The sequence below is a fragment of the Streptococcus sp. HMSC36C04 genome (assembly GCF_001839535.1).
GTDB classification, from domain to species: domain Bacteria; phylum Bacillota; class Bacilli; order Lactobacillales; family Streptococcaceae; genus Streptococcus; species Streptococcus hominis.
Genome location: NZ_KV841588.1, coordinates 1 through 57671, shown reverse-complemented (window position 1 = coordinate 57671; position 57671 = coordinate 1). Strand labels below are relative to the sequence as shown.

At 39.0% G+C, this 57671-nt stretch carries 52 protein-coding genes (1 of these 52 running past the window's edge); 5 read left to right on the top strand and 47 right to left on the bottom strand.

All coding sequences use genetic code 11. From position 1 onward, the window contains the following. Positions 1-737, top strand: partial view of an alanine dehydrogenase gene (ald, locus tag HMPREF3249_RS04380; protein WP_059220675.1) — the 3' portion only. It extends 379 nt beyond the left edge of the window; 737 of the gene's 1116 nt are visible here — the last part of the coding sequence; its start codon lies off the left edge, out of view; it ends in the stop codon at positions 735-737. Between the two features lie 698 nt (positions 738-1435). On the opposite strand, the gene HMPREF3249_RS04375 is transcribed toward ald, so the two are convergent. The 12 genes from HMPREF3249_RS04375 to HMPREF3249_RS04315 form a co-directional block, all read right to left on the bottom strand. Then, positions 1436-6757, bottom strand: a complete 5322-nt coding sequence (locus HMPREF3249_RS04375) for a Cna B-type domain-containing protein (RefSeq protein ID WP_059220674.1) — start codon at positions 6755-6757, stop codon at positions 1436-1438. Positions 6758-7277: 520 nt separating this feature from the next. Continuing rightward, complete coding sequence (locus HMPREF3249_RS04365) at positions 7278-7604, bottom strand: TfoX/Sxy family protein (protein ID WP_037607740.1); 327 nt, start codon at positions 7602-7604, stop codon at positions 7278-7280. Positions 7605-7606: 2 nt separating this feature from the next. Beyond that, entirely contained in the window at positions 7607-8107 is a 501-nt protein-coding gene (locus HMPREF3249_RS04360; RefSeq protein WP_059220672.1) for a GNAT family N-acetyltransferase, read from the bottom strand. A 127-nt stretch (positions 8108-8234) separates the two neighbouring features. Beyond that, complete coding sequence (locus HMPREF3249_RS04355) at positions 8235-9299, bottom strand: PhoH family protein (RefSeq protein ID WP_059220670.1); 1065 nt, start codon at positions 9297-9299, stop codon at positions 8235-8237. Positions 9300-9375: 76 nt separating this feature from the next. Next, a complete protein-coding gene (locus HMPREF3249_RS04350) occupies positions 9376-9591 on the bottom strand; it encodes a YozE family protein (RefSeq protein WP_059220668.1) in 216 nt (71 codons plus the stop codon). Next, positions 9588-11117: a glycosyltransferase family protein gene (locus HMPREF3249_RS04345; RefSeq protein ID WP_059220666.1), complete on the bottom strand. Its 1530-nt coding sequence runs from the start codon at positions 11115-11117 to the stop codon at positions 9588-9590. The genes HMPREF3249_RS04350 and HMPREF3249_RS04345 overlap by 4 nt, the downstream gene beginning before the upstream one ends. A 76-nt stretch (positions 11118-11193) precedes the next feature. Further along, the gene (locus tag HMPREF3249_RS04340; RefSeq protein WP_222611892.1) at positions 11194-11667 is read right to left on the bottom strand and encodes an ASCH domain-containing protein; all 474 of its coding nucleotides are present in this window, start codon (positions 11665-11667) and stop codon (positions 11194-11196) included. Continuing rightward, a complete protein-coding gene (gene pyrE / locus HMPREF3249_RS04335) occupies positions 11655-12284 on the bottom strand; it encodes an orotate phosphoribosyltransferase (protein WP_059220664.1) in 630 nt (209 codons plus the stop codon). Before pyrE ends, HMPREF3249_RS04340 begins: the two co-directional genes overlap by 13 nt. 10 nt (positions 12285-12294) lie before the next feature. Next, a complete protein-coding gene (locus HMPREF3249_RS04330) occupies positions 12295-12621 on the bottom strand; it encodes an inorganic diphosphatase (RefSeq protein ID WP_059220661.1) in 327 nt (108 codons plus the stop codon). Continuing rightward, positions 12614-13309, bottom strand: coding sequence for an orotidine-5'-phosphate decarboxylase (gene pyrF, locus HMPREF3249_RS04325; RefSeq protein WP_003035645.1), 696 nt, complete (start codon positions 13307-13309; stop codon positions 12614-12616). Before pyrF ends, HMPREF3249_RS04330 begins: the two co-directional genes overlap by 8 nt. 200 nt (positions 13310-13509) lie before the next feature. Then, positions 13510-14451 (bottom strand): dihydroorotate dehydrogenase, encoded by a 942-nt coding sequence (locus HMPREF3249_RS04320; RefSeq protein ID WP_003042536.1) that lies wholly within the window; start codon positions 14449-14451, stop codon positions 13510-13512. 9 nt (positions 14452-14460) lie between these two features. Next, entirely contained in the window at positions 14461-15267 is an 807-nt protein-coding gene (locus HMPREF3249_RS04315) for a dihydroorotate dehydrogenase electron transfer subunit (protein WP_037567328.1), read from the bottom strand. Between the two features lie 192 nt (positions 15268-15459). Here HMPREF3249_RS04315 and HMPREF3249_RS04310 point away from each other — a divergent pair, with 192 nt between their 5' ends. Further along, complete coding sequence (locus tag HMPREF3249_RS04310) at positions 15460-16368, top strand: LysR family transcriptional regulator (RefSeq protein WP_003028007.1); 909 nt, start codon at positions 15460-15462, stop codon at positions 16366-16368. A 357-nt stretch (positions 16369-16725) separates the two neighbouring features. Here the strand turns inward: HMPREF3249_RS04310 and HMPREF3249_RS04305 are convergent, their stop codons facing one another. The 25 genes from HMPREF3249_RS04305 to HMPREF3249_RS04185 form a co-directional block, all read right to left on the bottom strand. Then, the gene (locus HMPREF3249_RS04305; protein ID WP_070867495.1) at positions 16726-17166 is read right to left on the bottom strand and encodes a cupin domain-containing protein; all 441 of its coding nucleotides are present in this window, start codon (positions 17164-17166) and stop codon (positions 16726-16728) included. 24 nt (positions 17167-17190) lie between these two features. Beyond that, positions 17191-17934, bottom strand: a complete 744-nt coding sequence (locus HMPREF3249_RS04300) for a carboxymuconolactone decarboxylase family protein (protein WP_003042374.1) — start codon at positions 17932-17934, stop codon at positions 17191-17193. A gap of 94 nt (positions 17935-18028) precedes the next feature. After that, positions 18029-18709, bottom strand: a complete 681-nt coding sequence (locus tag HMPREF3249_RS04295; protein WP_257369180.1) for a LysR substrate-binding domain-containing protein — start codon at positions 18707-18709, stop codon at positions 18029-18031. Beyond that, entirely contained in the window at positions 18703-18825 is a 123-nt protein-coding gene (locus HMPREF3249_RS04290; protein WP_003042193.1) for a helix-turn-helix domain-containing protein, read from the bottom strand. Before HMPREF3249_RS04290 ends, HMPREF3249_RS04295 begins: the two co-directional genes overlap by 7 nt. A gap of 186 nt (positions 18826-19011) precedes the next feature. Next, a complete protein-coding gene (locus HMPREF3249_RS04285) occupies positions 19012-20250 on the bottom strand; it encodes an MFS transporter (RefSeq protein ID WP_070867494.1) in 1239 nt (412 codons plus the stop codon). Between the two features lie 261 nt (positions 20251-20511). Further along, complete coding sequence (gene carB / locus HMPREF3249_RS04280; protein ID WP_059220657.1) at positions 20512-23691, bottom strand: carbamoyl-phosphate synthase large subunit; 3180 nt, start codon at positions 23689-23691, stop codon at positions 20512-20514. 27 nt (positions 23692-23718) lie between these two features. Then, positions 23719-24807, bottom strand: coding sequence for a carbamoyl phosphate synthase small subunit (locus tag HMPREF3249_RS04275; protein WP_003042289.1), 1089 nt, complete (start codon positions 24805-24807; stop codon positions 23719-23721). A gap of 38 nt (positions 24808-24845) precedes the next feature. Then, positions 24846-25769 carry an aspartate carbamoyltransferase catalytic subunit gene (locus HMPREF3249_RS04270; protein WP_059220655.1) on the bottom strand — a complete coding sequence of 308 codons (924 nt, stop codon included), beginning with the start codon at positions 25767-25769 and terminating at the stop codon, positions 24846-24848. Between the two features lie 58 nt (positions 25770-25827). Further along, positions 25828-27096, bottom strand: coding sequence for a uracil-xanthine permease family protein (locus tag HMPREF3249_RS04265; RefSeq protein ID WP_049533894.1), 1269 nt, complete (start codon positions 27094-27096; stop codon positions 25828-25830). A 4-nt stretch (positions 27097-27100) separates the two neighbouring features. Beyond that, positions 27101-27622 carry a bifunctional pyr operon transcriptional regulator/uracil phosphoribosyltransferase PyrR gene (gene pyrR / locus HMPREF3249_RS04260; RefSeq protein ID WP_003027998.1) on the bottom strand — a complete coding sequence of 174 codons (522 nt, stop codon included), beginning with the start codon at positions 27620-27622 and terminating at the stop codon, positions 27101-27103. Between the two features lie 280 nt (positions 27623-27902). Further along, complete coding sequence (whiA, locus tag HMPREF3249_RS04255) at positions 27903-28814, bottom strand: DNA-binding protein WhiA (RefSeq protein WP_049533888.1); 912 nt, start codon at positions 28812-28814, stop codon at positions 27903-27905. Continuing rightward, positions 28811-29788 (bottom strand): YvcK family protein, encoded by a 978-nt coding sequence (locus HMPREF3249_RS04250; RefSeq protein ID WP_049533887.1) that lies wholly within the window; start codon positions 29786-29788, stop codon positions 28811-28813. Before HMPREF3249_RS04250 ends, whiA begins: the two co-directional genes overlap by 4 nt. Beyond that, positions 29785-30675, bottom strand: coding sequence for an RNase adapter RapZ (rapZ, locus tag HMPREF3249_RS04245; protein WP_003024854.1), 891 nt, complete (start codon positions 30673-30675; stop codon positions 29785-29787). The genes HMPREF3249_RS04250 and rapZ overlap by 4 nt, the downstream gene beginning before the upstream one ends. 151 nt (positions 30676-30826) lie before the next feature. Beyond that, on the bottom strand, positions 30827-31249 hold the full coding sequence (gene ndk / locus HMPREF3249_RS04240; protein WP_003024857.1) for a nucleoside-diphosphate kinase: 423 nt from the start codon (positions 31247-31249) through the stop codon (positions 30827-30829). Positions 31250-31327: 78 nt separating this feature from the next. After that, on the bottom strand, positions 31328-32278 hold the full coding sequence (locus HMPREF3249_RS04235) for a CPBP family intramembrane glutamic endopeptidase (RefSeq protein WP_049533886.1): 951 nt from the start codon (positions 32276-32278) through the stop codon (positions 31328-31330). Continuing rightward, positions 32278-32916: a TIGR01906 family membrane protein gene (locus HMPREF3249_RS04230; protein ID WP_049533885.1), complete on the bottom strand. Its 639-nt coding sequence runs from the start codon at positions 32914-32916 to the stop codon at positions 32278-32280. The genes HMPREF3249_RS04235 and HMPREF3249_RS04230 overlap by 1 nt, the downstream gene beginning before the upstream one ends. Beyond that, complete coding sequence (locus HMPREF3249_RS04225; RefSeq protein WP_003042013.1) at positions 32906-33679, bottom strand: TIGR01457 family HAD-type hydrolase; 774 nt, start codon at positions 33677-33679, stop codon at positions 32906-32908. The genes HMPREF3249_RS04230 and HMPREF3249_RS04225 overlap by 11 nt, the downstream gene beginning before the upstream one ends. 22 nt (positions 33680-33701) lie before the next feature. After that, on the bottom strand, positions 33702-34433 hold the full coding sequence (locus HMPREF3249_RS04220; protein WP_049533884.1) for an acyl-[acyl-carrier-protein] thioesterase: 732 nt from the start codon (positions 34431-34433) through the stop codon (positions 33702-33704). A 3-nt stretch (positions 34434-34436) separates the two neighbouring features. Then, positions 34437-35567: a radical SAM family heme chaperone HemW gene (gene hemW / locus HMPREF3249_RS04215; protein ID WP_049533881.1), complete on the bottom strand. Its 1131-nt coding sequence runs from the start codon at positions 35565-35567 to the stop codon at positions 34437-34439. A 125-nt stretch (positions 35568-35692) separates the two neighbouring features. Beyond that, on the bottom strand, positions 35693-37333 hold the full coding sequence (locus HMPREF3249_RS04210) for a hypothetical protein (RefSeq protein WP_059220652.1): 1641 nt from the start codon (positions 37331-37333) through the stop codon (positions 35693-35695). Next, positions 37323-38066, bottom strand: coding sequence for an ABC transporter ATP-binding protein (locus HMPREF3249_RS04205; RefSeq protein ID WP_049533877.1), 744 nt, complete (start codon positions 38064-38066; stop codon positions 37323-37325). Before HMPREF3249_RS04205 ends, HMPREF3249_RS04210 begins: the two co-directional genes overlap by 11 nt. Positions 38067-38195: 129 nt before the next feature. Continuing rightward, entirely contained in the window at positions 38196-38741 is a 546-nt protein-coding gene (locus HMPREF3249_RS04200) for a DUF1697 domain-containing protein (RefSeq protein WP_003027988.1), read from the bottom strand. A 25-nt stretch (positions 38742-38766) separates the two neighbouring features. Next, on the bottom strand, positions 38767-39330 hold the full coding sequence (locus HMPREF3249_RS04195) for a hypothetical protein (RefSeq protein WP_003027987.1): 564 nt from the start codon (positions 39328-39330) through the stop codon (positions 38767-38769). Between the two features lie 16 nt (positions 39331-39346). After that, on the bottom strand, positions 39347-41335 hold the full coding sequence (gene uvrB / locus HMPREF3249_RS04190; RefSeq protein ID WP_003027986.1) for an excinuclease ABC subunit UvrB: 1989 nt from the start codon (positions 41333-41335) through the stop codon (positions 39347-39349). A gap of 90 nt (positions 41336-41425) precedes the next feature. Then, positions 41426-42385: a CPBP family intramembrane glutamic endopeptidase gene (locus HMPREF3249_RS04185; protein WP_003027985.1), complete on the bottom strand. Its 960-nt coding sequence runs from the start codon at positions 42383-42385 to the stop codon at positions 41426-41428. Between the two features lie 163 nt (positions 42386-42548). Here HMPREF3249_RS04185 and HMPREF3249_RS04180 point away from each other — a divergent pair, with 163 nt between their 5' ends. The 3 genes from HMPREF3249_RS04180 to HMPREF3249_RS04170 all read left to right on the top strand — a co-directional run bounded on the left by HMPREF3249_RS04180 (position 42549) and on the right by HMPREF3249_RS04170 (position 47531). Then, complete coding sequence (locus HMPREF3249_RS04180; protein WP_059220650.1) at positions 42549-44732, top strand: ABC transporter substrate-binding protein/permease; 2184 nt, start codon at positions 42549-42551, stop codon at positions 44730-44732. Continuing rightward, complete coding sequence (locus tag HMPREF3249_RS04175; protein WP_022525918.1) at positions 44732-45472, top strand: amino acid ABC transporter ATP-binding protein; 741 nt, start codon at positions 44732-44734, stop codon at positions 45470-45472. The genes HMPREF3249_RS04180 and HMPREF3249_RS04175 overlap by 1 nt, the downstream gene beginning before the upstream one ends. 523 nt (positions 45473-45995) lie before the next feature. Continuing rightward, positions 45996-47531 carry an ATP-binding cassette domain-containing protein gene (locus HMPREF3249_RS04170; RefSeq protein WP_049533335.1) on the top strand — a complete coding sequence of 512 codons (1536 nt, stop codon included), beginning with the start codon at positions 45996-45998 and terminating at the stop codon, positions 47529-47531. Between the two features lie 20 nt (positions 47532-47551). On the opposite strand, the gene HMPREF3249_RS04165 is transcribed toward HMPREF3249_RS04170, so the two are convergent. From HMPREF3249_RS04165 to HMPREF3249_RS04125, 10 genes are all read right to left on the bottom strand, one after another. Further along, positions 47552-49300 carry an ABC transporter ATP-binding protein gene (locus HMPREF3249_RS04165; RefSeq protein WP_070867493.1) on the bottom strand — a complete coding sequence of 583 codons (1749 nt, stop codon included), beginning with the start codon at positions 49298-49300 and terminating at the stop codon, positions 47552-47554. Next, the gene (locus tag HMPREF3249_RS04160; RefSeq protein WP_049533337.1) at positions 49281-51026 is read right to left on the bottom strand and encodes an ABC transporter ATP-binding protein; all 1746 of its coding nucleotides are present in this window, start codon (positions 51024-51026) and stop codon (positions 49281-49283) included. Before HMPREF3249_RS04160 ends, HMPREF3249_RS04165 begins: the two co-directional genes overlap by 20 nt. A 172-nt stretch (positions 51027-51198) precedes the next feature. Then, positions 51199-51906: a glucosaminidase domain-containing protein gene (locus HMPREF3249_RS04155; RefSeq protein WP_003027979.1), complete on the bottom strand. Its 708-nt coding sequence runs from the start codon at positions 51904-51906 to the stop codon at positions 51199-51201. Positions 51907-52028: 122 nt separating this feature from the next. Then, positions 52029-52616, bottom strand: a complete 588-nt coding sequence (yihA, locus tag HMPREF3249_RS04150) for a ribosome biogenesis GTP-binding protein YihA/YsxC (RefSeq protein WP_003027978.1) — start codon at positions 52614-52616, stop codon at positions 52029-52031. Between the two features lie 11 nt (positions 52617-52627). After that, a complete protein-coding gene (gene clpX, locus HMPREF3249_RS04145; RefSeq protein ID WP_003042329.1) occupies positions 52628-53860 on the bottom strand; it encodes an ATP-dependent Clp protease ATP-binding subunit ClpX in 1233 nt (410 codons plus the stop codon). A 37-nt stretch (positions 53861-53897) separates the two neighbouring features. Further along, a complete protein-coding gene (locus HMPREF3249_RS09420) occupies positions 53898-54071 on the bottom strand; it encodes a hypothetical protein (protein WP_003024903.1) in 174 nt (57 codons plus the stop codon). Continuing rightward, positions 54071-54583 carry a dihydrofolate reductase gene (locus tag HMPREF3249_RS04140; RefSeq protein ID WP_003042235.1) on the bottom strand — a complete coding sequence of 171 codons (513 nt, stop codon included), beginning with the start codon at positions 54581-54583 and terminating at the stop codon, positions 54071-54073. Before HMPREF3249_RS04140 ends, HMPREF3249_RS09420 begins: the two co-directional genes overlap by 1 nt. Positions 54584-54767: 184 nt before the next feature. Beyond that, positions 54768-55607: a thymidylate synthase gene (locus HMPREF3249_RS04135; RefSeq protein WP_049533338.1), complete on the bottom strand. Its 840-nt coding sequence runs from the start codon at positions 55605-55607 to the stop codon at positions 54768-54770. 85 nt (positions 55608-55692) lie between these two features. Continuing rightward, on the bottom strand, positions 55693-56910 hold the full coding sequence (locus HMPREF3249_RS04130) for a chloride channel protein (RefSeq protein ID WP_059220647.1): 1218 nt from the start codon (positions 56908-56910) through the stop codon (positions 55693-55695). A gap of 16 nt (positions 56911-56926) precedes the next feature. Then, on the bottom strand, positions 56927-57190 hold the full coding sequence (locus HMPREF3249_RS04125; RefSeq protein WP_049533340.1) for a chorismate mutase: 264 nt from the start codon (positions 57188-57190) through the stop codon (positions 56927-56929). Between the last annotated feature and the right edge of the window lie 481 nt (positions 57191-57671).

Sequence of the window (57671 nt, the reverse complement as noted above, 5' to 3'; positions counted from 1 at the left end):
CCTTGCTTGTGCCCATGAGTGAAGTGGCAGGACGTATGGCTGTACAGATTGGAGCTCACTTTCTAACCAAACAAGAAGGTGGTTCTGGTGTACTACTGGGCGGTGTGCCAGGTGTTCCTAAAGGAAAAGTCACTATCATTGGAGGGGGCGTTGTTGGAACACACGCAGCTCGCATCGCTTTAGGACTGGGAGCGCAGGTCACTATTCTTGATATCAGCGCTAAACGCCTGTCCGAACTCGAAGACCTTTTTGGCCACCAAATCCAGACCCTTATGTCTAATTCTTTCAATATTGCTGAAAGTGTCAAAGAGGCCGATGTAGTGATTGGAGCAGTATTAATCCCTGGTGCCAAAGCTCCCAAGCTCGTTACTGATGAAATGGTCAGTAAAATGCGACCTGGATCTGTTATTGTGGATGTAGCCGTTGACCAAGGTGGAGTTGTTGCAACTGCTGATCGTGTAACCACTCACGATGAACCTGTCTATGAAAAACATGGCGTGCTTCATTATGCAGTTGCCAACATACCTGGTGCTGTTGCTCGCACATCAACTCTTGCTTTAACAAATGTAACACTTCCTTACATTGAAGCTTTGGCGGACAAAGGGTTTGAACAAGCTATTGCAGATGATTTGGGTCTACAACAAGGAGTTACTACTTATAAAGGATATATTACTAACCGACCTGTCGCAGAAGGGCTTAAGCGTGACTACACCGATATCAATGATTTATTAGTATAAATTTCGAAAAGGATGGCTTCGCCAAGTCCTACCCACCACCTCAAAGTAATGCTTTGTATAATCACCTACCATTGCTTTTATTATAAGAACAATTTGAGTCTGAGAAAAATAGTGTCTTAGACTCTTTTTATATAAAAATTGAGTCTGTATAATAAAAAACTCTTGGTGTCAATCCCCATCTAAAATGGACAGATAAAAAAGTAACTGTTAAAAGGTATGACTCCTGATATTCCCTAGGAGTCATACCTTTTAATCTTTCTTATGGTCTATCATTATTATACCAGTCTAACTTTTGATTTGGTTGAGCAGTTCCTCTCTGTCTAACGGTGGATGTAACCATAAGGACTTACTTTTGAAGTGTGAGAGGAAATTTTCACACAAAGCATTATTATAACAATCCCCCTTACCTTCCTATACAACTCCTTGAACTCCATTTCCTTCTCCTTCCTTGTTCTTACCTCTTTAGAGTATCATGAACGAAGAAGCTTTGGACTGCTAATCTCTATTCTTTCCTCTATTGGCTCCCTTCTGACCCTCTTGGTAGCCTCCCTGTCGCTTCAGAGTGAAAACAAGCAAAAAGAGAGAACTTCGTCCCTCTCTCGATCTTAGATCTAGTCACCCACTACAGTTGACAATGAGCCTGAAAAAGCCCACTAGATTTCTCTAATGGACTTTCATTGTTCTATCTGATGATAGAATTACACCTTCTTCTTTAACAAGTAAGCAGCTCCACTTAAGGTGAACAGACCTGCAAGTAATGCAAAGAATGAATTTTGACTACCTGTTGAAGGGAGAATTTTCTTCTTCGATTTCTCTGGTGTACTTGGTGGGGTTTGTGGAATTTGTGGCTTCTCTGGTGTATGACGATTCGTGATATTCATACCATCTACCTTCGGTGTGTAACCTTTCGGTACCGCAACTTCTTCCACCGTATAAGTGATTTCCTTACCTGCTTCATATTTGGCAAGTTGTTCAAAACTATATTTCCATCCAGTTGCTTCGCTTGCTGTCGCTACTTTGCCCGTATCTTTACCATTTGCAAGCAATCTTACTTGAATCTCTTTTGGACGAAGACCGTCTTTGTCATTGTCATCTTCCCAAGTCTTTTGACCGCTGACTGAAGTAGTAGCTGGAGTGTAGTTGTTGACAAGATTCATGCCATTTGCTTTAGAGGTATAGCCTTTTGCTACATCTACTTCCTCAACAGAATAAACAATTTCTTTTCCAGTTTTGTAACGATCCAAATCCTTAAAGCTGTATTTCCAATCAGTTGCTTCGCTCGCTGTCGCTACTTTACCTGTGTCTTTGCCATCTGCCAATAAGCGAACTTTGATTTCAGTAGGACGTTTTCTGTCTTGGTTATTACTGTCATTCCAAGTCTTTTGACCGCTAACTGAAGTAGTAGCTGGAATGTAGCTGTTGACAAGATTCATGCCATTTGCTTTAGAGGTATAGCCTTTTGGTACATTTACTTCCTTAACAGAGTAAACAATTTCTTTGCCATCCTTGTAACGATCCAAACCTTCAAAGCTGTATTTCCAATCAGTTGCTTCGCTCGCTGTCGCTACTTTACCTGTGTCTTTGCCATCTGCCAATAAGCGAACTTTGATTTCAGTAGGACGTTTTCTGTCTTGGTTATTACTGTCATTCCAAGTCTTTTGACCTGTCAAGTTTACCTTTTCTGGGGTACGCTTGTTGGTAATTGTGTATTTGCCGTCTTGAGATTTTTCAACTATTGGCTTTTCGTAAGATTCTACGGCAACTTCTTTGACATCATATTCGATTTCTTTACCATTTTCATACTTCGGTAATGGTTTGGATTCAAAAGCCCAACCTTTTTCTTCTGAAGTTTCAACTTCATCAACGATTGTGCCGCCTTTCAGAATTTGAACCTTGACTGTTTTGGTTCGCTTGCCGTCTTGGTTGTTAGCATCTTCCCAGACTTTCTTACCAGAAATGACGATTGTTTCTGGTTCATGGGTGTTTGTGATTTCTTGACCCTTGATAGATGTTTCATATCCTGCTACAGCATCTTCCTTGACAGAATAGACAATTTCTTGACCTGCTTCGTATTTTGGAAGATTAGTAAAGGTATGTTTCCAAACATTGCCATTCGCTGGGTCTGCTTCAGCGACTTTGATATCATATTTCTCAACTTCGGTAGTCACACCACCAACTGTCTTCATCAAGTGAACCGTGATATGGTCTGGACGTTTGCCATCTTGGTTATTATTGTCATTCCAAGTTTTCGTCACTTGATAATCAATCATTTTTGGTGTGTATTTGTTGGTAATATTGAAATCATTGATTTCGCTAGTATATTCAGAAACGACTTCTTCGGTCAGGCTATATTTAATCACCTTGCCTGCTTTGAATTTAGGAAGTTTTGTAAAGACTGTAGACCAAGCGCCGTCAGCTGCCGCTTTCACTTCTTTGGAAGCTACTTTTTCACCGTCAGCCAAGAGGTTGACCGTAATCGATTTCGGACGTTTGCCATCTTGGTTATTGGCATCATCCCAGTTCTTTGTGGCTTTAATGTCAATCGTTTCTGGAGTATATTTGTTCGTGATTGTAAAGCCAGTTGCTGCATCTCCGCTGATTTCACTTGTATAACCAGCTACTGAGCTAACTTCAACTACTTTATAATCAATCGAAGTTCCGCCTTTATCTGCATCTAAATCTGTGAAGCTACCTGCCCAGCCATTAGCTTCTGACAATTCAAGTGTTTTTCCAGTATCCGTGCCATCTGCGAGGAGTTTTACTGTGATAGAAGCTGGGCGTTTGCCATCTTGGTTGTCGGCATCATTCCATACTTTTTTCACTGGAATTTGTGTTTTAGCTGGAGTGTATTTGTTCGTGAATACAAGGTCACTGGCTTGTTTAGAAACGGTTGCTTTTAATTCAGTAGCACTGACTTTTTCAACCCTGACTTCTACTTCGTAAACCGTTGAATCATAAGTTACTCCCGCTTCATTTCCAGAAACTTCTGAAACGGTGTACTTATGTGTACCAACTTGATTTTCGTCGTAAGTCAATGGGGCAAATGAGATATTGCCATTTGCTTCATTAGTGACTGTTTGAAGGACTTTGTCACCTTCTTTTAGAACAAAACTATACTTACCTGCTTCTAGCGCTTTATCTTTTAGAACTTTCTTCGCTCCAAGAGTAACTGATGTAGTACCTGCTGGAGTGTAGGTATTCTCGAATGCTTTTTCATCGTCGTAAGCAACAGTTGCTTTAAGGACACCTTTACCATTGTCCACTACAGTCACTGTGGCTGTGATGGTTTTAGTATCGTACTTGATACCTGTAGCATTACCCGCTTTCTCAGCAATCTTATAAGTATAAGTGCCTGATTCATTGAAGGTCAACTCTTTAAACTTAACTTTTCCGTCCTTGTCATTCTTCTTAGTATCTTGAACCACACCGTTTGAGTCAGTCAAAGTGAATTCAAACTCGTCACCTTGAAGCTGAATCGGTTCATTTGTGTTCTTATTGATCAACGTTTTCGTTGCAGCAACAGGAACTTTCACTTTAGTTGCTTTATAAGTATTTACGAATTTCTGAATTCCACCATTATCAATGACAGAAATGGCTCCAGGAGGAAGCAATGAGTCAGAACTTGCGAAATTCGCAAAAGGAGCTATTAAAGCAGAAATCTGGTTATAAAGAGGGGTTGCAACAAGTTTACCTTGTCCAGGATCATACACAGAAACGGTGACGTGAACACTTCTTGAATCGTGAGTCACACCGTTAATCGTTTGACCAGCATGAGCTTCAACAATAGTGAATTTGTACTGTCCTTCCTTGTCGAAAGGAATATCCTTGAAGACAACATGACCATTGGCATCATTTTTAGCGCGTTGAACTTCGGTTCCTTTCTCATCTTTCAAGATGAATTCAAATTCATCTGCTTGAAGAGGAGTCGGACGATTACCAGTCAATTCTTTATCAACGAAGATATCAGTTTTAGTTGGTAATAATTTATATGTATTTGTGACAGTCGTAGCATCTGTTTGATTGGCTGTGTAGCCGCCTACGGTAGTGACTGGTTTTTCCTGAGCATCTACTTCTTTAACACTATAAGTGTACTTCGTAGCATTTGCATCTGTCGCAGGAAGATTGGTCCATTCAACAGTTCCATCTGTCTTTGGAACTTCTTTCTTCTCAGCATCAGCTACAGCTTCCTCAGTTCCACCTTCTAATGTACGATACAGTTTGAAATAGAATTTTGGACGGGCATCAGCCTTACCACCAGTCCAGACTTTCTTAGCAGTCACATTTGTCTGTGGAGGAAGATAAGTATTGGTGATTTTGGTCATCTCGTCATTGTAAGAGACAACGTAGTTGTGGCTACCTATTTCGACTTTTTCATTTCCTTCCAAAGGCAAAGCTGTCTCATCTTGAAGTTCGCGAACAGAGTAGACTAACTCTGTGGTTCCATCTACATCATACTTAGGTAGTTGATTTTTCCACTCGTAAGTATAAACACCATTGGACTCAGTTACCTCAGGAGTATAGTTCCCTGAGACAGGTTTTGAATCTGCAACAGTTTGTCCTTTCTTGTGGACATACAAGCCAAGTTTGACTTCTTTGTAGTCAGTTTTCTTTCCGCCTACCCAAGTCTTGGTTGCTTTAAAATCAACTGTCACACGTTTATTAGAGATGTTGAGCGGAACACCTTTTCCTTCTTTCAATTCTACTTCAAACTCTTGACTATTAACAATGTAACCCGACTTCGTTTTCTTTTCTTTGACAATGTACTTCCCATCATTGAGAGCCTTTGAAAGAGCAATACCGTTTTCATCCGTTACCACTGTATCAACTACTTTATTAGTCGCTTTATCAATAATGTCAAATTTAACATCTTTCAACTTAACATCTGCATCAGCTTCATCGAATTTAGTAATTTTGATCTTTCCAGCAATATCAGCAGTAACAGTTGCACCTACAGATTTAACCGTCTTTACATTAAACGTTGCTTCTGTTTTGGTTCCAGTACTACCTCCGTATTTTTCCCAAATAAGTTGTGGTTGGTTATCAATCAAGTACTGCGCTGAGTTACTTATCGTTGAAGTATCTGCTGGTGAGGACGTATCATACGTTAAGAAAAAGCTCTTTGTTCCCATATTGGTCGGCATGAGCAACTCAAATCCTCGTTTCCCATTGACAAAGGTCAACAAAGCCTTTTTATCTGAGTCAGCCTTGTATGCCTCCGGATCGGTTGTGATTTCGTATTTATCACCTATATGTTTAAGAGCAGATGAATTCGTATTCGTCGTCTCAAATTCTGCTTCATACATATAGAAAGTATCTTCCACATAGTTAGCGAAGGCTCCCTTTGAAACATCATCCGTAATTTTTACCACATGTCCAGTCATATCTTTCTTAGCGCGATTAATTTTCATTTGAAAATGTGCCCTCGCCTTATTGTTATCGTTATAACCGTACTTTGTAATAGTTTCTCCAATCACTTCAGTCTGTTGATATTTATTCACTTTATACGTGATGGTCTGTTTTTTACCATCTGGTAAAACATAGGTAACCGTTTTCCCCTCTTTTTTGAGCGTTTCAGTTGCTTCTGCAACAAAGTCCCCACGGATATTTTGCTTGTCCTTCACCTTGTCATTGAAGGTAAATACTAGCCGATGGTTGGCACTTTCTACCTTCACAGTTCCCATCTTTGTATTTGAATTTTTATCGATGAGATCCAGACTACTATCTGTCAAACTCAAGTTATCTGGAGCCTTTACGATAAAGTAATCACCATTCTTGATTTCATTAGCTGCCACATTGGGAAATGAGAATTTACCTGAATATTTCAATTTCATCAAAGTATCGTTTGAACCATGAATTCCTTCAGTCTCACTTCCTGTAGATGCGATAGTAATCTTCAAGTCCTCGAAATGGGCTTTATTGGTAACGTCAGCAGCAGAAACCCGCTGGACGTTCCAGAAACCTATAACAGTAAAGACCGTGAATAAAGATAAAAAGAAAATTATCCACTTCTTTGTCTTCATAATAAATTTCTCCTTTTTCTAATTTTTTATAAGCTAATAGTATAAATTTCAATACTATACTACAATTACTATTATACTTCAAATCAGTTAAAAAAAACATATCTTTTAAGGAAGTTTTCTTGACAGATTGTCACCCTTTGATTTATTTTTATTATGATAAGAATAAAGTAATTAAGACTATTTCACGAAACAAAACAATAAAAGTGCTATAAAATTCATACAACGAGTAAGTCCACTGGAGATTATGAACTTTCTGAAAGGCCAAAACAATACTAACATCGTTCTTGAACTCCCATACCCCAACGCTAAGATAGAGACTAGCAACAACCTCTTCAAAGTCATCAAGCGAAATGTTTTTAGCTTTTGAAACTTTGATAAGATAAAAAATGCATTTCCACGTTTTATCCACTGGGGTAATCTTCCACCACCTATCATTTAAATTCGGAGCTATATCTGGTAAATTGGTTTCCTTTTTTAGCCATAACAAAAAAGCCCTTAGCAGGCTTCTTTGTTGCTTTGTTCACATTTGCTTTTTCTTTTTAGGTTTAGGTAGCGGCAGTTGATCATACATAGCTAAAATCAGATCTTCTAGAAACACCTTATTATCAAGGTCTTCCACTAAAATCATTTCTTTGGCACCTTCGTATGGAAACTCAAACGAAGGTTGGTCAATCTTATCTAAGACTGCTTGCACAGGTTTAACTAAAAAGCGATTATCATAAATACCACCAATAATCTTGTCACGGAAGTAAAGAATATACTCCCCCATCATGGAACGATAAGCCACATCATCTAATCCCGATAATTGCTCCAAAACAAATTCCAAATAGTTTTTACTTGATGCCATTTCTAACCTCTTAAGCTCTGTTCAACGATAACACCCGTATAGAGTTCTTGCTTGACCTCACTTCCAATTGGTTTGAAGCCCTGCTTTTTCCAAAAATGCTGAGATTGTGGATTCCCCTTGATATAAGCCAAACGTGCTTTTCGAAAGTTTTTAGCAAAATAGGTTAGCGCTTCTGTCACAATCTGGCTGCCAATACCTTTCCCTTGATAGGTCTGATTAACCATAAATAGACCAATAAAAACTGTCTCCTCATCAGGATAGGCATAGACAAAATCCATAACAGCTACAAGGTTAGAGCGATCCCAAAAGCCAACATAAAACTTATCAGCCTTAGCTTTACCTTCAGGTAGACGAAGCATGTCCTCTTTTATACTTGCCAAATTTGGCTTTGGTGGACAATACTGAAAATATAGAGGATTGCTTTCATATAAAGATAAAATACTTGGAATATCCTTTTCAGTTAGTATTCTACACCTGTAATACTTAGATAGTTGGTCAATCATTTTTTAATTCTTACTTTCTGTGTCCTGTGATTATGACATAGGAAGATGCATTGATAGCCATCAGTCACGTAGCAGATTCTTTTGCAAGCGTACTTCCCCAAAATTAGTCGTGTGCAACTTGTTCAGATTAGTCAAGAGATAGCCCTTCATCATCTTCCGACTCCTTGGCTGGCTCGCCGACGATTTTGGAATTGGTCAAACTTGATTTTTCTTCTTTAGAAAAATGATGATGCGCCATTTCAGTAGAATGTTCATAAGCCTTGATAATTTCAGCTACTACAGGATGGCGGACAACATCTTTTGCAGATAAATAAACAAAATCAATCTGCTTGATTTGTTTCAATTTCTCTGTCGCATCAATGAGACCTGATTTACTGTTCTTCGGCAAGTCAATCTGACTAATATCTCCATTGACAATCATCTTGGAATTAAAACCAAGTCGGGTCAAAAACATCTTCATCTGCATAATGGTCGTATTTTGCGCTTCATCTAAGATGACAAAGGCATCATCCAATGTTCGTCCACGCATATAAGCTAAAGGGGCTATCTCAATGATTTCTCGCTCCATAAGGCGCGTAGTCTGTTCTTTCCCAAGAATTTGGAAGAGTGCATCGTAAACGGGTCTCAGATAAGGATCTACTTTTTCTTTTAGATCTCCTGGCAAGAAACCAAGACTTTCCCCTGCTTCAACCGCCGGACGAGTCAAAATAATCCGCTTGACCTGACCGCGTTTGAGTGCTGTCACTGCCAAGGTCACCGCTAAGAAGGTTTTTCCTGTTCCTGCCGGTCCAATCCCAAAGACAACATCATGATTCTTAATGCTATCAACATAGATTTTTTGCCCTAAGGTCTTGACACGAATGGGCTTGCCATAAGAATCTTTGATAATTTCTTCCTCATACAGAGCCACAAACTTATCAATTTCACCATTTTTAACCATGGTAATAGCCGTCACTACATCTGGCGTCCCAATCGTCATCCCGCGATTCACCAAAACTAGCAGAGCTTGAAGCACCTGGCGAGTCTCCTCACAAGCTGCTTCGCTACCGATAATCTGGACAACCTCCGTCCTTGCATGAATGGTTACCTGTAACTCCTGTTCCATTAAACGCAAGTGACGTTCATTGGAACCAAAAAGATGAAAAGCATCATCCGGATGCTGTAAGGTAATTTCTACTGAATGTTCTTGCAAATAAAGAACCTCTTTCTTCATATTATTTACTATTATTATAGCAAAGTAACTCGGAAAATTCTATCACTTCTCTGAACTAATGATCCTGATAGTCTTCCCAAATCGCATCAAAATCGCTAAGATTAAAGGAAAAGTCAGCATGCTCTTCTAAATAGCGACTGACTTCATCAAAATCATCCGTATGCTTAGGAAAAGTCGGTTCATGAAAAACTAAATCGGCGAGTATTGCCTTGGGCGCTTTGCTTTTGGGATTACGCTCCGTCATCAACCAAGTGTAAAACGATTTTCTCATTTTATCTTTTCTCCTTTCTTACTTTTTAACCAATCCGGTAAATATTTAGTCAATCCTAATGCAGACAATATGATGATTTGCGGTAAAAATTGTATTAAATACCGCGTCTTTCCACCTTCAAAAATGAGCAAAAACAACAAACCTCCAAAAACTGCAAGACTGATACAATTCAATTTATCATTTGCACGATATTTCCACAAGGCAAAAACAAGTCCCAGACTCATCACAATCCAAATAACCTGCTTCACAATCTCATAATACCGATACTCATTCTTATCGACACTCAGAAAATAAGTTCTGATAAACTGCGCCACAGGATTCTTTTTTGTATAAGGATAAAGAGGAGAAATATAGGGCGTTTTTTCATATTCCACATCTCGATACAACCAGCCTAGAGTTCCTTCTGAAACAGTTAATGAATGCTTATAGTAAAGATGATTGAGAAATCCAAAAAATGAATACTCTTTTAAACGTCGTTTGATTTCTTTTTTTACATTTTCTTGCTTAAACATTCCATTATTATACTGTTCTCTCTGATCCACATCAATGTATTGAAGCAAACCCTCTTTCATGTCTTCTTGATCGTGTCCAATAAAAGTCAACCCTAAGTCAATAAAGAGCAGAGGACTTTTAGACAATCCTTTCTCTTGTATCAATGTCACTTCTGTTTGCGTCGCTTTCAGATAGTTTCCGCCGATAGAAGTTACGCCAAACGATAGGAGAAAGGTGAAAAAGATTAGGATAAATTTCTTCCATTCCTTTTTGAACAACAGCAAAATAAAACCTGCCATAATAACAATCAACACAGTTGGTCGTATCAGCACTGCAAGCCCACTTATCAAACCTAATCTGATTGTCTTTATGAAGAGTACCCTCTTATCCTGCCATCGAAGCCCAAGTAAATCAAAAAGTAAGAATATTTGTAAAGCAATGAGCGGAAGAGGCCATATATCCGTGTACATCGAATAAAAATAAGGTGAAAAGCCAACTAGCAACACATACAAACTAAATGTCACATCAGCAGCAGACTCACTCACATATTTTTTCATTCCCTTGTACAAAATGAGTGCCGTTATATCGGCATAAAATATATTTAATCCCTGCAAAATCCATAAAGCTGAGCTTCCAAAGATATTATAAAAAAAGCGCTCATACAAAAAGAGAAACAGATTATTCGGATTGCGTGTCAAATAGCTGGAAATAGAAGATTCTTTTAAGTACTTAAAAGCGCCGTTAAAAACAACTGCTGCATCTCGCCGAATCAACAATTGAGCAGACAAAAGCATTGCTAACTGAAATATAATCACCGCTATCATAATAGCAACTTTGTGCTTCATCAGGTAGTGGTAGCATTTTTTAAAATTTTCTAGATAACGATAAGCCAGAAACGCTAGTATTGTCACTCCAATCAAAGCCAGACTAGAAATTGTCCCTAGATGAATAATCGCAGTAAAAAACCAATGCAAGCACACAAGTAACATGATTTTTTGCAAGATTCCAAAGAAAAAAGAGTACATTTTTAGCATAGGCCCATTATATCAAAATCTAATTTATTCCGCTATTTTAAAAACAACAATCGTCAGATTGCTGCTTAACGTCTAATTACTTGCTACGTCCGTTTTCTTCATTGTCTAAAAGATAATCTTCTAAAACAGTAAAAATTTCTGTAACAACCAAACCAGACTCTGAAAATTCTAATCCTTCTTCTGGCAAGGTTTTACGCCAATAATCCCCAAAAATAGTCTGCCAATCTCTTAAACTACGATTGCCTTCCCCTTCTAAAAAAGCTTCTTCTGCTGTCACTTGATGAAAGGGACGGACAAGAACTTTGTTTGTCACCATAACCAAGGCTCGACTAGGATTCTCCATTCTATCTAGCATGATGGAGACTTCTCCAACTTTAGGTAACGATACCTTGTCTTTTTCATACTCTTCAAACCAAGAACTTGTCGCTTGCTTAGTTCCTCTCAATGTCAAATCATATAAGTCTGGAAATTCATCTGGATGTGCCCAAACTTCTGCCTGAGGATACTTCCTACTTAGTTCTACTAGATTTATTTTCCTTATCCCTCCCAATTTTCTTGATCATGCTTAAATTTCTCAAGTAGTGCCAATCCTTCTGCTGAAACATAGCCTTCTTGTTCCGCCAGATTAATCAATTCAGTATAGTTAGATAAGGTCACTAGTTTCACACCTGCATCCGAAAAATTCTTTTCTGCTCTAGGCAATTCATAAGTGAAAATAGCCACTACTCCAATGACATCTGCACCTTCCCGCTTCGCTGCTGCAACGGCATCCAAAACGGAACCACCAGTTGAAATTAAATCCTCAACCACGACCATTTTTTGACCTGATTTTACCCGACCTTCAATCTGATTTCCAGCACCGTGGTCTTTTGGTTTGCTACGGATATAGGCAAACGGTAAGTTCATCTTATCTGCAATAATTGCACCGTGAGGAATACCTGCTGTCGCTGTTCCAGCAATGACTTCTGCTTCTGGAAATTCAGTCTTGATTTTCTCTACAAAACCATTTTCAATCAAGGTCCGCGTTTCTGGATAGGCTAAGGTCACACGATTGTCTGTATAAATTGGAGACTTGATACCGCTTGCCCAAGTGAAAGGTTCTTCCGGTTTCAAGTAAACAGCCTCAATTTTCAGTAAGTCACGGGCAATATCTTTTGCTAAAGTCATGATTTCTCCTTTACAATAATTCAATAGTGGAAACAAAATATTGTTCCAAAAAATATGTCTTTTCTTTAATATCTTCTATGGTAATATTCTCATTTGTAGAGGTCAGTACCCACTTATCCTCCACATCATCTTGTCGGTGAATAACAGCAATCAATTCTCCTTCAAAAGATTCCAAAGGTTCTCGTATTTTTTCCGAAATGATATAAACATCTTGTTCTTCGCCGTCTCCAGCAAATAAATCCGGAATATAACCATAGTTGATAGGATAACGATTTCCAAAACTATCTTGATAACCTATCGGTCTGTCAATGATTGCTCGATAAATTTTTCTAGCCATTCACCCATTCCGCCTTTATAGCTCGGTAAGCAGCTACTGGATCAGTTGCTCGTGTGATGGGACGTCCAACCACAATGTAATCACTACCAATTTGATGTGCTTCTTGCGGCGTCATAACCCGTTTTTGATCCCCGATTTCAGAACCAGCTGGTCGAATACCTGGAGTGACGCACAGAAAATCTTCTGATGTTGCGGCTTTAATCAGCTTAACCTCCTGAGCCGAACAAACAACTCCGTCCAGTCCAGCTTCCTTAGCTTTGCAGGCATAGTTGACAACAGATTCTGAAACAGTTGTTTGGATATTTTGGCAATCTCTCATATCTTCCTCACTGGTAGAAGTCAACTGGGTCACTGCTACGAGCTTTGCCTGATCGCCTAAAACCTTCTTGGCTTCTCGCATCATTTCCACGCCACCTGCCGCATGAACCGTCACCATATCAATCCCAAAGGTTCTCAAAACTGACATGGCAGAGCGCACTGTATTTGGAATGTCGTGCAATTTCAAATCTAGGAAAATGCTGTGTCCCAAACCTTTCAGATAATGCACAATTTCCGGACCAATGGCATAGAAAAATTCCATACCGATTTTGACATAGAGCTTTTCGTCTTCTGGAAAATGCTCCAAAAACTCCTTGACATCATCAAATGACGGAAAATCAAGGGCAATAATAGGACGTTCTTCACGCATGGGGGATAATCTCCTTATTTTTACTGGTAATCTGGTAATAATCATAAAGAAAAACCTTGCCTGAGAGCAAGGTTACACGAAAATCAGCATTTTATTGCCATTTTAAACCGTATGTACCTTGGAGCCTCTCTGGACTTCTTTAAAGGTTTTATTTCAATTATTTTATAATTTACTTTATCTCTTGTCAAGTAAAATATCAATTAAGCAAGCAAATTTTCCTTGACTTCTGCTCGCAGACTTTCCAAACTTTCAATGCCATACTTATCCATAACTTTAGGTAGGTTCTCAATGATATTAGGACAAGCATGAGGGTCTGTGAAATTTGCCGTACCAACACCAATAGCTGATGCTCCCGCAATAAACATTTCAATGGCTGCTTCTGCTGAATCTACTCCACCCATACCAATGATTGGCAAACTGCTGGATTGGGCTACCTGACGAATTAACTTCAAGGCAACGGGAAAAACAGCAGGACCTGACATACCGCCCGTTCCATTTGCGAGAATCGATTTTCTACTTTTCAAATCAAATCGCATACCAACTAAGGTGTTAATCATGGTAAAGCCTGTTGCTCCTGCAGCTTCTACAGCTTTAGAAATTTCGGTAATGTCTGCTACACTTGGCGTTAATTTGACATATACCGGCACACTAGAAGCTTCAACTGCTGCTTTCGTAGCATTGTAAGCCAAATCTGGCACCTGCCCAATCAATAATCCTCCATTGCCATAATCCACATTAGGACAGGAAATATTGAGTTCAATTGCTTTAACGTTTGGTGCTTGAGAAATTTTTCCTGCGACAAAAGCATATTCTTCATTAGAAAATCCAGCAACATTAGCAATAATCGGCAGATTAGGATAATGTTGAGCCAGCCAAGGAAGCTTTTCTGCTAACACCACATCTACACCAGGATTTTGCAAACCAATAGCATTGAGCATACCAGCTGGTGTTTCCGCCACGCGCGGTGTCGGATTGCCAAAACGAGGATTCTGCGTGCTTGCTTTAATCATGATCGAGCCAAGCACATCTAGGTCATAATATTTGGCATATTCCTGACCAAAACCAAAACAGCCCGAAGCTGGAATAATTGGATTTTTCAGTTCCAATCCCGGAAGAGAAACTGCTAAACGATTTTTCGACATGTTCACCTCCTACACCAAGACTGTGCCAGTCTCAAAAACTGGACCGTCTTCACAGACACGCTTATTGACTGATTGATCCTCACCAGCCACATGAAGTACGCAAGCATAGCAAGCCCCCATTCCACAAGCCATTCGTGACTCCATAGAAATGTAAGCTCGTGGATGACTACGAAATGTTTCATCAACATATTTGAGCATACCAGGGGCACCGCAAGCATAAACCGCAGTAAAACTTTCTGGCAACTCATTCACAACAGAGGAAACATAGCCTTTGCGACCATAAGAGCCGTCATCTGTTGTTACGATGACACGACCGTATTTTTTCATCTCTTCTTCCAAAATAACGGCGGCTTTTGTTGCAAATCCAAGAACTGAAGTGACCTTGACCCCTTTGCTATGTAATTCTTTTGCTACCTGCAGCAAGGGCGGAACACCAATACCGCCTCCTATGATTAAGGCTGTATCTTCAATGTCCAAACCAGATAAATCAAACCCATTTCCTTGAGGACCCATGACATCCAACTGAAAACCCTTCTGCAATTTAGAAAAAATTTCTGTGCCTGCCCCTTCTATCCTGTAAATAATCCGACAAATTTTTCTCTCTTTATCAATCTCTGAAATTGAAATAGGTCGCCGTAGAAGCTTTGTATCATCTGGGACTCGAATATGTAGAAACTGACCAGCCTTCATCTGGCTAACCATTTGCCCTTGTAAATCCATAGAAAAAATTCGCGGAGCAATTTCCTCTTGATGCACAATGCTCATCTTCTCCAACATGATTTTTCCAAATCTTGCCTTACACGAGCTATTTACCATTTCTACCTCATTTCTTTATTAAAAAAGACCCTGCATATACACGCAAGGCTTCACGAAAATGGAGAGCAGATTTTCTCACTCTTCTTTCACCTGAAACCTTGGAAGCCTCGCTGGACTTTCTTAAAGGTTAAATTTAATATATTTTACAACTTAACAAGTGTTTTGTCAATGCTAATGTGATAAAATAGATTCATGAGAATTCAGCAATTACATTATATTATTAAAATCGTCGAAACTGGCAGCATGAACGAGGCTGCCAAGCAACTCTTTATTACCCAACCTAGTCTGTCCAATGCAGTGCGCGATTTGGAAAATGAAATGGGCATTGAGATTTTCATCCGCAACCCCAAGGGCATTACCCTGACCAAGGACGGGATGGAATTCCTCTCCTATGCTCGTCAGGTGGTGGAGCAAACCCAGCTGCTGGAAGAACGTTATAAAAATCCCGTTGCTAACCGAGAACTTTTCAGCGTTTCCTCCCAACACTACGCCTTTGTAGTCAATGCTTTCGTATCTCTGCTCAAAAAGAGTGACATGGAAAAGTACGAGCTCTTCCTGCGGGAAACCCGAACTTGGGAAATCATTGATGACGTCAAAAATTTCCGTAGTGAAATTGGTGTTCTGTTTCTCAACAGCTATAACCGCGATGTCCTCTCCAAAATGCTAGATGACAATCACTTGCTTGCCACTCATCTCTTTACCGCACAGCCCCATATCTTTGTCAGCAAGAGCAATCCTCTAGCAAAGAAAAAACTGGTTCAACTAGCTGATCTAGAAGATTTTCCTTATCTGAGCTATGACCAAGGAACTCACAACTCTTTCTACTTTTCAGAAGAAATCCTATCCCAAGAACACCATAAAAAATCCATCGTTGTCAGTGACCGAGCAACCCTTTTCAATCTTTTGATTGGTCTTGACGGTTACACTATCGCAACTGGTATTCTCAACAGCAACCTCAACGGTGACAATATTGTTTCCATTCCGCTAGATATTGATGACCCTATTGAGCTGGTTTATATTAAACATGAAAAAGCTAGCTTGTCTAAAATGGGTGATAAATTCATTGAATACTTGTTAGAAGAAGTTCAATTTGATAAGTAAACCATAATCATCTTATGTGTGATAAACAACGAAATTTTTATGCTATATTTTCTCCCATCGCTTTACAATAGGCTTGAACACCTTTATTGTATCGCGTTGGGAGTTTTTTCTAGCATTTTCATTTTTATGTGTAGCGAGAAACTGTTATCCTATCATTTAAAATAGAATAAAATTACGCAATTAAAAACAGCATAAACTTTCTTACGATAGGTTTGTGCTGTTTTCTTTAATACATAGGTCTGTCGCCGTCTGTTCCTGACTTTGAAATACCTAGACTAGCATAGTTGTATAAAGACGGTTCTTTTATGATACAAACAATCAAATCCGCAATACTTGCTCTTGAGATGATTGTTTCTTCTAATCTTTTAATTGATTATATTCCTCGTCTGAAACAGCTTCACACCATTCGTTTGACAAATCTTCCCCAGGAACACCAAACGCTATATGGCTGAACCAAGAATCTTTTTTCGCACCGTGCCAGTGCTTTACATTCGCAGGGATAATCACTACAGAACCTTCAGATAAGCTGACTGCTTCTTTACCTTCTTCTTGATACCAACCTTCACCAGCCGTACAAATCAGAATTCGTCCACCGCCCTTGCTAGCGTGGTGAATATGCCAATTATTTCGACAGCCAGGCTCAAAAGTGACATTATGAAGGGCGATTACACCATCTTTTGTTGCACCGAGGGAATTTAAATACGATTGACCGATAAAGTATTGAGCATAAGCATCATTTGATGCACCAAGTCCGAAATGATTTGCCTTATCAAAGGCTTCTTTTGTTTGATATTTCATTTTTCTACTTCCTTTGTGATAAATTTACTGTTGTGCATTTACAACTTCGTTGATACAACTAAGTGCATTTAGAGTACGCGGATAACCGATATAAGGGATACAAGCAGAGATGACTGCAATTAACAACGTTTTATCATTTCCTAAGCGAAGATTGGCTGCAATGTGCCCTTTTAGCTGCGGTTCACAGCCTCCTTGAGAATAAAGATAGCAAAATGTCAGCAATTCACGCTCAGCATAATCAAGGCTAGAGCGAGTATAATAATCACCAAAACAATTATCTACCAACCATTTGTTAATATGGCGTACATCCGGCTCTCCCTTTGTCGCAAAACCTTTCATCTGCTCGCCAAAAATTGCAATCTGAGCTTCTTCTCCAGCTTCTAAGCGAGTTTGATTTTTCGTATTTTTTTGACTAGCCAAAGGAAGAGAAATTCCTTGATTGGTAAAAATCGTATTCGTCGGTGCGAAAAAGGCATAAACACGACTAAGACCTAGATAAGCAATCGCTTGATATAACAATTCTTTGACTTCCACGGCTTTCACCCCATTATCCAAAGCAACGGGAAGAATCTCTTTATAAGCTTCAAGCCCTTGACTGCCAACTAAAACAGCTAAAGTGGCTAGGTAATATCTTCTTTCATCTAATGAGAAGGGGAGGTCTTTCGGCACTTCCTGAAAAGCGAATTGTTTAAAGAGTGCAACAAATTCTGGATCCGTTTCAGATAAGCCTAGCAAATCCGGAAAAGAGACTTTATTATCAATATCCATGACATTTCCTCGCTTTCTTCTTTACATTTCTTATTGTACCGCTTTGCTTTTGACAAATCAATTTGAATTGCAAGAAAAATCAGATAAGAAAAACTTATCTGAAATAACGTTTAGCAATTTCTAAAAAATCTTCTGTGTAAGGATGAGCATGCTCCAAATGATAAAAAAGAAAATAGTCTCGCTCTATCGGTTGCTGATTCTGCAAAAGAGGAAATTCGCAATATTCGCAATAAAGGTTTGAAGTTGCCTTAGTAGTCATTTTTTCAAAAGGAAAATAAGCAGTAGAAACCATGAGTTGCAATGCTGCTTCTTCTGGAGAATAAGCAAAATTAAATTCCGACTGAAAACCAAGATTGTCTCGATAATAATCAGATTCTATCTTTTCCTGTCCTTTCACAGCTAATAACAAAGCTGGATAGACCTGCAAGTCTTTCATCTGAACAGATTTTAATTGGGATAAGGGATGAGCATGTCCAACTCTGATATAAAGAGGGAAAGAAGTTAAGCAAATATTCGCATAATTGCCAGAAAATGATTTTCGCTGGTCGCTAATGGTCATATCCAACTTTTGCTGGCGCAGTGCCGTGCCAATCTCTTCATGACTTCCTACCATGATTTCCAACTGAACACTTGGAAAACGCTCTTTGAATTCAGCTAAAATCTGGGGCAGTACGCTTTCTTTCATTCTCCACAATAGACCTATCCGCATGGAAACTGGCTGTGTTCCTATCAAAACTTGTGTATCAGCTACCAAGCCATTATAATCTTCTAGCAACCGTTGACTTTTTTGATAAAAAATTTCTCAGCTCTCGTTAAATGAAATCCGCGATTTTTGCGTTCAAAAAGGATCACACCAAGCTCCTCTTCCAGCGACTTCATCTGTTGGGACATGACCGATTGCGAAATAAAATTTTCTTCTGCTGCTTCTGTAAAACTCCTGTACGAACAATATCCTGAAAATACGACAGCTGTTTAAAATTCATCCCATTTCCTCCTATACTTGCCTGATTTCATTATATCATGAAATGTAAAAAGCCTGTCATTCAAATGAACAGACTTTCATTAAAACTTAATACACTACGCTTCTTTTGCGACTAATTCTTCTCCTAACAGTGAGTAACGTTCTGCTTTTAAATTCTTAATCGTCCACAAAGCAGAAAAGCTAATCAAATAAAGAGAAGCTAGGAAAATCATGACCATTGAAACGCTCGAGATATCTAAAATTTTACCAATAATCACAGATGAAAATCCTCCAATTGCTCGGCCAACGTTTAAGATGACATTATTAGCTGTGGAGCGAATATGAGCTGGATACAATCTCGTAATCATCGCGCCATAACCCGCAAACATACCGTTTACAAAAAAGCCGACAATCGCACCACCGACAATCATGGCTGGCATTGAATTGGCGAATTGGAAGAGGTAAACACACATGGAAGAAGATAGAAGAAAGATTGAATAAACAAATCTTGGTCCCCATTTATCAAGGATTTGACCGAAAGTGAGCATTCCCAGACACATTCCCAAAATCGTTGAGACCATCCAAAGTGAGGAATCTTTTACAGAAATATGCAGGCTTGTTTGGATAATGGTTGGAAGCCAGTTCATCATACCAAAGTAACCCGCAATTTGCACCGTTGTCATGACCATAAGCGCTACTGTCTGAGCTGTTAGAGCTGGTGTTTTAAACAATTCACTCATTTTAACAGACTGGCATCCTTCTGCTTTTAATTTCACATTGCCATTATCTCGGATATGATCATCGTCAATCGCTAATATCATCCACAAAACCAAAGCAATAGGCGCAAGTCCAAAGAGGAAAAGCCCTTTCCAGCCAAGTGCCGGCGCTAACCAACCTGCTAAAAGTGCTGAAGTAATAGAACCGATTTGCCCTGCAATTCCATTCAGAGATGAAATGCGCCCCATTTTTCCAATAGGAACAATACCTGCCATAATCGCGATGGCAACTCCATACTCTCCACCAACGCCTATCCCAGCGATAAAACGCATGAGATATAGATAATAAATATTTTGTGTAAAGTAAATCAACCCTGTTGCTAATGAAAAAATAACAATCGTCCACTTGAAAACTTTAAACTTGTGATAGCGATCTGCCAGTATACCAAAGAGAAGGCCTCCAACCAACATTCCTAGATTGGTAATTGTTGCAATCCAGCCTCCTTGCGCTCCAGTAACACCTAATTCTGAAATAATAGATGACATCGAAAAAGCTAAGAACATGACGTTTAAGTCGTCCGTTCCTGATGCAACAATCGCAGCAACCAGTGCTCGCTTATTATTTTTGTCTAAAGACATGCACATTCTCCTTAATCGTAGCTCACAGACTACATTTATTAATTGAATACAGCCTAAAAATCAAAAAGCTCAGGAAGTCCTGAGCCAAAAGTTTACAGTAAAATAGTAGATTAGCGCACTAATCCATTTTAACGATTACTTTTATGCCTCACGGGACATGATTAAAGTTGTATTTAATTGTATTAAGTATAAGATAGATAAATAGATTTGTCAAGAGATTTTAAAAAAAGAACTTAATATCATGACAAAAAGAATACTGCTCTAAATTGCTTCTGTCATAAAGCTACGACTTTCTAAGACCTTTAGTATGGCATCAGCTGTATCAAGTGCTGTAAATAGCGGAACTCCATGCTCAATGGCTGATTGACGGATAGCCTGACCGTGCTTATCAGCCGTTCGCTTCGTTCCGACTGTATTGATAATCGCCTGAACCTTGCCTTTGCGAACAAAGGCAGGAATGTCATTGTTATCGGCTGTACCAATTTTTTCAACCAATTGTGTCGAAACACCATTTTCTTTAAAGAATTTCGCTGTGCCCTGTGTTGCTAAAATACTATATCCAATCGCTGCAAAACGCTTCGCTAATGCGAGGGCTTCTTCCTTATTTTCATCCGCAATCGTAAAGACAACATTGCCAAAGTTTGGAAGATGTAGATCAGAGGCTTCAAAAGCCTTGTATAAAGCTTTTTCAAGAGTTGCATCTGTTCCCATAACCTCACCTGTCGATTTCATTTCAGGACCAAGAAGGCTATCTACCTTGGCCAACTTGGTGAAGGAAAAGACCGGTGCTTTAACATGTACATTTTGACTTTCTGGATAAAGACCATCTTCATACCCTAGCTCCGCTAAAGTTTGACCTAAAATTAGCCTAGTTGCCACCTGTGCCATAGGGATATCCGTCACTTTAGACAAGAATGGCACCGTCCGGCTAGCACGAGGATTGACCTCAATGACATAAACCTTCTCATCTTTGATGACAAACTGAATGTTCATCATACCGATACAGTGAAGTCCGATAGCCAATTTCTTAGTATAATCGGCGATAGTCCGCTGAACTTGAGCAGATAAGGTTTGCGGAGGATAAACAGCCATAGAATCACCTGAGTGAACTCCAGCCCGTTCAATATGTTCCATAATCCCTGGAATTAAGACCTGATGTCCGTCTGAAATGGCATCTACCTCACATTCCTTGCCAACAATGTAAGAGTCTACCAACACCGGATGATCGGGACTAGCCTTGACAGCAGTCCGCATATAGGAGCGAAGGTCTGCTTCGTTCTCTACAATCTCCATAGCACGACCGCCCAGAACATAAGAAGGACGCACCAAGACTGGGAAGCCAATCTTGCTGGCTGCTGCCACCGCTTCTTCTTCATTCGTCGCTGTCTGACCTGGTGGCTGCGGAATATTCAAATCCTTAAGAGCCTGTTCAAACAAATCACGGTCTTCTGCACGGTCAAGGTCAGCTACCTGAGTACCTAAAATTTTCACGCCAGCTTTTGACAATGGCTCAGCTAGATTGATAGCGGTTTGTCCACCAAATTGGACGATGACTCCCTTTGGCTGCTCCAGTTCAATGACATTCATGACATCTTCAAAAGTCAAGGGTTCAAAGTAAAGCTTGTCAGAAACCGAAAAATCTGTTGAGACCGTTTCAGGATTACTATTCATAATGATTGCTTCATAGCCAGCTGCTTGAATGGCCTTGACAGAATGCACAGTAGCATAGTCAAATTCTACTCCTTGACCAATTCGAATAGGTCCAGAGCCCAACACTAGAACAGACTCTTTTTCTGACTTGATTGATTCATTTTCAAAAGCATAAGTAGAATAAAAATATGGCGTGCTTGATTCAAACTCAGCTGCACAGGTGTCAACCATTTTATAGACTGGAAGAATCCGCTCTTCTTTACGAAATTGACGTATTTCTTCTGCTGTCATTTTCCAAAGCCGAGCTAACTTAGTATCTGCAAAGCCGTTTTGCTTAGCCTGTCTAAGCAGATTTGCATCTCCAACATGAGTCATTAACTCCTGCTCTAATTCATGAATGTGAAGCAATTTATCCAGAAAGAACAAATCAATCTTGGTTAGTTTTGCAATTTCTTCGATATCATAGCCACGGCGAATGGCTTCAGATATATAGAAAAGACGATCATCCTGAGCTTTGACGACTTTTTCTAGTAAATCATCATCTGCCACTTGATTTAGTTCTGGCATTTCATTATGATCAACACCAATTTCCAGAGAACGACAGGCTTTAAGAAGACTTTCCTCAATGTTACGCCCAATAGCCATGACCTCACCGGTAGCTTTCATCTGCGTTCCCAGATGACGTTCTCCATGTTCAAATTTATCAAAAGGAAAACGTGGAATTTTAGCTACAACATAATCCAGAGCCGGTTCAAACATGGCATAAGTTGTGCCTGTGACCGGATTAATAACTTCATCTAGTGTCAAGCCAATGGCGATTTTTGCAGCCAATTTAGCAATAGGATAACCCGTTGCTTTAGAAGCTAAGGCAGATGAACGAGACACGCGCGGATTGACTTCAATGACATAGTAATTAAAGCTATGTGGATCCAATGCCAACTGCACATTACAGCCTCCTTCGATTTTTAGAGCACGGATAATTTTCAAGCTAGCATCCCGCAACATTTGATTTTCATAATCCGAAATAGTTTGCGTTGGCGCAAAGACAATGGAATCACCTGTGTGTACACCGACTGGATCAAAGTTTTCCATATTGCAGACCACCAAAGCATTGTCAGCTGCATCGCGCATAACTTCGTACTCAATTTCTTTGAAACCAGCAATAGAGCGCTCAATCAAACACTGAGTCACCGGAGATAATTTCAGACCATTTTCAGCAATCTCTCGCAATTCTTCCTCATTGGCACACATTCCGCCGCCAGTTCCCCCTAAAGTAAAGGCTGGGCGAACAATTACTGGGTAGCCTATTTTCGCTGCAAAGTCTACCGCTTCTTCGACTGTATTTACAATTTCGGATTCTGGAATAGGCTGTTCCAACTCTTCCATGAGCTGCTTAAACAAATCACGATCCTCAGCTTGATCAATAGCCGACAGCTTAGTTCCTAAAAGTTCGACACCTAGCTCATCCAAGATACCTTTTTTGGATAATTCCATTGCCATATTGAGTCCTGTTTGCCCACCCAATGTCGGCAGAAGTGCATCTGGTCGCTCTTTCCGTAAGATTCTAGTGACAAATTCCAGCGTGATTGGTTCAATATAAACCTTGTCAGCAATTTCCTTGTCTGTCATAATCGTTGCAGGATTGGAATTAACTAAAACGACTGTGTAGCCTTCTTCTTTCAAAGACAAGCAAGCCTGCGTTCCTGCATAATCAAACTCAGCAGCCTGTCCAATGACAATGGGACCAGAGCCAATCACCATAATTTTCTGAATATCTGTACGTTTTGGCATGTTTTTCTCCTATTCCTAATCCATTGATTACAATGAACTATGCTGTTGTTTAAAAGCATCAATCATTTCCATAAACTCATCAAAGAGATAACTGGCATCATGTGGTCCTGGTGCAGCATCAGGATGAAACTGCACTGAAAAAGCAGGGAAAAACCGATGTCGCACACCCTCAATAGACTTGTCATTGATTTCCTCATGCGTAATCAGCAACTCGCTCGGAAAATTTTCCCGACTAACAGCATAACCATGATTTTGGCTGGTAAAATCAATTCGCCCTGTCGCAATCTCTCTGACAGCATGATTAAAACCACGGTGACCGAATTTCATTTTATAAGTCTGAGCTCCATTTGCCTTACTAAAAAGTTGATGTCCCATGCAGATACCAAAAAGAGGAATTTTACCTTGAATCCCTCGAATCATGTCTAGCACTTGCGGTACATCATCTGGATTACCTGGACCGTTGGATAACATGACACCGTCAGGGTGAAGGTGAAGAATATCTGCTGCACTTGTATCATAGGGAACAACTGTCACATTACAATTGCGTGCCGCTAATTCACGAAGAATCGAATGTTTCAATCCAAAATCAACTAACACAATACTAGGACCTGAACCCGGTGCTGGATACGGTGTCTTTGTTGAAACTTGTTTGATATTATCGGTCGGCAAAACGGTCGCCTTCAACTGATCTTGCAGATGCACCATTTGGTCGCCTACATTGGCTATTGTTGCTTTCATCGTTCCATGCTGTCGAATGATTTTCGTCAATGCCCGTGTATCAATACCAGCAATTCCTGGAATTTTCTTGACTTTTAAAAACTCGTCCAAAGTCATCTGATTACGCCAATTGCTCGCTCGGCGTGCCCACTCATAAACGACCACTCCTTTACAAGTAGGAGTGATCGATTCGTAGTCATCACGGTTAATTCCATAATTTCCGATTAACGGATAAGTAAAGGTTAAGATTTGTCCATTATAAGACTGATCTGTAATAGATTCTTGATAGCCGGTCATACCTGTATTAAAGACGATTTCTCCAGTCACATCCATATCAGCACCGAAGGCCTCTCCTTCAAATACTGTACCATCTTCCAGAATTAACAAGCGTTTTTCCATTTTCCCCTCCGTTTGTTCTTACAGCAATACCTTAGTGTCTATTGCTCTTTTCGTCCATTTAGGACAGACTCGATAATTGCCATCCGAACAAATACACCATTTGTCATTTGTTCTACAATACGAGATTTAGGAGCTTCCACTAAGTGGTCTGCAATTTCCACATCACGATTTACTGGAGCCGGATGCATGATGATGGCTGTATCTTTCAGCTTATCATATCGTTCCTGAGTTAAGCCATGCAATCTATGATAATTTTCTTTTGAAAAGAGTGAATCGTCATCATGACGCTCGTGCTGCACGCGCAGAAGCATTAAGACGTCCACTTGGTCAACGACTTCATCAAGTGTGACAAATTGCCCATAAACTGCAAATTCTTCACTTCTCCATACCTCTGGACCTGCAAAATAAAGTTCTGCACCCAGACGCTTCAAGATTTGCATATTTGACTTCGCCACTCGTGAATGATCTAAGTCGCCTGCAATCGCAATCTTCAAGCCATCAAAATGCCCAAACTCTTGATAAATGGTCATCAAATCTAGCAAACTTTGACTCGGATGTTGTCCAGAGCCATCACCACCATTCACAATTGAAGTTGTAATCGTTGGACTTTCGACTAATTCCTTGTAATAGTCCACTTCTGGATGACGAATGACACAGACATCCACTCCGAGTGCTGACATGGTTAAAATCGTATCATATAAGGTCTCTCCTTTGTTGATAGAGCTGGTCTTTGAATCAAAATCCAACAGGTCACAACCTAGCTTTAATTCCGCTACTTCAAAGGCTTTATGTGTTCGCGTAGAGGGCTCAAAGAAGAGATTAGCGATAATATGTTGTTCATCATAATGAGCTTTCGCTCCATTTTTAAATTCAATGCCACGTTTGATTAAACTTAAGACTTCCTCATTGGTAAGAGTTTCCATAGAGACAACATTTTTAAGAGCGATTTGATTAGATGACATGGTGTATTTCTCCTTTTATTAGATACGGCGTTTCTTTCAATAAAGTTAAGAATTCAAACTAATTTTTAGGTTCTGGCAAGATAAGATAGAGCACAATTCCAAGAACCGTTGACAAGGCAACCCCTGAAATTTGCAGACCTGAAAGTTGCAAGGTTAAGCCGCCAATCCCAGCGACTAAGATCACACTAGCAATCAACAGATTTTTCTTATTGTCAAAGTCCGTTTGCTTTTCAATTAAAATTTTCAAACCACTAGAAGCGATGACTCCAAAGAGCGCAATAGAAATACCGCCTAGAACTGGAGTTGGAATGGATTGCAAGAGGGCAGAAACTTTCCCAACAAAACTCATCACAATCGCAAGTACTGCTGCACCTGCAATAACATAAACGCTATAGATTTTATTGAGAGCCATCACACCGATATTTTCACCGTAACTCGTTACTGGTGGCGCACCGAAAATCCCAGCGATAACTTGTGCAAGACCATCTCCGGCAAGAGTTTTATCCAATCCTGGGTCTTTAAAGAAATCTTTTCCGGTCAAGCTATTCAATACCATAACATGACCAAAGTGCTCTGTCATAGTTACAAATGCAATTGGAGCCATTGTTAAAATCGCACTTGGATAAAATTTTACATTATAGTCTAAGAAAGGAAGGTGCATAGGTGGGACATGGAACCATGAAGCTTGAGAGACTTTTGCAAAGGAAATAATTTCTTCTCCTGTTACCACTCCAAGAATGAGCGCGAAGACATATCCGACAATCAAGCCTAACAGCACTGGAATAATTCCAACAATCTTTTTACCATAGATATTAAAGAGGATGACTGCAAAGAGAGTAACAATCCCAATAATGAAATAAGTTAAATTGTATTTACCATCTTTTAACATGACATCATTTACAGCTGTGCTTGCTAGGCTTAGTCCGATGACCATAATGATTGGTCCTACAACAACTGGCGGCAAAATCTTATCAATCCAAGCATTCCCAGCGAACTTCACAATAAGAGCTACAATGAAGTAAACCAAACCACCTGTAATGGCACCTTGAGCGACTGCTGCGATACCGTCTGTTTTCATCAACATTTGCATAGCTGCAATATAAGCGAAACTAGACCCCATATAAGCTGGCACTTTGTACTTGGTAACTGTTAAGTGTGCCAAGGTTCCTAGACCGCTTGAAAACAAGGCAACTGCTGGGTCGATTCCAACCAGAATTGGAACAAGAACCGTTGCTCCAAACATGGCAAACAAATGCTGAAAGGACAATCCTACAAGCAAACCAGGTTTTGGCATATCGTGTACATCATATTTCACATCTTGACTCATTTTCTTATAACTCCTCCGCAATCAAGACACGGTCTTGACCATCCTGTTCTATCATTTCCACAATAATTTCTTCTGTTCGACTAGTTGGAATGTTTTTGCCCACATAATCTGCTCGAATCGGCAACTCACGATGCCCACGGTCTACTAAAACAGCCAAGCTCACGCGTGATGGACGTCCCAAGCTAACTAGATTATCAATAGCAGCACGAATGGTGCGTCCTGTATAGAGGACATCATCTACCAAGATGACTTCGCGGTCTGTAATATCAACAGGAACATGTGTTGTATCTTCTTCCACTTTAAAATCATCGCGGAATGGTTTGGTATCCAACTCACCGATAGGTACATTGATCTTTTCAAGTTGCGCTAATCGTTCTTGAATCCGCTGTGCAATGTAAACACCCCGTGTTTTTATACCAATCAAGACAATCTTGTCTAGCTCTTTGTTGCGCTCAATGATTTCATAAGTGATCCGTGTAATGGCACGTTTCATTGTCAAACCATCAACAACTTCTTTTGTTTTCATGGAAAACCTCCTGTATAAAAAGTTAAAAGAAAAAGTCTCCTTCACAAGGAGACTTCAGAAAATCTAGGTAAGCATAGAGAAACTGCTAACAGCCTCACTGTACTATACCATCTTATACTTTGACTCCTTGTCTGCCTCACGGGACAGATTTAAAGGATTATTTAATTTTTATTACTATATCACACTTTTTGAAAATTTTCAAGAGAAAACCGTAAAGTTTTAATGGAAATTTTCAAATTGATTCCGCCTATAATATATAATCCCCATTTCTTTGCATTTTCTACAACTCATTTGCGATTTTATTGATTTTCCTCAAGCGATGATTGACACCACTTTTCGTCAAAGGCTTACTAAGACTTTCTGCCAACTGCTGGATAGAATAATCCGGATGATTGACACGCAGATAAGCTACCTCTTGCAAATCAACCGGCAAGCTCTCTAAACCAACTGTGCCAATGATTTTGCTAATGTTATGAATGGTTTTCATGCTAGCTGTCACCGTTCGAGCAATATTCGCCGTTTCCGCATTATTCGTTCGATTCAGATCATTTCTAGCCTCTCGCAAGAGCTTGACCGACTCAAACTCAGTCATTGCTTTCATAGCCCCAATCACAATCAAAAAGTCCATAATGTCCTCAGCTCGCTGCAGATAGGTTACTGAGCCTTTTTTGCGCTCAATTGTCTTGGCATCCAATAAAAACTTTCGCATCAAAGCGGCTAAATCTTCCGCATGGTCAGAATAGACCGACAAGATTTCCAGTTGATATTTCCCAGAATCTGGATCACGCATACTGCCCGTGGATAAAAAGGCTCCTCGTAAATACGATCGGCTCGCTTCATCATCTGATAAAATAGCTTGGTCAATGCCTGCTTCAATCCCAAAAAAGGAGTCTGCCAAGTGTAAATCAGCTAAAATTTGTTCCACACCTTCGTCTAAAAAAACAGTATAAACACGATTTTTCCGAAGATTCGCTTTTTGATGATGACGAATATCCGATTTGACTTGATAAAAAGCTGCCAACAATTCATAAATGTGACGAGCGATTTTTGCATTTTCTGTCGTAACAGATAATGTTAAGCCTTGACTAGAAATTCCTAAACTGCCTGACATCTTAATGATAGCCGATAATTCCGTTTTATCTTTTTTGCCTAGGCCAAGCAGTTCTTCTTTCACTTTAATGGTAAAACTCATTTGCGCACCTGTATAATCTGCATAAGTTCATCGACGACTGATTCACCATCATGAAAAGCTCCGCCATTTTCCAAGCGAAGAAAATTAGACGAAATGACACGAGGTACTTGCTCTTTCAAACCTTTAAAATCATGCTCAACCTGCACCAAATACTCATCAAATTTATTAGAATTCATATACTCTTGAGGAACTTCCTCAATATTCACCAAAACAGTATCAATAAATCGTTTTCCTAAATGTCGATGCAAAACAGCCACGTGGTCACTATCTGTGAAATGCTCGGTTTCACCACGCTGGGTCATAATATTGCAGACATAAGCGATTTCCGCCTTTGTTTCTAAAAGAGCTTGTCCAATTTCTTCAATCATCATATTGGGTAAGATGGAGGTAAACAATGACCCTGGTCCCAAAACAACCATATCACTTTCTAAAATCGTCTCTACCACTTTGCGACTAGCCACCGGCTTCTGGTCATTATAGGTATTGGTGACATAAACTCGTTCAATCATACCTTGGTGTTCTGCGAGATGACTTTCTCCAGCGACTTCGCTTCCATCAGTAAATACAGCATGAAGCGTTAAAGGTATATCACAAGACGGATAAATTTTGCCAGTTGTGTGGAAAAACTTAGTCAATAGCTGCATAGCGTTGTAAGTCGACCCTTGCATTTCTGAAATACCTGCAATAATCAAGTTCCCCAGTGGATGTCCAGCTAAAGCACCGTCTTCATCTGCAAAGCGATATTGAAAAACTTTTTCATAAAAGCGCGGCATGTCCGATAAAGCCACCAAAACATTTCGCAAATCACCGGGCGGTGTCAATTGTTGAATGTTTTTTCGCAATTCCCCCGAACTTCCACCGTCATCAGCGACCGTCACAATAGCAGCAATGTCTACATCTTTCTTACGCAAACTGTTCAAAATGACTGAAATCCCTGTACCACCACCGATAACGGCTATCTTTGGTCTCCTCATGAACGATTCACCGTTTCCTTTCTGCGGTCTTTGTCTCGATGTGATGAGTGAACGGTCCATTCGCTTGCCAAATCATCTGCTAGACGTTGTGCAAAAGCTACGCTTCTGTGTTGACCGCCTGTACAACCAACCGCAATTGTTAAAACAGATTTCCCCTCTTTTTTATAGCCGGGTAAAATCGGTTTGATAAGAGCCACTAAGTGCTGATAAAATTCTTCTGACTCCGTATGATTCATCACATAATCATAAACTGGTTTATCAAGCCCTGTTTGATTGCGAAGTTCTGGTTGGTAATATGGGTTTGGCAAAAAACGTACATCAAAAACAAGGTCGGCATCTAGCGGAATACCATATTTAAAGCCAAAACTCACCACTTCAATGCGAAACGATTGGAGTTTCGTTGGATCTGAAAAATGTTCAGAAATGGTTTTACGCAACCCGCGCGGTGTTAATTCGGTCGTATCTACCACGTTTTGACTCATGTTTTTCAACGGTGCTAGTAACTCACGTTCTAGCTTGATACCGTCTAAAATACGACCGTCTGCTGCTAAGGGGTGGCTACGCCGCGTTTCCTTGTAACGTGCAACTAATTCTGTATCTGCCGCATCTAAAAACAAAATCTTAAAATCAAGTCCAGCGTTACTTTCAATCTCATCTAGAACTTTCTGAATCTCAGAAAAGAATGAACGACTACGCATATCTACAACCATAGCAATCTTGTCGTTGTCTTGTGTCGTTTCGATTAACTGCAAAAATTTAGGAACCAGCGTGGGGGGCATATTATCAATCGTAAAATAGCCCAAATCTTCAAAAGACTGGATGGCCACGGTCTTTCCCGCTCCACTCATTCCCGTCACGATAACCAAATGAATTTGTTTGTCTGACATATCTCCTCCTTGATAAAACAATTAATTTTCAGTATATTAAAACATTTCCAATTCCTTTTTATTATAACACACCCAGTACAATTCGGATAGTAAAAAAGAGAGAACAAAAGCAATGGCTATCTGTACTCTCTCGAATTTATACTACTATGTTTTAATGATTACCAAACCAAAGCGCAATTTCCCGTTTGGCAGACTCTTCAGAATCTGAACCATGAACAACATTTCGAATCGTTTCACCAGCTTCAGCTGCTTGTGCAAAATCTCCGCGAATAGTTCCTGGTAGAGCTTCTTCCGGACGAGTAGCGCCCATCATGTGACGCCAACCTGAAATCACTTGGCTTCCCGATAAAACACCGATAATCACAGGCCCGCTTGTCATATAATCACGGATTGAAGGATAAAAATCTTTCGTTAATAGGGCTTCATAATGCTGATCAATTAACTCATTTGAAACATTGGTTCTCATTTCCAAACGTTCGATTTTGTAACCACGTTGTTCTACGCGCTTCAGTACTTCTCCAACCAAGCCACGTTTTACGCCGTCTGGTTTTATAATAAAAAATGTTTGTTCCATGATTGATACGCTCCTCTTTTGTTACCTTTATTTTATCATAAATGAAAGAAAGTTGAAAGTCCTTTCAAAAATCTTCTTTCACAAATGACTTATTAAGGTCAAAGATGTTAAAAACATGAAGATTGCAAAAATCCAGAACCAAACAGAACGAAAAGCTTGCCTATAGGTTCCTGAAAATGAACGATTTTCTTGTACATACATTTTTATGTCTATTTTGTTTTTTAGCAGGAAAATTACTGCGATACTTGCACCAATTAGCAGGATAAATAAGTGTAAAAGACCACCTATATCGTCCGGCAAAAACGAATACAAATAAGTTAAACCATCTCCGATGACCAAGTTATTAAAAACGTGAAAAACCATTGCCCAGAGAATTGAATACTCCAAGGTCACATAAGAGAAGACAATTCCAACAAAAGCTGCAAAAAAGAACTGCGGGATATTCCCATGAAATAAACCAAATATGAGGGAAGACATCAGAATCGCAAAGACTTTTCCATATTTTTCAAATGTTCGTAAGCCCGCCCCGCGAAAAATCAACTCTTCTGAAACAGGACCGAAAAAACCTGCATACAAAAACATAGAAACACTATCTGAACCTGCCGAAGCTGATTCGACAGCTTTAAGCATAGTAAAACCAAATAAATTAAAGATTGTTTCAAAAATCTGATTAAATAAGACGAACCCTAATTGACCCAGAAGTAAAAAAGATAAAACTAGTCCAAACGTTTTTGGAGTCATGACTCTTTTCTGCGTTCGTAAATCAGACTTAAATAATTTACCATCCCGATACAACCAAAAGATAAAAACTCCTGCACAGACAGCAATTAGATAATAACTACCATCGCGTGACATAAAACTTTCCGTTGCTTTTTGGATTCTCTCAAGATTTCCGGAATAACGAATCGCTTGAAACAAGGTTACAATCGTTTGATAAATCAGACCAATCATTGCCATTACGACCACATACAGTAGACATAAAGCAGAGAACAAACCAATATCTTTTCGTACTTGCTGATTGACTAGCATCAGTTTCCCTCCTTCTTCAAATAGCTTTTTCGACTCCACAGGTATAGCCCCACAGCAAAACCTTCATAAAGAACAAAAAACAAAAGAAAGGCGTGGAGGAAAAATTCTTCTGGCAATATCCAAATAACAGGATCTTTAGCAGGGTCAAATAACCAAGTATTATCCCCAGCAAATAAAATCTGATGAAAGAGAGTGAAAAACGCATCAAAGCCAATCCCCAGCGCCACACCAGCAATTACAATAGGCAACCAAATAATAGCTAAAATCGCCTTTGAAAAGACAGATAGATAGCTTTTTTTTATAATGTTTTTTACAAACAAATAAACCGCTGGTAAGGTTGCTAGAAAAACAACTTGCGCCAAATGAAAAAGATATTTCACGACTTGAAAATGGTGCAGGCCTGCTGCTGATGAGCGAAAATCAGGCATGGAGAGCTTTTGCTGAAATGGATTGGTTAGGTAATTCATCAAAATATTGAAATTGTGCTGAATGGTTGCAGATTTGAGGTAAACTTGATTTTCTAAATGCAACCAAGAAATTTCCAAAGGATAAAACAGCCAAGTCAGATAAATGGTCAACAAAATGGCTGTTGCTAAAAAGCAGAGCATACTCAGCCAAAAGGTCAGTTTAGTGCGCATCAAAATCCCACTCCGCTAGGCTAGAAAGTACATAATCTGGTTGGATTGGCAAGCCTGGCACTTCTTCTGGTTTCGTAAAGCCAGTTGTCACCAGAAGCGTAGGGATACCATTGTCAATCCCAGCCCGAATGTCCGTCAGGTAATTATCCCCAACCATTATCACTTCCTCGCGTGGTAGTCCTAGATGCTCAACCGCCTTTTCCATGATAATTGCATTTGGCTTCCCGATATAAACAGGTTTCACACGAGTTGCTACTTCAATGAGAGTAATAATCGATCCTGCTCCAGGCATGAGACCGCGCTCTGTCGGAATATTAAGATCTGGATTGGTTCCTACGAAATGAGCTCCCTTTTGAATAGCTAAAGTAGCAATTGACAATTTTTCATAGTCCACTTCCCAGTCCAATCCAACAACTACATAATCTGGGTTATCAGTATCTTCGACATAGCCAGCTTCTGCAATGGCTTGCTTAAGTCCGACATCACCGATAACATAGACTTTCTTGCCTAGATTTTTATCATTTAAGTAGTCAACCGTTGCTAAAGTCGCTGTATAAATCGTTTCAATCGGCGTTTCAACATTGAATTGTTCCGCTAGCATTGTTTGAACAGTCTCAGGAGTACGTGTTGTATTGTTCGTCACAAATAAATATGGAATGTTGCGTCGTTGTAATTCATGGACAAAAGCTTCACCCGTAGGAATACGGTCTTTTCCTTTATAAATCGTTCCGTCTAAATCAATTAAATATCCTTTGTAGGTCATACTTCTCTTTCTATTGTTTCTCTTATGAAATTTCTTGCCAAGTTACCATAGCTTGTGCATTGGTATCACCATCGCTGGAAATCTGATGATTGCTCTCTAATCCATTCAAATCATAGCTAGAGGTAATCTGCCCACCAGGTCGTACTTCCTTGACATACTTGAGGTGAACTTTTTTGGGAACGTATTTCATGAGAAAATCAGCTCCCATAACTTCAAAAATCCAGTCCAAATACTTGCTGTTGTTGACATGACCATTCATGTCTAAATCATAAAACCGAACATGATAATCTTTACTGGTCGAATCTTTCAGTTCTGGATATTTTGGACCACGAATCAACTTTTTAGAAAATTCTGCTTCATAAGGTGCGACAATCTTTGGCTCTACAGCATGCACTTTTCGACTGTCTCTGTCCATAAGAACAAAGGTAGCCATCATTTCAATCACGGCAACATCATTTTCATCAAAAACGGTAAAACGACGATAACAAAAGAGACGATTATAGGAAAGCGCTTCTGTTTCAATCGTCATTTCTTCACCAAATTTAGGCAGCCGTACCACATCGATATCATAGTCAGTAATAATCCAGACCAGATTGTATTTCTCCAGCATATACTGGTCGCTAATCCCCAAGTCAATAGACTGCAAACCTGATACCTGTAAGGACAGCAAAATGACAGCAGGCAACTTGATATGACCATTCATATCCGCCATGTCAAACGGAATTTTCATTTTCGTTTGATAAGTTAAACCCATAATTTACTCCAATATAAATTTCTCTGCGACCGTATCACCCAAAAATAGACCCTTTTTAGTCATACGAACGATTTCTTTGTCAGGTACTAAGAGTCCTTGCTCAATAAGTTCAGTTACTACATGACCGTACTGCTGCTCAAAAGAAATGCCAAATTTTTCTTCAAAACGCTTTTTAGAAACACCTGACTTTTTGCGCAAGCCCAGAAACATTTCTTCTTCCATCATCTCTTGCTTACTCAGATGTTCTTCATTCACACGCGCATTGCCTTTTTCAACCGCCTCTAAATAATGACGAATCGGACCATGATTCTTGTAGCGAACCCCATTGACATAACCAGAAGCCCCTGCCCCAATACCAAAATATTCCGCATTATCCCAGTACATGAGATTGTGTTGACTCTCAAAACCTGGTTTAGAAAAGTTAGAAATCTCATAGTGTTCAAACCCAGCTTTTTCCAACTCCTCAATGATATACTCAAACATCTCTGCTTCCAAGTCCTCCTTCGGTAAAGGCAGCTTTCCACGCCGCATCCGGTTCATAAAAACCGTGTGATTTTCTAGAATTAAGCTATAAAGACTCATGTGAGGGATATCTAGTGCAATGGCCTTGGCCACATTTTCCCGCACGTTGTCCATGGTCTGCTTGGGCAGTGCATAGATCAAATCAATAGAGATATTATCAAAACCAGCGAACTTCAGATTAGTGATATTTTCATAAATATCTTTCTCTAAATGGCTACGCCCAATTTGCTTGAGCATGCGATTGTCAAAAGTCTGAACACCCAAAGACACTCGGTTAACAGCCGAATCTTTTAAAACAGCAATCTTATCCGGATCCAAATCTCCTGGATTAGCTTCAATAGTCAGTTCTTCTAACAATGACAAATCCAGCTTTTTCGTCAGCTCTGCCAATAAAAACTCCAGCTGCTTCGCTGAAAGAGCTGTCGGTGTCCCACCACCGATATAAAGCGTCTGTAAATGCTTTATATCATAAGAAGTATATTCTTGAAGCAAGTGCTCTAAGTAGGCGTCAACTGGCTGATTTTTGATAAAGACCTTAGAGAAATCACAATAATAACAAATTTGAGTACAAAACGGAATGTGTACATAGGCAGAAGTTGGTTTGGTATACATAGCATTTATTATAGCATAAATTTAGTATATAGATGTTTCAAAGCACACACTAAAATACATAGATCTCTTATCAATATATTCTTGCTAAGCAATAAAAACATAGTAAATATTCAAAAATTTTCAGCTTAATTTTCTACTTCAGTTTGAACTTTTTTCAAATAATAATTTGTCAGTAAAAATGCCATCATTGCAAGAGCAATCAGAAAAGTACCTGCTAACAAATAGCCCACTAAATCTGGTGATACAAGAATGAAATAAGCGCTTATTGCAATAATGATTATGTAAATAATCATAGCAACAATTCCTAAAATCATCTTTAGTGAATTATTTTCACGATTAAATAATTCCGTCACATTTGACCAATTGGTCACTTGTAGGCGTTTATCACGATGATATCCCCATGCACTCCATGCTAAACAGGTCAATGTCCAAGCTACAATCATCAAGACAATAGCAACTGGTTGCACGCCGACAACAAAGGAAAAAATTGTCAATAAAATGAATGGTAAAATGGATTGAATGACAAATAAATTCCAAAACTTAAGTTTAAGATAACGTGCCATATCAAAAGGTAATACTTTCAAATAATCATAATTTTCACGTTCAAGTGAAATGCCAATTCCTGTTAAATTTGCTCCACCTGTATTTAAACTTGCTACAAATGTTGCTATTAACATCAATGGAAAAGCAAATCTTGTTGTCAAATAAGGAGAAATCATTTCACGATACTGCATAAAACTAGCCATTAACGGAATTAAAATAAAATAAGGTAACACACTAGGCATCAAAAGAGTTTGTAATAAGACGGAGCCATCACTGATTAGGTTTAATTGATAGCGCAACACAAACTGCGGAAAGTTCCTAAGTCCATTCATCTTGAAAATTTTCGTTCGTTTTTGTCTATTGACCGTTGCTGTTGTGGTCATTGCAGCTTCATAAAATTCTGGTAAAACCTTTCGCTTAACAATTATAAATAATATAACAGCTACGACTATCCATGTTCCCATTCCAAGCAACGAATTCAAAGCAAAAGGTTGCATACTGAAAGCATGAAAAATAGTCATTGGCGGAAAATAAGCAGGTTGATCTTGCAATATTGCGTTTTTAACGTTAGAGTTATTTTGCAAATTCACCAATAAAATCGCACCAAAAGCCATTATTGTAGCAAGAGCCAGTAAAATATTAGAGGCAAGCTTTTTATATTTCCTAAAAATAGTTGTTTTCGTAATAAAATGAACACCAACCAAAAGAAGGAAAATAAGTGTCGAAAACAGTACTCCTAACGAAATAAGCAGAATAGGGATTGCAAGCCAGATTGGTTGACCTGATTGCATTTGCAAACCAATAAAGTAAATAACAATGGGAAACACTCCCATTAAAGTAGTTAAAAGAACAGAAAATCCTTTCCCAACCATAATTTCGCTCTCACTAAAGGCATAAGGTCGGTAAGCTTGCAAGTCTTTACTTTCATAAAAAACATTGTAAAAGGAAAGAAATCCCTGTGCAAAGATGAAAAGATAAAAGATGCTGACAAAATTCGAAAACAGCCCTGGATTTTGAGCAAGCGGTAAAAAAGCACCCTGTACACCAAATATACAAGCATACAAAATTCCAACGTAGAGATAGTTCATCACTAGATTTCTAGCAACATTTCCTTTTTTCTTTGGATTTTTTTGCTGTTTTTTACGATAACTAGAAAGCCTAGTTGATTGCGTCGTATAAATGATATTTGCATGAATGAGGGATCGAATCGCTTTAAGACGCATCAGGACTCACCTCTTCTCTACGACCAGCCAAACTGAGGTAAATACTTTCTAATGATTTTTCAGGATGTTGACCTTTCAATTCCTCAATCGTACCGTAAAACAACAATTCTCCCTTTTTGAGAATGGCAATACGGTCACACAATTGCTCTGCCACTTCTAAAACATGGGTTGAGAACAAAACAGTATTCCCTTTATCTGCATGCTCTCGCATCATTTGCTTAAGGTCAAAAGCCGCCTGCGGATCCAAACCAGTTAAAGGCTCATCCAACACCCAGATATCTGGATCAGACAAAAGAGCACCAATGACAAATACTTTTTGTCGCATTCCATGTGAAAACGATTCAATAACTTCATAGCGATGAGCTGTAAAATCAAATAATTCCAGTAGATCCGTTAAACGTTTCTCATAATCTGAAGGACTCATATCATAAGAAGTTCCAACCAATTCCCAGAATTCATTTGCTGTCAGACGTAAAAACAAATCTGGCGAATCAGCTACATAACCAATTTTCTTCTTGATTTCCAACCGATTAGCTGCTAATTCCTTGCCATCCACAAAAATCTGACCATGCGTTGGATTAATCACACTAACCAATGATTTAATCGTTGTTGATTTTCCAGCACCATTGTGTCCAATTAATCCTACAATTTCTCCACTCTGAAGCGTTAAATTCAGATGATTCAACGCTATCTTGTCATCGTACACTTTTGTAACATCCTTAAATTCAATCATAAATTCTCCTATCTACTGAATGTTTTCAGCATGATGAAAATAAAAGTAAAAACTCTTTTTCTTTATTCAAACATATATATTCATTAACAATTTATCATTAGTTTTCCAAAAAAACAAAATAATGCCTCTTTAACTAGTATCTGCCAACTCCAAAATTTTCTGAAAGGTTTTCCCATTGCGAATAGTCAAAGACTTGTAAAAGCTAGATTTGAGTAGCTTCTTGTAGTAGTTGGACTTGAGATAGTCAGCCTGATCGCTATTTCTGTAAAAGAAGGCTGTCTGACCGAAATGCAGCAGCTCCTTGTCATTTGCCCAGCTGCCAGCCAGCTCTTGAACACTCTCCCTGTCTGTCTCCGACAGATAAAAGAGAACATCTCGCCGAAAGGCTGTTTCATCCTGCCACCAAGTAGGCAGATTGGCTGTTTCTTTTTGAAGCATGGCAGAGCTGACAAGGACAAAAGGCAGAGGAAAATCGTAAGACCGACTGAAATAAGCCGTCAAAATCTCCCGAATCCTCTCCTCCTGCTCCTCGCTATCAAAGAAAAGATTGCCACTATTGATGTAGGAAACAGGATTTTCAAAACCCAACCTAGCCAAATCCTTCTTCAAATCAGCCATAACGACCTTGTTTTTCCCGCCAACATTGATGCCGCGGAGTAAAAGTGCATAACGCATGTGTGCTCCTTTCAGCAATTAAATTTCACATCATAAAGTTCTTATCTAGCCCTAACTCATCTATTAACTTGTTTGTCGCTTCAGAAATCCTCTTTTCTTGCGAGTCGAAATCATTCAACTTCATTATAAACCAATATTTCGGACTAATGACAGCTGAAGTAACATCATATTTAATTTGTGTAGCAAGTAGTACATAGATAGCCATCATCCGATATTCATTTTGAGTAATTCTTTTAACCGCAGCCTCATAGTTTTCTTTTTGCATTAACGATACTATCTTTATAGACTCTTTTGAACCGTATGAGTAGATTGTATTAATTATCTCTTTAAAGATTTTCAAATTTTCTTCTTGTTTCTTTTCTTTGAGTTTAGCGTTTTTTAAAGAATTGATTTCAATCATTTCATCAAAAAGCGCTAAAACTTTATAAGGAATTTTGGACATGTTCTCCAGTGCTAATGTATCTCTATTACGCTTAAGTTCATTCTGGAAACTCTGCTTCATTGAAAAATAAGTTACAATAAAACCAACAATTGAAATAACACTAGAAATCATTACACTGATAACTGTTATTAAAGAAGCTTCACTCATTCTTCTATTTATCCTTTCAATCCATCGCCTTTATCTCTAAAATCATATCCCGAATCTGTGCCGCCAGTTCGAAGTCCAGAAGTCCGGCAGCTTCTTGCATTTGTCCCTCTAGTTTCTTAATCATATCTTTACGTTCCTGCTTGTTAAGACTTTCAATATCTACCACTTCTCCCTTGTCTGGTAGAGCAGATTTTGTCACACTGATTAGGTCACGGATTTCTTTCTGGATTGTTTGCGGTACAATACCATGTTCTTCGTTATAAGCCATTTGAATCTGACGACGGCGGGCAGTTTCATCCATAGCTTTTTGCATGGAATCTGTGATTGTGTCAGCATACATGATGACGTGGCCTTCACTATTACGGGCAGCCCGACCAATGGTTTGGATCAAACCACGCTCATTACGTAAGAAACCTTCCTTGTCTGCATCAAGAATGGCAACCAGACTAACCTCTGGCACATCAATTCCCTCACGCAACAGGTTAATTCCGACTAAAACATCAAAGACACCTAACCGCAGGTCGCGGATAATTTCTGTCCGCTCTAAGGTCTTGATATCTGAGTGCATGTATTTGACCTTAACTCCCATTTCTTTAAAGTAATCCGTCAGATCTTCTGCCATCTTTTTAGTCAACGTTGTGATAAAGGTCCGCTCATTCTTTTCAACACGCGCATTGATTTCGCCTAAAAGATCATCTATTTGACCCATAGTCGGACGCACTTCGACTTCTGGATCCAGCAGACCAGTTGGTCGAATAATCTGCTCAATCACTGTATCCGTCTGCTCCCGCTCATAGTCGCCCGGTGTCGCAGATACATAGACAATCTGGTGCACATGACTTTCAAATTCTTCCCGACGCAGCGGGCGGTTATCCAAGGCAGAAGGCAAGCGAAATCCATAATTAACCAACATTTCCTTCCGTGAGCGGTCACCATTATACATACCCTTGATTTGCCCCATCGTCATATGACTTTCGTCCACCATGATTAAAAAATCATCAGGGAAGAAATCTAGTAAAGTGTAAGGTGGCTCACCTTCGCTCCGTCCGTCCATATGGCGAGAATAATTCTCTACGCCATTCGTGTAGCCCATTTCGCGCAGCATTTCAATATCATAGTCAGTTCTTTGTTTCAGCCGCTGAGCTTCTAAAAGTTTCCCTTCCTTTTCAAAAAAGGCTAGTTGTTCTTCTAATTCCGCTTGAATCTTGCCAATAGCAATCTCCATATTTTCGTCATTTGTCATAAAGTGAGTAGCTGGGAAAATTGCTAAATGATCCACTTCACCCAAAACTTGTCCCGTCAACGCTTCTACTTCTCGAATACGGTCAATTTCATCACCAAAAAACTCTACTCGAAAAGCATGCTCATCACGAGAAGCCGGAAAAATTTCTACTACATCACCACGCACCCGGAATTTCCCCCGCTGAAAATCAATATCATTACGCTCAAACTGGATATCCACCAAATCATTGAGAAGTTTATCCCGTGAAATCTCTAAACCCGGCCGCAGACTGACAACGCTATCGGAGTATTCCTTAGGCGAACCCAAACCATAAATGCAGCTGACTGACGCCACTACAATCACATCGTTGCGTTCCAAGAGAGCCGAAGTTGCTGAGTGACGAAGCTTGTCAATCTCATCATTGACAGAGCTGTCCTTCTCAATATAGGTATCACTGGAAGGCACATAGGCTTCCGGTTGATAGTAATCATAGTAAGACACAAAGTATTCGACCGCATTGTCAGGGAAAAATTCCTTAAATTCCCCATAAAGCTGACCTGCCAGAGTTTTATTATGAGCGATGACTAAGGTCGGTTTATTAACCTTTTGAATAACCTGACTCATAGTATAGGTCTTCCCAGTTCCTGTCGCTCCCATGAGAATCTGAGCTTTCTCACCACCCTCTATATTATCCACTAATTGCTCAATCGCCTGTGGTTGATCTCCTGAGGGCTCATACTTAGAAACCAGTTTAAATTTATTGTCCGTAATTCTATTTATCATTATTCTTTTCCTCTATACAATCTTCTCTTATTTTATCATATTTCTAAAAATATCACTGACTTAGGATAATAAGAAGCCCACCTAGTAAAACTAAGTGAGATTTGATTTTCTAAATTGTAATGCTGCTGGTAATTTATCTTCTTTTTTAAGAGACCAATACAGATAGAAAATGCTGAGAATTAACACCAGACTGGTGAAAATAGATCCTTCTGCTCCAAAAGCCCCACCCGAAAGCCAATCTACGTTGGATTTCGTATTGTAAGCAAAGACGGAAGTTTCTGCTCCCTGACCACTGACCTGAATACCATAAATGTTACCTTGAACAAAATTCCAAGCACCGTGAATACCAGCCAGCCCCCACATATTGTCAGTTTTTAGCATGTAAAAACAAGCAAAAGCACCATCGAGAATAATATTGACAATCGAAAGAAGCGTCACACCAGGATTTAGTAAATGGAGAGCACCAAATAGGCTAGCAGAGATTAAAATACCGACCAAAATATTTGACTTGGCAGTAACTGTCGGAAATAGCCAACCACGCGTCACCAGTTCTTCTGTTCCTCCTTGTAACATCCAAAACGGAATCAGGGCGATGATAAAGAGAAATGGCTCCAAACTAAGATGGTTGAGTTCTAACCTACCTACACCTGTCATCAAAAGTAAGACAACTATGAGAGAAAACTGTGCCGCTCCAATCAAAAAACCTTTTCCTAATTCTTTAAACCAATTTTCCTTAAAAAAACCAAGACTTGAAAAAGGTCTTTTTTCAACGCATTTCACCCAAAGAAAGAGAGCCAAAGAAATAAAGAAAAAGAGGAAGAGTTGAATGAAAATCATATAATGCGATATCAGTTCTTGTATCATTACAAAGCCTGCCCCAGAATGAACAAGGCCAAACACAAGACCCAGCAGTATCGAAATTGGAACCAATGCAAGCCCGCCGACAATTTCACCTCCATAAACAAAAACAATCGAGAGAATAACTGCCAACCAAATAGGTGGAATGTAACGGGACTGTTTCACATTATCAAGCATACGAGATTGAAACATAAAATCTCCTTTCCTTTTTTTGATTATTATATCATATTTATTTTACGCAAATCAAAAAAGAAATTTTCGTCTATGTTATAAAATCTAACATAAAAATACAAAATATTTGTATTTTAAAGATATTTTTGGTATAATTTAAAAATATTCTTTAAAGGAGAGACTCATGAAGAAAAAAATTATAGCTTTTTTGTTAGCTTTACTACCACTCTTTGCTGTAACAAGCATTCATGCCGATACAATCAAAGTGGTATCTGATACAGCTTACGCACCTTTTGAATTTAAAGATTCCGATCAAACTTATAAAGGTATTGACGTAGATATCATCAATAAAGTTGCTGAACTAAAAGGTTGGGACATCAATATGACTTTCCCTGGCTTTGACGCAGCCGTTAACGCTGTTCAGTCTGGTCAAGCAGATGCTATCATGGCTGGCATGACAAAGACCAAAGATCGCGAAAAAGTCTTCACTATGTCTGATACTTATTATGATACAAAAGTTGTCATTGCAACGACTAAAGCCAATACAATCAGCAGTTATTCCCAATTAAAAGGGAAAACTGTTGGGGTTAAAAACGGAACTGCCTCTCAACGCTTTCTAGAAAAAATCAAAAACAAATACAAATTTACTATCAAAACATTTGACACAACTGATTTGACTTACAACAGCTTGAATTCTGGTTCGATTGATGCCATGATGGACGACCAACCAGTCATTGAGTATGCTATTAAACAAGGTCAAAATTTAAAAATCTCTATAAAAGGAGAAGCTGTTGGTAGTTTTGCTTTTGGTGTCAAAAAGGGAAGCAAGTATGAATATCTGATAACAGAATTTAACGAAGCACTTGCTCAAATGAAAAAAGATGGTTCTCTTGACAAAATCATCACAAAATGGACAAGTTCTACAACTACGAAAACAACTAGTTCTACTCCAGAAACCACTACTCCTGCTGGTCAAAAAGCTACTCCTGTAAAATCAACATATACCATTGCGAGTGACTCTTCCTTTGCACCATTCGTCTTCCAAGACAGCAACAATAAATATACTGGGATTGACATGGATTTGATAAAAGCCATTGCCAAAGACCAAGGTTTCACAATTGAAATCACAAATCCCGGATTTGATGCCGCTTTAAATGCTGTACAATCTGGACAAGCTGATGGAATGATTGCAGGAATGTCTGTGACAGATGCTCGTAAAGAGACCTTTGATTTCTCAGAACCATATTATACTGCAAATGCAATCCTTGCTGTTAAAGAATCTAGCACAATTGCTTCATATAAAGACTTGAAAGGCAAAACAGTCGGCGTAAAAAATGGTACTGCTTCGCAAACCTTCTTAACAGAAAATCAAAACAAGTATGGCTATAAAATCAAGACATTCGCTGACGCTTCTTCTATGTATGACAGTTTAAACTCTGGCTCTGTGGACGCCGTTATGGACGATGAACCTGTTGTCAAATATTCCATTAGTCAAGGTCAAAAACTAAAAACTCCAATCAAGGGAACCCCTATCGGAGATACTGCTTTTGCAGTGAAAAAAGGTAGTAATCCTGAATTGATCCAAATGTTTAACAATGGTTTGGCAAATATTAAAAAGAACGGTCAATATCAAAAAATTCTTGATAAATATTTGAAAAAGACCAGCTCTGCTTCTAGCTCTTCAGACAGTACAGTTGATGAAACAACCATTTGGGGGCTTCTCCAAAACAACTATAAACAATTGTTAAGCGGACTTGGTATCACCATTGCTCTTGCGCTTCTGTCATTTGCTATTGCTATGGTCATCGGCATCATCTTTGGAATGTTTAGCGTGAGTCCCGTCAAAGCCCTCCGCGTCATCTCAGAAATCTTCGTGGATGTCATCCGTGGAATCCCACTTATGATTCTCGCAGCCTTTATCTTCTGGGGCATTCCAAATCTCATTGAATCAATGACAGGGCATCAAAGTCCGATTAACGATTTTGTAGCTGGTACAATTGCTCTTTCTCTCAATGCAGGTGCTTATATTGCAGAAATTGTCCGTGGTGGGATTCAAGCTGTTCCAACTGGACAAATGGAAGCCAGTCGAAGTCTTGGTATTTCTTACTCAAAAACCATGAGAAAGATTATTTTGCCACAAGCAACAAAAATCATGTTACCAAACTTCGTCAATCAGTTTGTTATTGCTTTGAAAGATACTACAATCGTCTCTGCTATCGGTCTTGTTGAACTTTTCCAAACAGGTAAAATCATCATTGCTCGTAACTATCAAAGCTTCAAAATGTATGCTATCCTAGCAGTCTTTTACTTGATTATCATCACTCTTTTAACGAGACTTGCAAAACGCTTAGAAAAGAGGATTAAATAATGGCTAAATTAAAAATTGATGTCAATGATTTGCATAAATACTATGGGGAAAATGAAGTCCTAAAAGGAATCACAACAAAATTCTATGAAGGAGATGTGGTCTGCATCATCGGCCCCTCTGGCTCTGGAAAATCAACTTTTCTACGTAGCCTAAACCTGCTTGAAGAAGTTACAAGCGGCTCTATTACCGTGGACGGTTTCGACCTAACTGACAAAAAAACAGATGTCGACTTGGTTCGTGAAAATATCGGCATGGTTTTCCAACACTTCAATCTCTTCCCTCACATGACAGTTTTGGAAAATATCACCTTTGCTCCTGTCGAGCACAAGCGAATGACACAAGCCGAAGCAGAAAAGCTTGGTATGGAGCTATTAGAAAAAGTCGGGCTCTCTGATAAAGCTGATGCCATGCCAGACAGTCTCTCAGGTGGACAAAAACAACGTGTGGCGATTGCACGTGGACTTGCTATGAATCCTGATATTATGCTCTTTGACGAACCTACTTCCGCTCTTGACCCCGAAATGGTCGGAGATGTTCTCAATGTTATGAAAGAATTGGCCAAGCAAGGCATGACCATGATTATCGTGACTCATGAAATGGGATTTGCTCGTCAAGTAGCCAACCGTGTCATCTTTACAGCTGACGGAGAATTCTTAGAAGACGGCAAACCCGACCAAATCTTTGACAATCCACAACACCCACGCCTCAAAGACTTCTTGGACAAAGTCTTGAATGTGTAATACTACTTTAGAGGATGGGACAAAAGTCCAACCTCAAATATAAAAAGCGAACAAAACTAGTTTTCTGGTAATCAGAATTCTGCTTTATTCGCTTTTCGCATTTAATTATAGATTAGAAGGGCTTAATAATTAAGATTTTTAAAAATTGAAATCTTTTTGTCCCAAATTCTTTTTTGTATTTATATTCAATTTATTGTTGGTGACAAACTTTTTTCTCGATACTCTTTTGACATTTAACGCCTTTTTTGCTACACTAAAATCAGTAAAATTTGGAGGTAAGGAGTCTATGTACAAGAAATCTATTGCTTAAAGGAAACTTTATCTAGTAGATTTTTTGTTATGCTCTTGCCTATTTTTCATAAAAGAAAATTTTTTCAAACTTCTCAATGATAAATATAGTCGTTGCAAACTACTCTGTTTTGCAATGTTTGTTGGCAATCCAAAAACAAGAACAGCTCTACTAGATAAATAGGGCTGTTTTTCTTAGCTCTAAAATGACAATGAACATCAAAAGGAGACTTGTATGCTACAAATTCGACATTTAACTATTACCCATTTAAAAGATTTGAAAGACTTAGTTAGCGATTTATCACTTACTGTCAATGCAGGCGATAAAGCCGGCATTATCGGAGAAGAAGGAAATGGAAAATCAACCCTTCTAAAACTACTTATGGATGAAAGATTTGTTTCAGATTATATTAGCTATACCGGAGAGATTCAGAAAAGCTATAGTCATTATGCTTATTTGCCGCAAACTTTGCCTGAAAATGAAAGAAGGCTCTCCCTCAACGACTACTTCTTTGGCGATTTGAACGTAGACTTAGATTACAGCAAACTTTACCGCTTTGCTCAAGAATTACATTTTGATAGCGAACGTTTTACTAGTCAGCAAACAATAGCCACTTTATCCGGTGGTGAAACATTAAAAGTGCAGCTTTTAAAAATCCTCTCTACAAATTGGGACATTCTCTTTTTAGATGAACCTTCTAATGATTTAGACATCGATACTATGATTTGGCTGGAGAATTTTTTGCAAAATACACCTCAAACAGTCATGTTTGTTTCACATGATGAAAGTCTTTTAAGTCATGCAGCAACAAAAATCGTGCATTTGGAATTGGTTAAGAAAAAGCAAAAAGCTCGGACGACCGTACAGAATCTTGATTATGAAAATTACAGCCAGCAAAGACAGATCGCATTTGAAAAGCAAACTAAAGATGCAAAAAAAGAACGAGAAGAATATCAAAAAACAATGGAAAAACATCGCCGTGTCAAACAAAGTGTGGAGCACGTGCTGCGCAACACTCATGATAGCACGGCTGGGAGATTAGTGGCTAAAAAAATGAAAAATGTCCTCTCGCAAGGCAAACGATTTGAGAGAGAAGCGTCTGAACTGACAGAATTGCCAATACAGGCAGATGCTATCAATCTGAAATTTCCTGCTATCACTCCTCTGCCATCTACAAAAAGAGTAGTCACTCTCGAGCAAATGTGTTTGAAGGTAGGAGAGCGCACTTTAGCCCAAAATATAAATTTTGAACTCTTAGGGCAGGAAAAGATTGGGATTATTGGTAAAAATGGTGTCGGTAAATCTACTTTTCTCAAAGAACTGCGACATCTACTGAAAGAAAAGAGAGGCATTACACTAGGATATATGCCTCAAAACTATCCTGATAGTTTAAACGAAGTCGATTCTCCAATAGATTTTCTAACATCCACAAGAGAGGGTATTGAGCGAGAAAAAATCCTCACCCACCTAGCCAGTCTGCAATTCACGCGCAATGAAGTGCAACATTCTATTTCCCAGCTATCTGGTGGACAAAAAGCTAAATTACTGCTTCTAAAAATGGTATTAGATCAAGCAAATGTCTTGTTGCTAGATGAGCCGACACGCAACTTTTCTCCCACTTCTCAGCCACAAGTACGAAAACTTTTTACAGATTATAACGGCGCTATCATTACCGTTTCACATGACCGCACCTTTCTCAAAGAAGTTTGTCAGAAAATCTATCGCTTGACTGAGACAGGAATAGAGCTGGTCCGCAAAGAACAGCTATAAGTTTGTTCTCCTAGTCGATCTTAAACAGCCAAGTTCCCTTGAGCTGTCTGCATTTGGTAATAAACGCCTTGTGCTTGCATCAGCTCTTGATGACTGCCATATTCCACAATATCTCCGTCAACCAACACTAAAATGATATCTGCATTCTGAATGGTAGACAAGCGATGAGCAATGATAAAACTGGTTCGCCCTACCATGAGCTTATTAAAAGCCTCTTGAATGAGTACTTCAGTCCGCGTATCAATAGAGGAGGTTGCTTCATCCAAAATCAGGATTTTAGGAACCGCTAGAAAAACACGCGCAATGGTCAATAACTGCCGTTGTCCTTGTGACAAAGAATCTCCTGCATCTGCTAGATAAGTATCATAGCCATGTGGCAATTGCTGAATAAAGAAATGAGCATTAGCAGCTTTAGCTGCTGCAATTACTTCTTCTCGGCTAGCCTCTGGTCGCCCAAAAGCAATATTTTCATGAATTGTCCCCGTCTTCAGCCATGTTTCTTGTAAAACCATACCAAACTGCTGGCGAAATGAAACTCTGGTGTAATCTGTAATATCTCTGTCGTCTAACTTAATCTTACCCGCATCTACATTATAAAAACGCATGAGGAGATTGATTAAAGTCGATTTTCCAGCACCAGTTGGCCCGACAATAGCAACTTTGCTTCCTGCTGGAACGGTCATGTTTAAATCGTGAATCAAGGGTTTATCTTTTTCATAACCAAAACGGACGTGCTCAAAATGAACCGCACCCTGTACTGCTTCACTCGTGAGTTCTTCTTTTCCAGTTTCTACAACTTCTTTTTCATCTAAAATCATGTACAGGCGCTCTGCACAAGCAAGGGCACTTTGTAATTCAGCCATAACAGACGAAATATCGTTGAATGGTTTGGTGTATTGGTTGACATAATTTAAGAATGTCACTAATTGTCCAACTGTGAAACTAGAGCCATTAATGATACGAACCGCACCAAATCCAACAACAATGGCATAAATAAGAGCATTCACGAAGCGCGTCGCTGGATTGACAGTAGAGGAATAAAAGATAGCATCCTGAGAATAGTCCGCATAGTTCTCATTGCCCTTTGTAAAATCCGTAATGAATTGCTCTTGGGCATTGAAACTGTGAATCAAACTTTCTTGAGAGAAACTTTCTTCAATGAGCTGCGTCTGCAGCCCTCGAGCTGTTGTTTGTTTTTGAAACAGCTTGTAACTTTTACGGGCAATAAAACGCGCAATCAGCATAGATAAGGGAGTTAAAAGCAAGACTAATATCATCATGAAAAAGTCAATCCTTGCCATTGTTACAATCGTTACAAGAATAGTCAACACGCCTACAAAAAACTGATTGAAGACCATGAGCAGACCATTATTTAACTGCTCCACGTCCGTCGTCAAGCGACTCACTAAATCACCACTCCCTTGATGATCAAGATAAGCCAAGGGAAGTCGATGAATTTTTTGAATAACTGCGTCCCGAAGTTTCTGACTATAACTATAAATCAACTGATTATAGATTAAAGGATTGAGCCATTGAATCGCTGTATTGGCAACAATCACCATACCCATTTTCGAGAGAATTGGAAGCAAATGCTGACTTGCATCAGGAAGTAGAACACTATCAACTGCATTCCCAATCAAAATTGGCAAATAAATGGTCAAAGCAACCTGAACAATTGTTCCAATTGTAGCTAGTAGGAAAAGCCAGCGCTGTTGCAACAAATCACTTGCAAGGCGTTTCAGACCACTTTTAGAATACCTCGTTTTCATGCTTTTCCTCCTTACTATGTTGTGAGAGATGAATTTCTCGATAAATAGCGCTCGTTTGAAGCAAATCTTCATGTTTGCCAAGAGCGACCTGCCGACCCTTGTCCAAGACAAGTATCTGATCAGCTGCACGCAAGCTATTGGTTCGCTGTGAAATTAAAATCAAACTTGTGTTCTTTAACTGCTCTTTAATCGCTTGCAATAGTTTAGCTTCTGTTAAATAATCAAGTGCCGAAGTGGAATCATCCAGCACCAGAAAAGGTGCTTTTTGTAAAATAGCGCGCGCAATCGTCAACCGTTGGCGTTGACCACCGGAAAAATTCCGACCAAAAGCTTCTACTACTGCATCTAGCTGACCTTCTTTTTCCTGTACAAAGTCACTAGCCTGCGCAATATCAAGAGCCCACCAAAGTTGTTCATCCGTCACCTTGTCTTCCAAACCCAGCAATAAATTTGAGCGAATCGTTCCGCGGAACAATTCTGCTTTTTGTGGCACCAAACTCATCCAAGTGCGCCATTCTTTAAGATTTCGAGGGCTTCGACCATTTTTGAAAATAGCCAACTGACCAGTATCAATCGTATACAAATGCGCTAAGAGCTGCACCAAGGTTGATTTTCCTGAGCCTGTTCCACCAATCACTCCCAAAGTCTGACCAGATAGTACGTCAAACGAAATATTTTCCAAAGCTGGACTAGCAGCTTGTGGATAGGTAAAGGTAACATTTTCGGCAGAAATAGATTGAGCACCAACAGAATGCCGTATTGACAGTTCTGCTAGTACATCTTCCTCTTCCTGTTCAAAAACCTCTTGGATTCGTCCAGCGCTGATGTAACTTTGGTTCAAAGAAGTGACGAGCATAGCTAGTTTCAACAGTTCTATCAAAATTTGCAAAAGGTAATTGACTAAAGCGACTAATTTCCCTTGCGTCAGCAAATCCTGTCCAATAACTAGATTCCCATGCCAAATAACCATGACTAACGTGCTATTTACCACTAAAAAAGTCAACGGGCTCATCAAGCTAGACCAAACTCCTGTTTTTATCTGCCAGGTCTTATAAATTTCATTGGTATCTCTAAACTCATGAATTTCTTTATTTGTTTGCCCAAAGGCACAGATAACACGCATACCTTGCAGTTGCTGGCGTGTCATATTGACAATTTTATCTGTAATCTGGCGAATTTTAGCGTAAAGCGGATTCACCAAGCGTGACATGATATAGATAATGCCCGTTAGGATGACAACCATGAGTAAAAACCAGACTGTAATACTTGGACTAATCAAAAATGCCATGATTATTGAGCCAAAAACAATAATCGGCGCGCGCAAAAAAAGACGAAGAAATTGATTGATACCAGTCTGAATTTGATAAGTATCACTTGTTAAACGAGTGACCAGACTAGATGTCGTCAAGCTATCTCGACTAGCTTTTGGCAAACGCATGATTTTTTGATATAAATCTTTAGTTAATTGACGTGTAAATCCTACCGCTGCTTTTGAAGAATAATATTGAGCAATAACCGCCACAACAACACCAAATGATGCTAGGACAACCAACAAAAAGACCATGGTATAAAGATGCACACTATCTTTTTTAGGGATTGTTTGGTCCACAATTGTTGCAATCAAAATTGGCACCAATAGTTCAAAACTAGCTTCTAATAATTTAAAAAGTGGCCCCAACAAGGATTCCTTGATATAACCTTTAAAATATTTAAATAAATCTTTCATGAAATCTCTTTTCCTACACAAAACTAGTTCTATTTTATCATAATCTAGCCTTCTCTGTGATTTGTTAGCGGATACAATTATTTTTATAGGAGAATTTTTGTTAGATGAATTCCAGATAAAAAGGAGAAGAACGATGTCGCTCTCTCCTACTAAATTTCTTTCAAATAAAATATTATTGATGACGATTTGCCCAAGCAACATCCAAATCTAACACTTCTTGTGTTGTGTATTGTTGGCGATAAGGATTGTAGACTTTGTTAGTTGTTGCAACATTGGTTGCTTGCACATTTGGTACATCGTATTGTGTCAAATTATATTGTTGAATCAAATTATTCAACTTAACATTATAGCTTGTATCCGTTGCATAGACACCTGTTAAAGCAGCAGTCGCATTCATATAGCTAGTCGTATTACTCTTCCAAGCATAAGTGTAGCGGCTATGTTTTAAAATCGCCACATAGTCTTGTAAAGATTCAACATAACTTGGATAGGATCTAAATTCTGCATTGACATTATAACTATTTCCTTGTCCATCATCTTCTAGTGTAGGCATTGTGGCTGACTGACCAGCATACTGTCCTTTGATGCCAAATAAATTATGATGAGGAGCGGCTGACAAAGCGGAACGTCCAGAATTGCTTTCCAGAATGGCTTGTGCAATCATAACCGAAGCATACAAATCATTCTCTTGTCCCAATTGACGAGCAGTCTCACCAATTTGTGAAATAAACACTTCTGTTTGGGTCAACGGACGTTGGTAAGTCTCGTCATTGGCACTAGCTGGGTGAACTTGCTTGGACAAAACTGCACTAACCAATAAAGCAGCGGTCACCAAAGCTAGAACTGTTAAAATTCCTTTTTTCAATTTTTTCTTTCTCATAGCTTATTTCTCCAGTATAATATATTTTGATTATAACATAAAATTCCCAGTTCTTAGTTACAATTTAGTGACAGATTCATTATAAAAAACCGAGAAAATGATTCTCAGTTTTTCTTCAATTCCTAAATTTTTTCCAAAATCGCATCCCAAGCTGCATCTAAACCATCTTTATTAACAGATGAAAAAATAATAAAATCATCATTTTTATCAAAATCTAACTTTTTCTTAATGACTGATTCATACTTGTTCCATTTGCCGCGTGGAACTTTGTCAGCTTTCGTGGCTACGACAATGACTGGTATTTCATAATATTTGAGAAATTCGTACATTTGTACGTCGTCTGTACTTGGCTCATGGCGAACGTCCACTAGACTGACAACTGCTCTAAGATTTTCCCTGCTCGTCAGATATTCCTCGATCATCTTGCCCCACTTCGCTCGTTCTGTTTTAGAAACTTTAGCATAACCATAGCCTGGGACATCCACAAAGCGGAGCTTATCATCAATGTTGAAAAAATTAAGCAGTTGCGTTTTTCCTGGTTTACCAGAAGTTCGAGCTAAATTTTTTCGATTTAACAATGTATTGATAAAGGAAGATTTTCCAACATTGGATCGTCCTGCAAGGGCAATTTCAGGAATCTCGTCTTGCGGATAATGAGATTTGTTGGCTGCACTTAGCAAAATTTCTGCATTGTGTGTGTTAATTTCCATTGCACACCTCTTTATGCTGTTTCTAAAATCGGCTTATCCGTTCCGTCAACTGCTTCCTTGGTAATCCGTACCAGCTTCACATTTTCTTGACTTGGAACTTCAAACATGACATCCATCATAGTTTCCTCGATAATCGAACGTAATCCACGCGCACCTGTCTTGCGTTCAATGGCCTTGTTAGCGATTTCCTGAAGAGCATCATCATCAAACTCCAATTTGACATCATCATAAGAAAGAAGAGTCTGATATTGCTTCACTAAAGCATTCTTTGGTTCGCGAAGGATTCGCACCAAATCATCAACTGTTAAAGGCTCAAGCGCTGCAAACACAGGCAAACGACCAATCAATTCAGGAATCAAGCCAAATTTTTGAATATCTTCAGAGATGATTTCTTGCATATAAGAACTAGTTTCATCAATGGCCTTGTTGTTTTGACCAAAACCGATAATTTTTTCGCCTAGACGTTGTTTGACAATTTCTTCAATACCGTCAAATGCACCACCAACGATAAAGAGAATATTTTTCGTATCTACTTGAATCATCTCTTGTTGAGGATGCTTGCGACCGCCTTGCGGAGGTACGCTGGCTACAGTTCCTTCAATAATCTTGAGGAGTGCTTGCTGAACACCTTCACCAGACACATCACGAGTAATAGAGACATTTTCGCTTTTCTTCGCAATTTTGTCAATCTCATCTACATAGATGATACCACGTTCAGCACGCTCAATATTGAAATCTGCTGCTTGCAAGAGTTTCAAGAGAATATTTTCAACATCTTCTCCGACATACCCAGCTTCTGTCAAAGCTGTCGCATCTGCAATCGCAAAAGGAACATTCAGACTTTTTGCTAAAGTTTGAGCGAGGAAGGTCTTGCCAGAACCAGTTGGACCAATCATAAGGATATTGGATTTCTGCAATTCGACATCTTCCTCATCTTCACGATTATCATGAAAATTGATGCGTTTATAGTGATTGTAGACAGCCACAGCCAAAGCACGCTTAGCACGGTCTTGTCCAATCACATAGTGATTCAAAATATTGAGTAGTTCTTGTGGTTTTGGCACTTCTGACAAGTCTGCTAGCACTTCTTCTGCTAGTTCCTCTCTGATGATTTCTTGTGCTAATTCCACACATTCATTACAAATAAAGGCATTATTTCCTGCGATAATCTTTTGCACTTCTTCTTGGCTTTTACCACAAAAAGAACAATAAACCATCATTTCGTTCGTACGATTTGTAGGCATTTTTCACTCCAATTCTATTCGTTGTTTATTCTGTTTCTCATTTAAATAAGGTCATATAAAAAGCATGAATACTATTCACTAAATTTGTAAAAGCATTCAGCCAAAAGAGCACTGACAATCCATACCGTTTTTTACGAAAAGCTTGCGTTGCCGCCATAACACAAACGACACACAAAAGAGCCGTAAAAAATCCGAAAATACTACGTTCCATTACGACTCCTTTCTCTGAAAAGTTGTGACAGTAAAGTCATACTCATTCTTTTCATCTTTGGCATGAAACTGATGAGACAACTCCTGAAATTTCGTCATATCAAAATCTTTCGGGAAATAAGTATCACCTTGTACACTAGCATGAATACGGGTAATAACTAATTCATCTATTAAGGGCTCGAACGCAGAAAAAATCTGACCGCCGCCGATAATATAAAGAGTTTTTTCCTGAGTCTCATACCATTTCATAACCGAGTCAACATCATGAAACACCAGAACTCGCTCATTCTCTGCTTGATATGATTTGTCTCTCGTCAAAATAATTGTCGTGCGATTGGGCAATACTCTGCGGTTCATCCCATCAAATGTCACTCGCCCCATTAAAATAGCCTGCCCAGTTGTCATTTCTTTAAAATGCTTGAGATCAGCTGGTAAATGCCAGGGCAATGTGTTGTTTCGCCCAATCAAGCCATTCTCATCTTGCGCCCAAATAGCTACAATTTTCTTTATCATTTCCTCATCCTTTGAATTGATATTTCTATTTTATCAAATTTCACAAAAAAAGGCTGACTTTAACTATCAAATCAACACTAATTTATATCGCACAAGAAATCCATTCTTTTATGATGTCTGGTGAAAATAGTTAGATACAGCCCTTTATTTTTTAGATTTTGAAAATCTGAAAATTACTTCATTCTCAAATCGCTAAATCAAATTTCAACTGCGGCTTAACAGGATCATAATCAACTAATTCAAAATATTCTGCTTTAATATCAAAAAAGTTGGTTCCGTCTGGAACATTTAAAACCAAGCGTGGCGTACAGTTAGTTGGTTCACGTCGAAGTAATTCTTCAGCTTGTTCAAATTGATTATCATAAATATGCAAATTGTTGACAAAATAAAATAATTTACCAACTTTCCAGCCAAAATGCTTGGCAATCATCATTTGCAATGCTACATACTGCATGGCATTGATGTGATGAGCTACCAACATATCATTTGAGCGTTGTGTCAGAGTTACATCCAGATAAATGTCACCGTCTACACGGCGTACGTCAAACATGGTCTGAAAAGCACAAGGCAATAGACCTTCTGTTTCCTCAAATGCTTCGTAATCCCAAAGCGAGATAATATTTCGTCGATTCCAAGGATTGATTTCTAGCTGTTTCAAGATTTTATTGATAATATCATGTTTCTTAACAACAGCGCCATAGCGTAAGCCAATCGTGCGAGTATCTCCCACTTCCCAATCATTCCAATAATGAACATTGTACTTTTCTTCTAAAATATCTAAGCTATTGGATTGGTCTTGGTAAATCCAGAGCACCTCTTTGATTGCTGATTTGATAGCAATTGGGCGAAGCGTTGTAATAGGAAATTCTCCCTTGCTCAAGTCGTATTCAGCAAAAGAACCGGTGATATACTTAGAGTTAGCCACTTTCCCGTTTTTATAACGAGGGCGAGCATTTTCAGAAAAAACACCTTCAGTCAAGATTTTTCGAATATTTTCTTTAAAAATAGTATCTGCTTTTGTCATGATTTCCCTTTTCTAATATTGCTTTTTCTAGTATAACACAAAATAAAAATCTCCTACAAGTCAAAACCTCGCAGGAGAACATGCTTTAATATCGAATTTTTTGAGCTCCATAAATCGAATGCTGACGATATAGAGAAAACGCCACCGCACACACTATGAAAAAATAGGGGAAATTAGTAAAGCCAAATACTTCACAGCCGATTAGAATAGGTCCTAAAAAAGTAGATGTTGCACTTCCAAAAACAGCAGCATAACCTAGTGCAGCAACCAAACCAACTGGAAGTCCAAATAAACCCGCTAGCAACACACCTAAGCTTGCACCAATTGCAAAAAGCGGTGTCACTTCTCCGCCTTGAAAGCCAGCAGCTAATGTCAAAACTGTCAGAAGTAATTTGAAGAGCCAATCATATACATAGACGGGCTGACCAGCAAAACTGGCTGCAATCAAATTTGTTCCAAGCCCTGAGTATCGTCCTTTATCCAACAGTAAAAAAACAATGCTCAAGACAACTCCCATCACCACAATCCGTTTGTAGGGATTTGGAAAAATAATTGCTGCTTTCTTTTTGCTCCATGAGAGAGCATAAGCAAATAAATTGCCGCAAAGTCCAAATAGAACTCCGAGAAACACTAATTTGATAAGAAGCGTCGGTGACAATACCAGATGCACAGAAATTGGTTGTACAAACTTTTCAAGCCCTAACGCATGCGATGTCCAAGAAGCAACAAAGGAAGCAATCATTGCAGGATACAGAGCCGTCAGTTGCATGGTTCCTACAACCAAGACTTCCATTGCAAACAAAATTGCCGCCAGCGGTGTTTGAAACAGTCCAGCAAAACCAGCAGCCATTCCTGCGACTAAAAAGATTTTTGAAGTGTTGGGGATAGAAAATTTCTTGCCAAACCGATGAGAAACTGTTGCTCCTAATTGTACTGCTACTCCTTCTCGACCAGCTGAGCCACCAAAAAGGTGCGTCATCCAAGTTGTCAATATAACCAAAGGAATTAAGCGCTTTGGGATATGTTCCTCTACACCATGTCCTACATCAAAAATCAAGGTCATCCCTTTGCTACTGCTTCCACCATACTTTTGATAAAGAAATACAATCCCTAATCCCGCAACAGCTAAAAAAGGAATCAAATAGAGTGGATACATAGAACGAATATCGCTTAAAAAGATAAGGGTTCGCCCAAATATCGCATCAATAATCCCAACTACTAGACCTATAAAAATGGATAACACTGTAATAGCCACTGTTCGCTTTCCAATATCAAGCCATTCTACGCTATCTACCTTTTTCATTTTATCGCCCTCATTATTAGACGTGTTGGTCTTGATAAGCACGCGAATGTTTCAAAATATCAGAAAAAGTCTGAACAATGCTTTCTTCGTACTGTTTTTCATGTACACTATTTGCAATTTTCTCTAAAATTACTTGTTCTCGCTGAGTGTCTAATACAGCTTTTCCAGTCTGACGTTTATAGAGAGCAACTTGACTCACCAAAGCCATTCTTTTCTCTAGTAAGGCAATCAAATCTGCATCTATTTGATCAATTTCTTTTCTAATTTCTACTAAATCCATGATTTCCTCCTAATTGCTTTCTATCTTAACAAAATTTTTCACAATATGCTAGTAATCGTCAGGTTTTGAATCTCAAGTCCTAATTTTCTCAATTTTAGCAGAAAAATAACACTCAAATTGAGAAAAGTTCAAATAAAGCCTATTCTTTCAGCTCTAAAACGAAAAGTTAATGTGAGAGTCGTTTTTATACAGATAAAGATCTATTGGGATTACAAGTGCTATAACTTCATAGGAAAGTGTGGGGCAAATTTGACACAAGATTGTTTTTTATGATGAATAATTGACTAAAATATAATAAAAAGTTGATGTAAAGCCAAAAAAACAGAAGTACACATTAGTAGAACTTCTGATTTTTAATTTGAGAACCTTTCTATATATTATATTCTCAGTTTGCATTTTTATGAGAGTGATGATGATAGAATTATGAGAATATATCTCAGGTTTTACCTATTTAAAATTTTTTTAATTATTTGAATAGTTT

What these genes read in the sequence shown, in the direction of transcription:
- HMPREF3249_RS04375 (WP_059220674.1), bottom strand. Translation starts at nt 6,757, where the DNA reads ATGAAGACAAAGAAGTGGATAATTTTCTTTTTATCTTTATTCACGGTC.
- HMPREF3249_RS04365 (WP_037607740.1), bottom strand. Translation starts at nt 7,604, where the DNA reads ATGGCATCAAGTAAAAACTATTTGGAATTTGTTTTGGAGCAATTATCG.
- HMPREF3249_RS04360 (WP_059220672.1), bottom strand. Translation starts at nt 8,107, where the DNA reads ATGATTGACCAACTATCTAAGTATTACAGGTGTAGAATACTAACTGAA.
- HMPREF3249_RS04350 (WP_059220668.1), bottom strand. Translation starts at nt 9,591, where the DNA reads ATGAGAAAATCGTTTTACACTTGGTTGATGACGGAGCGTAATCCCAAA.
- HMPREF3249_RS04345 (WP_059220666.1), bottom strand. Translation starts at nt 11,117, where the DNA reads ATGCTAAAAATGTACTCTTTTTTCTTTGGAATCTTGCAAAAAATCATG.
- pyrE (WP_059220664.1), bottom strand. Translation starts at nt 12,284, where the DNA reads ATGACTTTAGCAAAAGATATTGCCCGTGACTTACTGAAAATTGAGGCT.
- HMPREF3249_RS04330 (WP_059220661.1), bottom strand. Translation starts at nt 12,621, where the DNA reads ATGGCTAGAAAAATTTATCGAGCAATCATTGACAGACCGATAGGTTAT.
- pyrF (WP_003035645.1), bottom strand. Translation starts at nt 13,309, where the DNA reads ATGCGTGAAGAACGTCCTATTATTGCCCTTGATTTTCCGTCATTTGAT.
- HMPREF3249_RS04320 (WP_003042536.1), bottom strand. Translation starts at nt 14,451, where the DNA reads ATGTCGAAAAATCGTTTAGCAGTTTCTCTTCCGGGATTGGAACTGAAA.
- HMPREF3249_RS04315 (WP_037567328.1), bottom strand. Translation starts at nt 15,267, where the DNA reads ATGGTAAATAGCTCGTGTAAGGCAAGATTTGGAAAAATCATGTTGGAG.
- HMPREF3249_RS04310 (WP_003028007.1), top strand. Translation starts at nt 15,460, where the DNA reads ATGAGAATTCAGCAATTACATTATATTATTAAAATCGTCGAAACTGGC.
- HMPREF3249_RS04305 (WP_070867495.1), bottom strand. Translation starts at nt 17,166, where the DNA reads ATGAAATATCAAACAAAAGAAGCCTTTGATAAGGCAAATCATTTCGGA.
- HMPREF3249_RS04300 (WP_003042374.1), bottom strand. Translation starts at nt 17,934, where the DNA reads ATGGATATTGATAATAAAGTCTCTTTTCCGGATTTGCTAGGCTTATCT.
- HMPREF3249_RS04290 (WP_003042193.1), bottom strand. Translation starts at nt 18,825, where the DNA reads ATGTCCCAACAGATGAAGTCGCTGGAAGAGGAGCTTGGTGTGATCCTT.
- HMPREF3249_RS04285 (WP_070867494.1), bottom strand. Translation starts at nt 20,250, where the DNA reads ATGTCTTTAGACAAAAATAATAAGCGAGCACTGGTTGCTGCGATTGTT.
- carB (WP_059220657.1), bottom strand. Translation starts at nt 23,691, where the DNA reads ATGCCAAAACGTACAGATATTCAGAAAATTATGGTGATTGGCTCTGGT.
- HMPREF3249_RS04275 (WP_003042289.1), bottom strand. Translation starts at nt 24,807, where the DNA reads ATGGAAAAACGCTTGTTAATTCTGGAAGATGGTACAGTATTTGAAGGA.
- HMPREF3249_RS04270 (WP_059220655.1), bottom strand. Translation starts at nt 25,769, where the DNA reads ATGTCATCTAATCAAATCGCTCTTAAAAATGTTGTCTCTATGGAAACT.
- HMPREF3249_RS04265 (WP_049533894.1), bottom strand. Translation starts at nt 27,096, where the DNA reads ATGAGTCAAGATGTGAAATATGATGTACACGATATGCCAAAACCTGGT.
- pyrR (WP_003027998.1), bottom strand. Translation starts at nt 27,622, where the DNA reads ATGAAAACAAAAGAAGTTGTTGATGGTTTGACAATGAAACGTGCCATT.
- whiA (WP_049533888.1), bottom strand. Translation starts at nt 28,814, where the DNA reads ATGAGTTTTACCATTAAAGTGAAAGAAGAACTGCTTGGCCTAGGCAAA.
- HMPREF3249_RS04250 (WP_049533887.1), bottom strand. Translation starts at nt 29,788, where the DNA reads ATGAGGAGACCAAAGATAGCCGTTATCGGTGGTGGTACAGGGATTTCA.
- rapZ (WP_003024854.1), bottom strand. Translation starts at nt 30,675, where the DNA reads ATGTCAGACAAACAAATTCATTTGGTTATCGTGACGGGAATGAGTGGA.
- ndk (WP_003024857.1), bottom strand. Translation starts at nt 31,249, where the DNA reads ATGGAACAAACATTTTTTATTATAAAACCAGACGGCGTAAAACGTGGC.
- HMPREF3249_RS04235 (WP_049533886.1), bottom strand. Translation starts at nt 32,278, where the DNA reads ATGCTAGTCAATCAGCAAGTACGAAAAGATATTGGTTTGTTCTCTGCT.
- HMPREF3249_RS04230 (WP_049533885.1), bottom strand. Translation starts at nt 32,916, where the DNA reads ATGCGCACTAAACTGACCTTTTGGCTGAGTATGCTCTGCTTTTTAGCA.
- HMPREF3249_RS04225 (WP_003042013.1), bottom strand. Translation starts at nt 33,679, where the DNA reads ATGACCTACAAAGGATATTTAATTGATTTAGACGGAACGATTTATAAA.
- HMPREF3249_RS04220 (WP_049533884.1), bottom strand. Translation starts at nt 34,433, where the DNA reads ATGGGTTTAACTTATCAAACGAAAATGAAAATTCCGTTTGACATGGCG.
- hemW (WP_049533881.1), bottom strand. Translation starts at nt 35,567, where the DNA reads ATGTATACCAAACCAACTTCTGCCTATGTACACATTCCGTTTTGTACT.
- HMPREF3249_RS04210 (WP_059220652.1), bottom strand. Translation starts at nt 37,333, where the DNA reads ATGCGTCTTAAAGCGATTCGATCCCTCATTCATGCAAATATCATTTAT.
- HMPREF3249_RS04205 (WP_049533877.1), bottom strand. Translation starts at nt 38,066, where the DNA reads ATGATTGAATTTAAGGATGTTACAAAAGTGTACGATGACAAGATAGCG.
- HMPREF3249_RS04200 (WP_003027988.1), bottom strand. Translation starts at nt 38,741, where the DNA reads ATGCGTTATGCACTTTTACTCCGCGGCATCAATGTTGGCGGGAAAAAC.
- HMPREF3249_RS04195 (WP_003027987.1), bottom strand. Translation starts at nt 39,330, where the DNA reads ATGAGTGAAGCTTCTTTAATAACAGTTATCAGTGTAATGATTTCTAGT.
- uvrB (WP_003027986.1), bottom strand. Translation starts at nt 41,335, where the DNA reads ATGATAAATAGAATTACGGACAATAAATTTAAACTGGTTTCTAAGTAT.
- HMPREF3249_RS04185 (WP_003027985.1), bottom strand. Translation starts at nt 42,385, where the DNA reads ATGTTTCAATCTCGTATGCTTGATAATGTGAAACAGTCCCGTTACATT.
- HMPREF3249_RS04180 (WP_059220650.1), top strand. Translation starts at nt 42,549, where the DNA reads ATGAAGAAAAAAATTATAGCTTTTTTGTTAGCTTTACTACCACTCTTT.
- HMPREF3249_RS04175 (WP_022525918.1), top strand. Translation starts at nt 44,732, where the DNA reads ATGGCTAAATTAAAAATTGATGTCAATGATTTGCATAAATACTATGGG.
- HMPREF3249_RS04170 (WP_049533335.1), top strand. Translation starts at nt 45,996, where the DNA reads ATGCTACAAATTCGACATTTAACTATTACCCATTTAAAAGATTTGAAA.
- HMPREF3249_RS04165 (WP_070867493.1), bottom strand. Translation starts at nt 49,300, where the DNA reads ATGAAAACGAGGTATTCTAAAAGTGGTCTGAAACGCCTTGCAAGTGAT.
- HMPREF3249_RS04160 (WP_049533337.1), bottom strand. Translation starts at nt 51,026, where the DNA reads ATGAAAGATTTATTTAAATATTTTAAAGGTTATATCAAGGAATCCTTG.
- HMPREF3249_RS04155 (WP_003027979.1), bottom strand. Translation starts at nt 51,906, where the DNA reads ATGAGAAAGAAAAAATTGAAAAAAGGAATTTTAACAGTTCTAGCTTTG.
- yihA (WP_003027978.1), bottom strand. Translation starts at nt 52,616, where the DNA reads ATGGAAATTAACACACACAATGCAGAAATTTTGCTAAGTGCAGCCAAC.
- clpX (WP_003042329.1), bottom strand. Translation starts at nt 53,860, where the DNA reads ATGCCTACAAATCGTACGAACGAAATGATGGTTTATTGTTCTTTTTGT.
- HMPREF3249_RS09420 (WP_003024903.1), bottom strand. Translation starts at nt 54,071, where the DNA reads ATGGAACGTAGTATTTTCGGATTTTTTACGGCTCTTTTGTGTGTCGTT.
- HMPREF3249_RS04140 (WP_003042235.1), bottom strand. Translation starts at nt 54,583, where the DNA reads ATGATAAAGAAAATTGTAGCTATTTGGGCGCAAGATGAGAATGGCTTG.
- HMPREF3249_RS04135 (WP_049533338.1), bottom strand. Translation starts at nt 55,607, where the DNA reads ATGACAAAAGCAGATACTATTTTTAAAGAAAATATTCGAAAAATCTTG.
- HMPREF3249_RS04130 (WP_059220647.1), bottom strand. Translation starts at nt 56,910, where the DNA reads ATGAAAAAGGTAGATAGCGTAGAATGGCTTGATATTGGAAAGCGAACA.
- HMPREF3249_RS04125 (WP_049533340.1), bottom strand. Translation starts at nt 57,190, where the DNA reads ATGGATTTAGTAGAAATTAGAAAAGAAATTGATCAAATAGATGCAGAT.